This is a genomic window from Actinobacillus lignieresii (assembly GCF_900444945.1).
Lineage (GTDB): Bacteria > Pseudomonadota > Gammaproteobacteria > Enterobacterales > Pasteurellaceae > Actinobacillus > Actinobacillus lignieresii.
The window spans coordinates 1,168,253-1,225,923 of record NZ_UFRM01000001.1; the positions used below are offsets into that span (position 1 = coordinate 1,168,253).

At 40.8% G+C, this 57,671-nt stretch carries 53 protein-coding genes, 1 pseudogene and 1 CRISPR repeat array (2 of these 55 running past the window's edge); of the genes and pseudogenes, 34 read left to right on the forward strand and 20 right to left on the reverse strand.

What is annotated here, in order from left to right:
- A protein-coding gene (gene thrS / locus DY200_RS05265; protein WP_115587179.1) for a threonine--tRNA ligase crosses the window boundary here: on the reverse strand, window positions 1-554 show its 5' portion. Its footprint begins 1,378 nt before the window's first position; 554 of the gene's 1,932 nt are visible here — the first part of the coding sequence; its start codon is at window positions 552-554; the stop codon falls past the left edge of the window.
- 405 nt (window positions 555-959) lie between these two features.
- On the opposite strand from thrS, the gene csy1 reads away from it, so the two are divergent.
- From csy1 to DY200_RS05330, 13 genes and pseudogenes are all read left to right on the forward strand, one after another.
- Window positions 960-2,294 carry a type I-F CRISPR-associated protein Csy1 gene (gene csy1, locus DY200_RS05270; protein ID WP_115587180.1) on the forward strand — a complete coding sequence of 445 codons (1,335 nt, stop codon included), beginning with the start codon at window positions 960-962 and terminating at the stop codon, window positions 2,292-2,294.
- A gap of 9 nt (window positions 2,295-2,303) precedes the next feature.
- Entirely contained in the window at window positions 2,304-3,263 is a 960-nt protein-coding gene (gene csy2 / locus DY200_RS05275) for a type I-F CRISPR-associated protein Csy2 (protein WP_115587181.1), read from the forward strand.
- A 1-nt stretch (window position 3,264) separates the two neighbouring features.
- On the forward strand, window positions 3,265-4,260 hold the full coding sequence (gene csy3 / locus DY200_RS05280; RefSeq protein ID WP_115587182.1) for a type I-F CRISPR-associated protein Csy3: 996 nt from the start codon (window positions 3,265-3,267) through the stop codon (window positions 4,258-4,260).
- A 2-nt stretch (window positions 4,261-4,262) separates the two neighbouring features.
- On the forward strand, window positions 4,263-4,832 hold the full coding sequence (gene cas6f, locus DY200_RS05285) for a type I-F CRISPR-associated endoribonuclease Cas6/Csy4 (RefSeq protein WP_005600275.1): 570 nt from the start codon (window positions 4,263-4,265) through the stop codon (window positions 4,830-4,832).
- A gap of 142 nt (window positions 4,833-4,974) precedes the next feature.
- Window positions 4,975-5,722: direct repeats of the CRISPR family, unit length 28 nt; unit sequence CTTCACTGCCGTATAGGCAGCTTAGAAA.
- Between the two features lie 157 nt (window positions 5,723-5,879).
- Complete coding sequence (cas1f, locus tag DY200_RS05290; protein ID WP_115587183.1) at window positions 5,880-6,836, forward strand: type I-F CRISPR-associated endonuclease Cas1f; 957 nt, start codon at window positions 5,880-5,882, stop codon at window positions 6,834-6,836.
- Window positions 6,833-10,181, forward strand: a pseudogene (gene cas3f, locus DY200_RS05295) (type I-F CRISPR-associated helicase Cas3f). Before cas1f ends, cas3f begins: the two are co-directional and overlap by 4 nt.
- Window positions 10,182-10,271: 90 nt before the next feature.
- Window positions 10,272-11,159: an NAD(+) kinase gene (locus tag DY200_RS05300; RefSeq protein WP_005603453.1), complete on the forward strand. Its 888-nt coding sequence runs from the start codon at window positions 10,272-10,274 to the stop codon at window positions 11,157-11,159.
- Between the two features lie 230 nt (window positions 11,160-11,389).
- Window positions 11,390-12,655, forward strand: a complete 1,266-nt coding sequence (gene glyA / locus DY200_RS05305) for a serine hydroxymethyltransferase (protein WP_115587184.1) — start codon at window positions 11,390-11,392, stop codon at window positions 12,653-12,655.
- Between the two features lie 151 nt (window positions 12,656-12,806).
- Window positions 12,807-13,154 (forward strand): YgiW/YdeI family stress tolerance OB fold protein, encoded by a 348-nt coding sequence (locus tag DY200_RS05310; protein ID WP_115587185.1) that lies wholly within the window; start codon window positions 12,807-12,809, stop codon window positions 13,152-13,154.
- 55 nt (window positions 13,155-13,209) lie between these two features.
- The gene (locus DY200_RS05315) at window positions 13,210-13,806 is read left to right on the forward strand and encodes a NirD/YgiW/YdeI family stress tolerance protein (RefSeq protein WP_115587186.1); all 597 of its coding nucleotides are present in this window, start codon (window positions 13,210-13,212) and stop codon (window positions 13,804-13,806) included.
- A gap of 51 nt (window positions 13,807-13,857) precedes the next feature.
- Window positions 13,858-14,223, forward strand: a complete 366-nt coding sequence (locus tag DY200_RS05320) for a YgiW/YdeI family stress tolerance OB fold protein (protein ID WP_126374985.1) — start codon at window positions 13,858-13,860, stop codon at window positions 14,221-14,223.
- Window positions 14,224-14,311: 88 nt separating this feature from the next.
- Window positions 14,312-14,977 (forward strand): response regulator, encoded by a 666-nt coding sequence (locus DY200_RS05325; RefSeq protein WP_115587188.1) that lies wholly within the window; start codon window positions 14,312-14,314, stop codon window positions 14,975-14,977.
- Complete coding sequence (locus DY200_RS05330) at window positions 14,970-16,346, forward strand: ATP-binding protein (RefSeq protein WP_115587189.1); 1,377 nt, start codon at window positions 14,970-14,972, stop codon at window positions 16,344-16,346. The genes DY200_RS05325 and DY200_RS05330 overlap by 8 nt, the downstream gene beginning before the upstream one ends.
- Before the next feature lie 50 nt (window positions 16,347-16,396).
- Here the strand turns inward: DY200_RS05330 and DY200_RS05335 are convergent, their stop codons facing one another.
- Window positions 16,397-16,957: a YtfJ family protein gene (locus DY200_RS05335; RefSeq protein WP_115587190.1), complete on the reverse strand. Its 561-nt coding sequence runs from the start codon at window positions 16,955-16,957 to the stop codon at window positions 16,397-16,399.
- A 193-nt stretch (window positions 16,958-17,150) separates the two neighbouring features.
- On the opposite strand from DY200_RS05335, the gene yajC reads away from it, so the two are divergent.
- The 6 genes from yajC (at window position 17,151) to DY200_RS05365 (ending at window position 22,997) form a co-directional block, all read left to right on the forward strand.
- Window positions 17,151-17,447 (forward strand): preprotein translocase subunit YajC, encoded by a 297-nt coding sequence (gene yajC, locus DY200_RS05340; protein WP_005597904.1) that lies wholly within the window; start codon window positions 17,151-17,153, stop codon window positions 17,445-17,447.
- A 26-nt stretch (window positions 17,448-17,473) separates the two neighbouring features.
- Window positions 17,474-19,321, forward strand: a complete 1,848-nt coding sequence (secD, locus tag DY200_RS05345; RefSeq protein ID WP_115587191.1) for a protein translocase subunit SecD — start codon at window positions 17,474-17,476, stop codon at window positions 19,319-19,321.
- A gap of 10 nt (window positions 19,322-19,331) precedes the next feature.
- Window positions 19,332-20,306: a protein translocase subunit SecF gene (gene secF / locus DY200_RS05350; protein WP_115587192.1), complete on the forward strand. Its 975-nt coding sequence runs from the start codon at window positions 19,332-19,334 to the stop codon at window positions 20,304-20,306.
- 147 nt (window positions 20,307-20,453) lie between these two features.
- Window positions 20,454-20,960 carry a non-heme ferritin gene (gene ftnA, locus DY200_RS05355; RefSeq protein WP_115587193.1) on the forward strand — a complete coding sequence of 169 codons (507 nt, stop codon included), beginning with the start codon at window positions 20,454-20,456 and terminating at the stop codon, window positions 20,958-20,960.
- Window positions 20,960-21,457 carry a non-heme ferritin gene (gene ftnA, locus DY200_RS05360; RefSeq protein ID WP_115587194.1) on the forward strand — a complete coding sequence of 166 codons (498 nt, stop codon included), beginning with the start codon at window positions 20,960-20,962 and terminating at the stop codon, window positions 21,455-21,457. The genes ftnA (DY200_RS05355) and ftnA (DY200_RS05360) overlap by 1 nt, the downstream gene beginning before the upstream one ends.
- Window positions 21,458-21,695: 238 nt before the next feature.
- Window positions 21,696-22,997: an NCS2 family permease gene (locus DY200_RS05365; protein ID WP_115587195.1), complete on the forward strand. Its 1,302-nt coding sequence runs from the start codon at window positions 21,696-21,698 to the stop codon at window positions 22,995-22,997.
- A gap of 55 nt (window positions 22,998-23,052) precedes the next feature.
- On the opposite strand, the gene DY200_RS05370 is transcribed toward DY200_RS05365, so the two are convergent.
- The gene (locus DY200_RS05370; RefSeq protein ID WP_115587196.1) at window positions 23,053-23,643 is read right to left on the reverse strand and encodes a Maf family protein; all 591 of its coding nucleotides are present in this window, start codon (window positions 23,641-23,643) and stop codon (window positions 23,053-23,055) included.
- A gap of 162 nt (window positions 23,644-23,805) precedes the next feature.
- Between DY200_RS05370 and DY200_RS05375 the strand changes: the two genes are divergently transcribed.
- Window positions 23,806-24,348 (forward strand): carboxymuconolactone decarboxylase family protein, encoded by a 543-nt coding sequence (locus DY200_RS05375; RefSeq protein WP_115587197.1) that lies wholly within the window; start codon window positions 23,806-23,808, stop codon window positions 24,346-24,348.
- A 95-nt stretch (window positions 24,349-24,443) separates the two neighbouring features.
- On the opposite strand, the gene thiI is transcribed toward DY200_RS05375, so the two are convergent.
- From thiI to metK, 7 genes are all read right to left on the reverse strand, one after another.
- Window positions 24,444-25,892: a tRNA uracil 4-sulfurtransferase ThiI gene (thiI, locus tag DY200_RS05380; RefSeq protein WP_115587198.1), complete on the reverse strand. Its 1,449-nt coding sequence runs from the start codon at window positions 25,890-25,892 to the stop codon at window positions 24,444-24,446.
- 187 nt (window positions 25,893-26,079) lie between these two features.
- Window positions 26,080-27,378: an adenylosuccinate synthase gene (locus DY200_RS05385; RefSeq protein ID WP_115587199.1), complete on the reverse strand. Its 1,299-nt coding sequence runs from the start codon at window positions 27,376-27,378 to the stop codon at window positions 26,080-26,082.
- 186 nt (window positions 27,379-27,564) lie between these two features.
- Window positions 27,565-28,452, reverse strand: coding sequence for a protease modulator HflC (gene hflC / locus DY200_RS05390; protein WP_115587200.1), 888 nt, complete (start codon window positions 28,450-28,452; stop codon window positions 27,565-27,567).
- 2 nt (window positions 28,453-28,454) lie between these two features.
- Window positions 28,455-29,645, reverse strand: a complete 1,191-nt coding sequence (gene hflK / locus DY200_RS05395; protein ID WP_115587975.1) for an FtsH protease activity modulator HflK — start codon at window positions 29,643-29,645, stop codon at window positions 28,455-28,457.
- A gap of 177 nt (window positions 29,646-29,822) precedes the next feature.
- Window positions 29,823-30,140, reverse strand: a complete 318-nt coding sequence (gene trxA, locus DY200_RS05400; protein ID WP_005597935.1) for a thioredoxin — start codon at window positions 30,138-30,140, stop codon at window positions 29,823-29,825.
- Window positions 30,141-30,275: 135 nt separating this feature from the next.
- Window positions 30,276-31,568 carry a nucleobase:cation symporter-2 family protein gene (locus tag DY200_RS05405; RefSeq protein WP_115587201.1) on the reverse strand — a complete coding sequence of 431 codons (1,293 nt, stop codon included), beginning with the start codon at window positions 31,566-31,568 and terminating at the stop codon, window positions 30,276-30,278.
- Between the two features lie 161 nt (window positions 31,569-31,729).
- The gene (gene metK, locus DY200_RS05410) at window positions 31,730-32,881 is read right to left on the reverse strand and encodes a methionine adenosyltransferase (protein ID WP_115587202.1); all 1,152 of its coding nucleotides are present in this window, start codon (window positions 32,879-32,881) and stop codon (window positions 31,730-31,732) included.
- A gap of 219 nt (window positions 32,882-33,100) precedes the next feature.
- On the opposite strand from metK, the gene DY200_RS05415 reads away from it, so the two are divergent.
- The 5 genes from DY200_RS05415 to argE all read left to right on the forward strand — a co-directional run bounded on the left by DY200_RS05415 (window position 33,101) and on the right by argE (window position 38,947).
- Window positions 33,101-33,994 carry a homocysteine S-methyltransferase family protein gene (locus DY200_RS05415; protein WP_115587203.1) on the forward strand — a complete coding sequence of 298 codons (894 nt, stop codon included), beginning with the start codon at window positions 33,101-33,103 and terminating at the stop codon, window positions 33,992-33,994.
- A 92-nt stretch (window positions 33,995-34,086) separates the two neighbouring features.
- Window positions 34,087-35,502, forward strand: a complete 1,416-nt coding sequence (locus tag DY200_RS05420) for a basic amino acid/polyamine antiporter (protein ID WP_115587204.1) — start codon at window positions 34,087-34,089, stop codon at window positions 35,500-35,502.
- 94 nt (window positions 35,503-35,596) lie between these two features.
- Window positions 35,597-37,003, forward strand: a complete 1,407-nt coding sequence (locus DY200_RS05425; RefSeq protein ID WP_115587205.1) for a basic amino acid/polyamine antiporter — start codon at window positions 35,597-35,599, stop codon at window positions 37,001-37,003.
- An 8-nt stretch (window positions 37,004-37,011) separates the two neighbouring features.
- Window positions 37,012-37,791 carry a permease gene (locus tag DY200_RS05430; RefSeq protein WP_115587206.1) on the forward strand — a complete coding sequence of 260 codons (780 nt, stop codon included), beginning with the start codon at window positions 37,012-37,014 and terminating at the stop codon, window positions 37,789-37,791.
- 13 nt (window positions 37,792-37,804) lie between these two features.
- Window positions 37,805-38,947 (forward strand): acetylornithine deacetylase, encoded by a 1,143-nt coding sequence (gene argE, locus DY200_RS05435; protein WP_115587207.1) that lies wholly within the window; start codon window positions 37,805-37,807, stop codon window positions 38,945-38,947.
- Between the two features lie 80 nt (window positions 38,948-39,027).
- Here the strand turns inward: argE and DY200_RS05440 are convergent, their stop codons facing one another.
- The gene (locus DY200_RS05440; protein WP_005608297.1) at window positions 39,028-39,675 is read right to left on the reverse strand and encodes an OmpW/AlkL family protein; all 648 of its coding nucleotides are present in this window, start codon (window positions 39,673-39,675) and stop codon (window positions 39,028-39,030) included.
- Window positions 39,676-39,935: 260 nt separating this feature from the next.
- Between DY200_RS05440 and clpB the strand changes: the two genes are divergently transcribed.
- Window positions 39,936-42,509 carry an ATP-dependent chaperone ClpB gene (gene clpB / locus DY200_RS05445; protein WP_115587208.1) on the forward strand — a complete coding sequence of 858 codons (2,574 nt, stop codon included), beginning with the start codon at window positions 39,936-39,938 and terminating at the stop codon, window positions 42,507-42,509.
- 58 nt (window positions 42,510-42,567) lie between these two features.
- Here clpB and arsB read toward each other — a convergent pair whose 3' ends face one another.
- The 6 genes from arsB to purM all read right to left on the reverse strand — a co-directional run bounded on the left by arsB (window position 42,568) and on the right by purM (window position 47,444).
- Window positions 42,568-43,569 carry an ACR3 family arsenite efflux transporter gene (gene arsB, locus DY200_RS05450; RefSeq protein ID WP_115587209.1) on the reverse strand — a complete coding sequence of 334 codons (1,002 nt, stop codon included), beginning with the start codon at window positions 43,567-43,569 and terminating at the stop codon, window positions 42,568-42,570.
- 9 nt (window positions 43,570-43,578) lie between these two features.
- The gene (gene arsC, locus DY200_RS05455; protein WP_115587210.1) at window positions 43,579-43,983 is read right to left on the reverse strand and encodes an arsenate reductase (glutaredoxin); all 405 of its coding nucleotides are present in this window, start codon (window positions 43,981-43,983) and stop codon (window positions 43,579-43,581) included.
- Window positions 43,984-44,042: 59 nt separating this feature from the next.
- Complete coding sequence (locus tag DY200_RS05460; RefSeq protein WP_005612504.1) at window positions 44,043-44,357, reverse strand: ArsR/SmtB family transcription factor; 315 nt, start codon at window positions 44,355-44,357, stop codon at window positions 44,043-44,045.
- A 127-nt stretch (window positions 44,358-44,484) separates the two neighbouring features.
- Window positions 44,485-45,912 carry an aspartate ammonia-lyase gene (gene aspA, locus DY200_RS05465; RefSeq protein WP_115587211.1) on the reverse strand — a complete coding sequence of 476 codons (1,428 nt, stop codon included), beginning with the start codon at window positions 45,910-45,912 and terminating at the stop codon, window positions 44,485-44,487.
- A gap of 140 nt (window positions 45,913-46,052) precedes the next feature.
- Window positions 46,053-46,334, reverse strand: coding sequence for a DUF1294 domain-containing protein (locus DY200_RS05470; protein ID WP_115587212.1), 282 nt, complete (start codon window positions 46,332-46,334; stop codon window positions 46,053-46,055).
- Window positions 46,335-46,406: 72 nt separating this feature from the next.
- The gene (gene purM / locus DY200_RS05475; protein WP_115587213.1) at window positions 46,407-47,444 is read right to left on the reverse strand and encodes a phosphoribosylformylglycinamidine cyclo-ligase; all 1,038 of its coding nucleotides are present in this window, start codon (window positions 47,442-47,444) and stop codon (window positions 46,407-46,409) included.
- A gap of 214 nt (window positions 47,445-47,658) precedes the next feature.
- Here purM and DY200_RS05480 point away from each other — a divergent pair, with 214 nt between their 5' ends.
- From DY200_RS05480 to DY200_RS05495, 4 genes are all read left to right on the forward strand, one after another.
- Entirely contained in the window at window positions 47,659-48,792 is a 1,134-nt protein-coding gene (locus tag DY200_RS05480; protein ID WP_115587214.1) for a beta-N-acetylhexosaminidase, read from the forward strand.
- Between the two features lie 152 nt (window positions 48,793-48,944).
- Complete coding sequence (queC, locus tag DY200_RS05485) at window positions 48,945-49,613, forward strand: 7-cyano-7-deazaguanine synthase QueC (RefSeq protein WP_005597966.1); 669 nt, start codon at window positions 48,945-48,947, stop codon at window positions 49,611-49,613.
- Window positions 49,606-50,028 carry a 6-carboxytetrahydropterin synthase QueD gene (gene queD / locus DY200_RS05490; RefSeq protein WP_005601557.1) on the forward strand — a complete coding sequence of 141 codons (423 nt, stop codon included), beginning with the start codon at window positions 49,606-49,608 and terminating at the stop codon, window positions 50,026-50,028. The genes queC and queD overlap by 8 nt, the downstream gene beginning before the upstream one ends.
- Window positions 50,029-50,120: 92 nt before the next feature.
- The gene (locus tag DY200_RS05495) at window positions 50,121-50,753 is read left to right on the forward strand and encodes a 7-carboxy-7-deazaguanine synthase QueE (RefSeq protein WP_115587215.1); all 633 of its coding nucleotides are present in this window, start codon (window positions 50,121-50,123) and stop codon (window positions 50,751-50,753) included.
- A gap of 140 nt (window positions 50,754-50,893) precedes the next feature.
- Here DY200_RS05495 and DY200_RS05500 read toward each other — a convergent pair whose 3' ends face one another.
- The 3 genes from DY200_RS05500 to pepA form a co-directional block, all read right to left on the reverse strand.
- On the reverse strand, window positions 50,894-51,451 hold the full coding sequence (locus DY200_RS05500) for a hypothetical protein (RefSeq protein WP_005601559.1): 558 nt from the start codon (window positions 51,449-51,451) through the stop codon (window positions 50,894-50,896).
- Between the two features lie 55 nt (window positions 51,452-51,506).
- The gene (locus DY200_RS05505) at window positions 51,507-51,776 is read right to left on the reverse strand and encodes a hypothetical protein (protein WP_012263095.1); all 270 of its coding nucleotides are present in this window, start codon (window positions 51,774-51,776) and stop codon (window positions 51,507-51,509) included.
- Between the two features lie 343 nt (window positions 51,777-52,119).
- The gene (gene pepA, locus DY200_RS05510; RefSeq protein WP_115587216.1) at window positions 52,120-53,619 is read right to left on the reverse strand and encodes a leucyl aminopeptidase; all 1,500 of its coding nucleotides are present in this window, start codon (window positions 53,617-53,619) and stop codon (window positions 52,120-52,122) included.
- 367 nt (window positions 53,620-53,986) lie between these two features.
- On the opposite strand from pepA, the gene DY200_RS05515 reads away from it, so the two are divergent.
- The 4 genes from DY200_RS05515 to dnaE form a co-directional block, all read left to right on the forward strand.
- Entirely contained in the window at window positions 53,987-54,802 is an 816-nt protein-coding gene (locus tag DY200_RS05515) for a hypothetical protein (protein WP_115587217.1), read from the forward strand.
- 196 nt (window positions 54,803-54,998) lie between these two features.
- Window positions 54,999-56,102: an LPS export ABC transporter permease LptF gene (lptF, locus tag DY200_RS05520; RefSeq protein ID WP_115587218.1), complete on the forward strand. Its 1,104-nt coding sequence runs from the start codon at window positions 54,999-55,001 to the stop codon at window positions 56,100-56,102.
- Window positions 56,103-57,185 (forward strand): LPS export ABC transporter permease LptG, encoded by a 1,083-nt coding sequence (lptG, locus tag DY200_RS05525; RefSeq protein WP_005601563.1) that lies wholly within the window; start codon window positions 56,103-56,105, stop codon window positions 57,183-57,185.
- Between the two features lie 199 nt (window positions 57,186-57,384).
- A protein-coding gene (gene dnaE / locus DY200_RS05530) for a DNA polymerase III subunit alpha (protein ID WP_115587219.1) crosses the window boundary here: on the forward strand, window positions 57,385-57,671 show its start. The gene runs 3,190 nt beyond the window's last position; 287 of the gene's 3,477 nt are visible here — the first part of the coding sequence; it begins with the start codon at window positions 57,385-57,387; the stop codon falls past the right edge of the window.

Genomic DNA, 57,671 nt, shown 5'->3' on the forward strand with positions numbered 1-57,671 from the left:
GGACCACGACACATATCGATATATTCTTCGTGGTGATATAACGCTGGCGTTGCAGTACGTTCGATGTTTTCATCTAAAATCGCCATTTTGTACGGTTCGCCACGTTTTTCAAACGTATCACGCGCTTCTTGCCAGCTTACAGGTTTCTTCACAACGTCATAGTTGGTTTTAGCCAGCTCAAGCATACGCTTTTCAATCGCATCTAAATCTTCTTGTGTGAGCGAGCGATCTAAATCCACGTCATAATAGAAACCGTTGTCGATTGTCGGACCAATCGCCATTTTTACATCCGGGAATAATTGTTTGATCGCATGACCTAATAAGTGCGCACATGAGTGACGAATGATCTCTAAACCGTCTTCATCTTTTGCGGTAATAATTTCAAGTGAGCTATCTTCAGAAATGATGTCACACGCATCACAGCGTTCGCCGTTTACACGACCTGCAATCGTAGCTTTTGCTAAACCTGCACCGATTGATTGTGCAACTTCCATTACAGAAACGGGATTATCGAATTGGCGTTGTGAGCCGTCTGGTAAAGTGATAATAGGCATTTTTATATCCTTGTTACAGTGGTCACCCATACGAGAGGCGACTTGTTGGTTTAAAAATAAAAACCGCTGACAAGCGGTCTGATTTGAATCTTTTTTTACAATTTGTTTTACATCACCCCAACCATGGGTGAGCAGTAAAACAATTAGATTTTATCATAAAATGTAAGTAAGCGGTCTGATTTCTCGCTCAATTTGCAAAATTTCTCTGAAAATAGACCGCTTGTATAAGCTAACGATCTTCGATAAATAGGGCTAGATACCGATAAGTACGGAAAAAACCTTTTATCTCTATTTCTGCAATTATCCATAAGTATCAGCTATTTAATTTTAATCTTTTAATTAAATTGAGAATTTTTAATCAAGCAATATACTTATAGGCAAATTAAAAACAAAAGAGGTCAAACTATGATAACTCCTTTACAAATTAGGGCTAAAATCATTGATTTCCTACAAGCTCAACACCTTAAAAAATCTGAAAATGATTACAAAAAACTAGAAAAGGCGACCGAACCGGAAGAGATTGCCAAAATAAAGGCTGAAATTAGCAAAAGCGAAGAAAAGTATCGGCTAGATGCTTGGCTTCATATCGCAGCAACCGAAATGGCAAAGCAACTAAAATTTGGTACTCATATTGCTAAAGGAATCCACCCCGATGCTAAAGGCAATAACATAAACTTTCGGGCTAATTTGAATCTCCCTGCGACTTTAGTTGGTTCTCAATTGATCGATAAACTTGTTTTAGATGCTAACGGTAATGCTGCAGCACTCCCTCTCGCTGCATTTTTCGATATTATGGTTGATGAAGTAAATAAACGGACTTTAAAAGACCTATTGCTAACAGATGAGCCTTGTTTGGACGGTTGTTTTAGTGATGATCATTCGCTTTCGGCACAATATAAAATCGCTTTTCAAATGGCATTAAAAGGTAATTTAAACTCGCCGGAAACACATGAGCGAAATAAGCAAGTTTTATGGGTAAATAGTAGTTCGGCTATTGAGGATAATCACTATACTTGCCTTATTCCGCTTTATCCATCTTCCTTCACTCACGCCATTTATAATAAGCTGAATCAAGCCCGTTTTTCTGAGGAAAATAAACAAGCAAGGGAAAATCGTTATAAAAATAAAGCACAAAATCCCTATATATCTATTCCCCATTTAGCGGCCACAAAACTAGGTGGTACAAAGCCGCAGAACGTTAGTTTATTAACCAGCAAACAAGGTGGCAGAAACTATTTACTTCCCTCTCTTCCTCCCATTTTTACCAAAGGCGAACTTCGCTTAACCGGTACACAAAATACGATTTTCAATGATCGCTTAACCTACGTCTGCCGTGCCGGATTATACCAACTATATCAAGCCGTTGAAGCCTCTAAAAATATTTATACTATTCGAGACTCACGTGCAGAAGCCATAAACTTAATTGTTCAAATAGTACTGCAACAAGCTTATAAGTTACAGAAACGTACTGCCGGTTGGAGCCGAGACTACCAACTAGCTTGGTGCGAAAAATATTGGCTCGATCCTCAACGTGCTAAGCTGAATGGAGAAGAACAATTCCATTCGGCTTTAACTCAACAAGAGTGGATTTCTGAAGTAGAACAACGCTTTGCCGCTTGGCTCAATGCGTTGCTCAAAAAACGCTTTCCAAAATATCAGGACGATTTTACCGCTACGGAATATAACGAATGGCGTAAATATTTCCGAAAAAAATTACATCGACAATTACGCCATATATAAGGAGGTGCTATGAATTATCCAAACTTTTATCTGTTGTTTGATCATATTGAAATTCAAGCGGCAAACACGATTTCCAGCCCGATCACGTATGGTTTTCCTGCTCTCACCGGTTTTACCGGTACGATTCATGCACTTAGCCGTAAACTGTTTTCCCAACAAGTGGAATTAGGCGGCGTGATGATTGCTTGTCATGATTATCAAATATTAGGTTATAAAAATAGTGATTTCTCAGATTTAACCTTTAATCAAACACGTAACCCTCTCAAAAAAAATGGCGATTCGCCTTCCATTATCGAGGAAGGAAAAATTCGCTTGGATATTTCATTAGTCGTTGAAATGGAAGTTAAAGATCCGGAGCTTTACTATGCATTAAATAGTCAGGACTCGGAACAAAAAACACAATTTCTTGAACATTGCAAAAAATTGCTTATGCAACAACGAATTGCCGGTGGTAGTGTTTTTCAAATTGAGAATGTTGAGCTGTTTAATTTAAGTGATACTAAGGAAATAAAACTTGCTCTTATGCCAGCTTTCGTTCTCATGGATGCAAAGCAAACCTTAGCGGATATTACTCAGTCATTACAAAACGGAATCTCAAATAATGAAATAACGATCTGTCCTGCTACTCTGAATGCGAATGCACTGGATGCGTTACTTGAGGTAGCGACATTACATCATATCCCATTATCCGAGAATGCCACTTCTCAAGAATGGGAAACCTTTAATGTCAATCAAGGAAAGGGATGGCTAGTACCGATTCCTGTCGGTTACCAAGCGATTTCACCGCTATTTACTGCCGGTGAAATGCAAAATTGCCGTACGACTGAATACCCGAGCCAATATGTTGAAACGGTTTACAGCTTAGGAAAATGGGTTTTCCCTTTTAGTTTACCCGATGATTTATCGCAATGTTTTTGGCACTACAACACCCCGCAAGATAATCTCTATTTAATTACCCAAGGAGCATAATATGACAAAATTAACTACTGCATCAGTTCTAGCCTTTGAGCGTAAACTTGATATTTCCGATGCCACTTTTACCCAGAAAAATAGCATGAGTGACGCACCTGAAATTGCGGTTACGATTCGAGAAAAATCGGTAAGAGGGACTATTTCAAATCGCTTAAAAAATGCGTTAGCCAATGATCCTGCCAAATTAGATGCGGAGATTGAAAAAGCCAATTTACAGTGCGTCGATGTCGCAACATTAAATGACGACTACGATACTTTAGTCGCAAGATTTACCTGTAAAGTTTTACCTTTTGAAGGAAAGCCTAATGTTTGTAATGATCCTGAATATCAAGCAAAACTCCTATCGACCATTCAAAATTACTTAACCGCTCACGGTATGTCGGAATTAGCCAAAAGATATGCGACTAATTTAGCAAATGCTCGTTGGTTATGGCGTAATCGTATCAGTGCAGAAACTATCCAAGTCAGTATAAAGGTCGCGGATGATGTGATTGTTTTCGAAAATGCCAAACAACTGCCGCTTAACAGTTTTGAACAAGCGGATGAAAAACTTCAAAAAATTGCAAGTTATATTGAAAAAGGTTTGAAAGGTGAAGAATTCATCATTTTGGAAGTTGAAGCACAAGCTAAAATGGGGCGTGGTCAGGAAGTATATCCATCGCAAGAATTGGTGTTAGATACCGGTACTCGCAAAAGTAAAATTTTGTATGAAATCAATAACAAAGCCGGAATGCATTCACAAAAAATCGGCAATGCGATTCGTACCATTGACACTTGGTATGCAGAAAATGCCCCTTTCCCTATTGCAGCCGAACCTTATGGCGCAGTCACTAATCTTGGTACGGCGTTCCGCCAGCCAAAAGAAAAAATCGATTTCTATACACTATTCGATAACTGGGTATTAAAGGACGTAGCACCGGAACTTGAACAACAGCACTACGTTATTAGCGTATTAATTCGAGGCGGCGTATTTGGCGCAAGCGGTAAGGAATAAATATGAGTGAATTAACACATTACATTGAGCTAAAAGCAATTCCCCAAGTAGATATACTTCAAACGGATGTAATTGCACATGGCTTGCAAATTTTGCATAAATTTCTACCGCTTTATCAAGGCGAAATCGGGTTAAGCTTTCCCGCTTACGGCTTAGGACGAACTCTTGGTGGAATCATTCGAGTTTTCGGAAATGAACAACATTGTACCCAAATAAAAACACAATTAATCGGAGAAGGTTTACAAGACTATGTGCTTATTACATCGGTAACACCTGTACCGGAAGAAATAGTCGAATACCACCGTTACCAAAGGGTACATAGAAAAGGTCAAAGTGCTATTCGCCGTACCGAGCAATTTTTAGTTCAACAAGGAAAATGGACTGAAGAAATTCGCCAAGAGATGTTAATACATCAGCAGAATCAAAAAGTATTTCCGCACGTAAAACTCAAGAGCGGTAGCACTAAACAACATTTTGTATTAGCGATACGACAGCTTCGTTTAGCAGAACCCTCTTTCGGCTTATTTAACACGTATGGATTAAGCAAAATAGCAACCGTCCCACATTTCTAACCTATATTTATAACCCTTTTTTCCAGAGAATTTATTTTTCCTTTAGAAACAAAGGGTTATAAAAACCTTTCAAAAAAGGGATTTTTTGATTAAAAGCTCTTTAACAACTTGGTATATCTAACATTCTAAAGTAAAATAACGACTTCACTGCCGTATAGGCAGCTTAGAAAAAAATGAGTGACATAGTTAATCATTTACTTGACTTCACTGCCGTATAGGCAGCTTAGAAATGATAAGGTTCTTGAATAAATCCTGATTCTTGCTTCACTGCCGTATAGGCAGCTTAGAAAATCCGTCATTAAGCCGAAAACGCCAAATTAAGCTTCACTGCCGTATAGGCAGCTTAGAAAATTTTTTCTTCCCTTTCAGCGCACCACGATAGCTTCACTGCCGTATAGGCAGCTTAGAAAATAGTTCAGTCCTTTCTTATGTGATGAAAAATCTTCACTGCCGTATAGGCAGCTTAGAAAATTCGAGCATCCGCAATATTGCGTTGTTTATTCTTCACTGCCGTATAGGCAGCTTAGAAATAGAACCCGAAGCTCGTAGTCGCTATGAAATCCTTCTCTGCCGTATAGGCAGCTTAGAAAATGCAAGCGGTCATTTTTTGATAGCAGATTGCCTTCACTGCCGTATAGGCAGCTTAGAAAAGTTTTTGAGTTGTCTACGCAACTTAAAAGGACTTCACTGCCGTATAGGCAGCTTAGAAATGATGAAATCATTAACAGCCCGATTGCCCGTGCTTCACTGCCGTATAGGCAGCTTAGAAAGCAACGTCCTTGCCGCAGACAACATCAATATTCTTCACTGCCGTATAGGCAGCTTAGAAAGTATATATGGCAAACCAAGGCTTTATAACTTACTTCACTGCCGTATAGGCAGCTTAGAAAAACAATTCGCACAATGCCATCTTCGATAGAATCTTCACTGCCCGTATAGGCAGCTTAGAAAGCCGGAACCTAAAAGAATTGATAAAGACACACCTTCACTGCCGTATAGGCAGCCACAAATCAACAGTATTCCATAAATAACATCGGAGAAAATAATATGAAAAAAACACCTTATATTCCGTCTTCGGATTTAAAGACGATTTTACATTCTAAGCGGGCGAATATTTATTACTTAGAACACTGCCGAATATTATTAAACGGCGGGCGTGTAGAATATGTTACTGATAAAGGCAATGAATCTCTCTATTGGAATATTCCTATTGCCAATACTATCTGTTTACTATTGGGAAGTGGTACTTCAATAACTCAAGCGGCGATGCGAAAACTGTCAAAAGCAGGGGTTATGGTTGGTTTCTGTAGCGGAGGCGGTACGCCGCTATTTAATGGGACGGAAGCAGAGATCGGTTGTGATTTTTTTAGTCCTCAAAGTGAATATCGTCCGGTCGAATATCTACAACAATGGTGTCGATTTTGGTTTGATGATAACAAGCGGTTAAATTCGGCAAAAACTTTACAATTGGCACGGTTACAATTACTGCTTCGAACTTGGAATAAGTTTGATTGGGAATATGATCAGGATAAATTAACGGCATTAGTACAACATTATCAGGAAGAATTTACTAATGTGAAAGACAGTCAATCTTTATTAGCTGCAGAAGGTCGTTTAACCGCGAAACTATACGCTTTAGCCAACCAAGCAACGCTTAACGACGAAAGTTTTAAAAGAGAAAGCGGTAAAGAAAGCGCAAATCAATTTTTGGATCACGGTAATTATTTAGCCTATGGTTTAGGTGCAACGGCTTGTTGGGTGCTTGGTTTACCGCATGGCTTGGCGATATTACATGGGAAAACACGTCGTGGCGGTTTGGTATTTGATGCGGCAGATATTATTAAAGATGCTATTATTCTGCCGCAAGCATTTATTTCCGCTCAAAATGGCGATAATGAGAAACAATTCCGCCAAGCTTGTATTAATAATCTTATTCGCTTTGAAGCGCTGGATATTATCATCAATACGCTTAAACAACTTGCTTCTGAAGGTGCCAATATATGAATATCTTATTGATTAGCCAATGCAATAAAAATGCCCTGACCGAAACCAGACGTATATTGGATCAATTTGCCGAACGCTGCGGTGACCGCTGCTGGCAAACCGCCATTACCCAAGCCGGACTAGAAACACTACACAATATGTTACGTCAAACGGCACGTAAAAATACGGCGGTTGCTTGTTATTGGACACATGGTAAAAATTTAACCGAATTGCTTTGGATTGTTGGAGATAAAAGTCAATTTAACGCCGAAGGTCGTGTACCGACTAATCGTACTCAACGTAATATTTTACGTGCCGATGATGAAAACGGTTGGCTAAGCGCATATTCCATTCAAATTTTAACCGCTATTGCGGCATTGCTACATGATATCGGTAAAGCGAATATCGCATTTCAGCAAAAACTAAAACCTAAAGCGAAATTTTTTCCTGATTGTTATCGACATGAGTGGATTTCCGCTCGTTTGTTTGAAGCCATGATTGTCGGCTGCGATACGGATGAACAATGGCTCGCTCGTTTAGCGAATTGGCAAAATTACATTGAAGAGAATCCGGATTGGCTACCGAATCTAACCCTAATTGCAGATAAAAGCGATTATCCGCATAATTTTTCTCATTTTCCACCGATTGCTAAAGTGGTACTGTGGCTCATTCTTTCACATCACAAATTACCTTTTACCCAAAAAACGCTCGATTGTCATAGTGATCAAGAACGTATTTTAAGTGAACATTTTATGCTCAAAACAGCTGTAGAACCATTCTATCGCTTTTTAGCACCGGTAGAACATTGGGTAATAAATCAAAGTGAGCATCCTCAACCGGAAAATTTCTGGCAATTCAAAACATTAGTGATGGAAAGCAAAACTTGGCAAAAAACCATGCAACGTTGGGCAAACAAAGCCTTAAACTATGCTCCTTTACGCGAATTATCTCAATTAAATAAAACGATAAATGATCCGTTCTTACTGATCTTGTCACGTTTGTGTTTGACGTGTCGGCGATCATAATTATTCTTCTGCCTCTGCGGATCGCCGATTGGGAGATCTCAATTTCTTCGAAAAATTAATTGCGAATACGGATAAAAAAACCAAACAGCCAAAACAAGCACTGGATGAACATTTGCTTGGTGTTTGTAAAACAAGTGCAAAATTTGCCCGCTTGCTTCCTAAACTTGCAAAAGAACTACCGCATATTCAACAACATCGCCCTTTTACTAAACGTACCAATCTCGATCGCTTTAAATGGCAAAATCGCGCTTTTGAGTTAGCACGAAGTTTACAATCGGAAAGTGAGCAAGCCGGTTTCTTTGGGGTAAATATGGCGAGTACCGGATGTGGAAAAACACTTGCTAATGCCAAAATCATGTACGGCTTGAGCAATCAGGACGGCGCACGCTTTACTATCGCACTTGGTTTACGCGTACTGACGCTACAAACAGGTTTAGCACTTCGTCAAAAACTTATGCTTTCATCAGAACAACTTGCGGTTTTAGTCGGCGGTTCGGCAACTAAGCAATTATTTGAGTTACAAAATGAATCAGTACAAAGTGGTAGTGAAAGCGTTCAAGAATGGTTCGAAGGTAATGAAGTTTATGGGATGAATTTCCTTGAAAGCGGAATAGCGGACGAAGAATTTGGCACCCTATTAGCAGATAATAAAGCGAAAAAATTACTCTATGCGCCTATCGTAAGTTGTACGTTAGACCATATGATTCAAGCAACGGAAACAATCCGTGGCGGTAAGCATATTGTGCCGCTGCTACGTTTATTGACATCTGATCTGGTATTAGACGAGCCAGATGATTTTAGCCAAAGCGATCTGCCGGCATTGAGCCGTTTAGTTCATTTGGCGGGAATGTTCGGTAGTAAAGTATTACTCTCCTCGGCAACGCTCACACCGGATCTGATCAGCGGTTTATTTAATGCTTATCAAGCGGGACGTAAGATTTATAATCGTCATCAAGGTATCAACCCTGAATTACCGATTTGTTGCGCTTGGATTGATGAATATAAACAGCAGCAACAAAAATGCACCGCAGTAAAAGAGTTTGAACGGTACCATGCTCAATTTACGGCATCTCGTGCTGAAAAGTTAATGCAATCACCTATTCGACATAAAGCGGAAATTATCCAGTTACCGCCCTTTAGCGCCGTAGAAAATCAAGACATTAACTATACGATGCTTGCCGATTCTTTAATTAAACAAGCCATTATCTTACATCAGAAATATGCGCAGCAAGATCCTATCTCTAAAAAATATGTCAGTGTGGGGTTAATCCGTTTTGCAAATATCAAACCAATGATTCCGCTCGTTGAAACTCTATTTAAAACGCCTTTAAATACCCAATTTAGCGACTATAAAATTCATTTATGCTGTTACCATTCTCGCCAGTTATTGCTATTACGCTCCAAACTTGAAGAAAAACTCGATAGGATATTAAATCGTCATGAGCCTGAGGCGCTATTCTCCCAGCCGGAAATAATGAGCGCACTCACACAAGACAAAGCCGTTCATCATATTTTTATTGTGTTGGGCAGTCCGGTGACCGAAGTCGGGCGAGATCACGATTATGATTGGGCGATTGTTGATCCGTCTTCAATGCGTTCGATTATTCAGCTAGCTGGACGTGTATGGCGCCATCGTCCTGAAAAAATTGCCACACAGGCAAATATTTTATTGCTACCGACAAACTGGCGTGGTTTACAAACAAAAAATAACGGCTCGGAACCGATATTCTGCCGCCCGGGTTTTGAAGATCAATCCAATAAATTAACGAGTCATAAAACGGTAGATTTAATCAAGCAAGAACATTTAGCAAGTATCACCGCAATACCTCGTATTATCAAACCGTTAGTGATACAAGCTGAAACTAATTTAGCGGACTTAGAACATAAAGTGATTGGAGATTTATTAAATAACAAAGGTATTAATCGGGTAAACGCTTACTGGCAAGACAATTTAACGAATAGATTAAATGCCAACTTGCCATTGATTACCCCTTTTAGAAAAAATGAAAGGAAATGGCAAACAGAGGTAGTATGTTTACCTAGCGAAGAAAGCCACTGGGAATTTATGTTTAAATCCAGCGAGAAGGCGTGGGAAGACCCATATTTTGAAAATGATTATTTAGCGGAGATAAGCTATCAAAAACTGAATTGTGAATCGCCTTGGATTACACCGTGGCTTACCACACCTTTAAACCAAGCGCTTTCCGAGCTATGCGAACAACTTGATGAAGCGGATCAAACTCAAGCGGCGCTACGTTTTGCAACCGTTTCTTTGCAACATTACGGTAAAACATTACCTATTTGGAAGTTTAATGAAACATTGGGTTTTTGGCAGCCATAACAAGCGGTCATTTTTTATGAATTTTTTACATATCTTATCAATGAAAAAAAGGATAGAATTCAATAATTCTTATTTTGAGAGTAGAAAAAGATGAAACCTGAAGAACGATTTTTTGAATGTATTGCGATTGTCGGTAAGCCTCGGCATGAGATTGCGTTGGAAACACATTTAGCGGTTTATAATTGGTTAAAAGACCGCCATTATCGTGTGTTAGTCGAAAAAAGTATCGCACAGCAATTAAATCTGCCCGAAGCAAGAAGCCTAGAGGAAATCGGACAACAAGCGAATTTGGTTATTGTGATCGGCGGGGACGGTAATATGTTAGGTATGGCGCGCCGTTTAGCCGAATATCAAGTGCCGCTTATCGGTATTAATCGTGGTAACCTAGGCTTTTTAACCGATATTGCGCCGCATTCTACTTTCGAACAATTGCACAATTGTATCGAGCGAGGCGAATTTGTGATTGAAGAACGTTTTTTACTTGAAGCACGTATTGAGCGTAACGGTAAAATTATTGCAACCAATAATGCGTTAAACGAAGTGGTGATTCATCCGACTCAAGTGGCTCGTATTATTGAATTCGAGGTTTATATCGACGGTAAATTCGCATTTTCCCAGCGTTCTGACGGTTTAATAATCAGCACGCCGACCGGCTCTACCGCTTATTCGCTTTCTGCCGGCGGTCCGATTTTAACCCCAAATATGAATGCAATTGCGCTTGTGCCGATGCATCCGCATACGCTTTCATCTCGCCCTTTGGTTATTGACGGCGACAGCCAGATTTCTTTGCGTTTCGCACAATATAATCAGCCGAGCTTGGAAGTGAGCTGCGACGGTCAATACGATTTACCCTTTACACCGGAAGACCGCATTATTGTAGAGAAAAGCCCGAATAAATTACGTCTTCTGCATTTAAAAGATTATAACTATTTTACCGTGCTGGGTTCTAAACTCGGTTGGTCAAGTAAATTATTTTAAGTTCTTTTCGCTTAGGCACTCTGTCCGAGTGCCTTTTGTCGGTAAATATTCCACAAAATTCAACCGCTTACCCTTCAATTAATTTTTTTCATTATTCCTATCAATTAATATGCTGCTATTTTATCCGAAAAAGAGCTACCATCATGTTTAATAAATGTGTAGAATGCAATTAAACTCATTTGCGCAAACGTTTGCGCAACTTTATTTATCATCAAACAGAGGACTTCCATATGTTTACAGCAAATATGAACATTCAAGATTACGACCCTATTTTATGGCAGGCGATTGAAAACGAAAATCGCCGTCAAGAAGAACATATTGAGCTGATTGCTTCGGAAAACTATGCAAGCCCTCGAGTGATGCAGGCGCAAGGTTCGCAATTTACTAATAAATATGCCGAAGGTTATCCGGGAAAACGCTATTACGGCGGTTGCGAATATGCGGATATTGTCGAGCAATTAGCGATTGATCGTGCGAAACAGTTATTCGGTGCAGACTATGTAAACGTCCAACCGCATTCGGGCTCTCAAGCGAACGCTGCTGTTTACGGCGCATTAATTCAGCCGAACGATACCATTTTAGGGATGGATTTAGCGCATGGCGGCCATTTAACGCACGGTGCAAAAGTGAGCTTCTCAGGCAAAATTTACAATTCGGTACTCTACGGTATCACTGCCGAAGGTTTAATTGATTATGAAGACGTCCGTCAAAAAGCATTGGAATGTAAACCGAAAATGATCGTAGCCGGCTTTTCCGCTTATTCTCAAATCGTAGATTGGGCGAAAATGCGTGAAATTGCCGATGAAGTCGGTGCCTATTTATTCGTCGATATGGCGCACGTTGCCGGTTTAATTGCGGCAGGCGTTTACCCAAGCCCGCTTCCTTACGCTCACGTTGTAACGACCACAACTCATAAAACTTTAGGCGGTCCGCGCGGCGGTTTAATTCTTTCCGCTTGTGGCGATGAAGAAATTTATAAAAAACTACAATCTTCGGTTTTCCCGGCAAACCAAGGGGGGCCGTTAGTGCATATTATTGCGGCGAAAGCGGTTTGCTTTAAAGAAGCGCTTGAGCCTGAATATAAAATCTATCAACAAAATGTAGTTAAAAATGCGAAAGCAATGGTAGAAGTATTCAAACAACGCGGCTATGAAGTAATTTCAAACGGTACCGAAAACCACTTATTCTTAGTCAGCTTTGTAAAACAAGGCTTAACCGGTAAAGCGGCAGATGCGGCGTTGGGTCAAGCGAATATCACCGTGAATAAAAATTCCGTGCCGAATGATCCGCAAAAACCGTTTATTACTTCCGGTATTCGCGTCGGTACGCCTGCCGTTACTCGTCGCGGTTTCAAAGAAGCGGACGTTCAAGCCCTTGCCGGCTGGATGTGCGACGTATTGGACAGCATCGGTAAAGACAATCACGAACAAGTAATTGCGGAAACCAAAGCGAAAGTGCTTGATATTTGCGCTCGCTTGCCGGTATATGCCAAATAAGATTTCTAACAAACACCAAGCCCCGAAAAAAATAATCGGGGCTTTTTTATAAAAAAATTCTTTTCTTAAGATTTCTTTAAGATTTGTTTGTTTTAATGCACACGTCAATAAAGCAATGCACTTTTTATTTCATATTCATTCGGAGCAAACTATGAAGAAATTTTTAACTTTAACCACTCTATTAGCAATCTCAACTTCAGCTTTAGCAGGTTTTAACGGCGGTAACAATGAACCGGCAAAAGCGGTGAATACTATCGCTCAAGCGAAAAAAGCGACTGAAAATACGCCGGTTACTCTCACAGGCAATATTACTCGTCAAATAGATAATGATGAGTTCTTCTTTAAAGATGCAACCGGTGAAATTAAAATTGATGTTGAAGATCACGCTTGGCAGAATCAAAACATTACACCGAAAGATAAAATCACGATTTACGGTAAAGTTGATCAGGATTCGCAAGGTCCGGCAAGCATTGATGTAGATCGCATTCAAAAACGTTAAGTTTTATCGCGCCGATATAAGGTAAACAATCACTCATTTAATTCGGGAGCTTAATATGAAAAAATTTATGACAATGACTTCTATTCTTGCACTTTCTTCTATGGCTTTAACTTCCTTCGCTAATGCGGAAGAAACGACCGCACAAGCGCAAAATAACGCACAAACCGAAATGCCGGCAACTGCGGAAAAAGCGGCGCCGGTTATCGGGCAACAAGCGGTTGAATTTACGCGTAAAGCGGCGGATCAAATGATGCAAGGACAAGGTCGCGGACAGAACTTCCATTCGTTTCATCACAACGGTAAACATCCGCACGATATGATGAGAATGATGGCATATCATCACCCGCATCAGTTCGGCGGCTATAAACCGCAAGGTTTTATTGATCAAAATGCAGTGGCGAAAGATGCGAAAGCGGCGTTAGAAGCAAAAGATCGTTCGTTTGTTCAATTAGAAGGTTCGATTTCAAAACAAGTAAACGATACCGAATACACCTTTGTCGATAGTACCGGTCAAATCAAAATTGAAGTGCCGCCAAGCTTATGGCGCGGTTTATCGGTAGGACCTCAGGATAAAGTTCGTATTGACGGTATTTTAGATAAACAATGGGAACAACCCGAAATTAAAGTGAAAAACATCACAAAAGCTAAATAAGTTTAATCATTTTATCTCTTGTTAAAATCAGCATATTAAGGAATGCAATTTATGAAAAAAATCTTAGTATTAACCGCGCTTGCTACGGCAACCTTATTAGCCGCTTGTTCTACGAAAAATGAAACGGCTCAGAATCAAACTTTCGGCGCGAACACGGCTAATACGGTTACTATCGCACAAGCAAAATCATTGCACGATGACAGCCGTGTGGTATTACAAGGTAAAATCCAACGCCAAGTGGACGGTGACGAATACATTTTTGCCGACAGTACCGGTAATATTAAAATCGAAATTGATGACCACGTATGGAAAGGTTTGGATGTAACACCGAATGATACTATCCGTATTCAAGGTAAATTGGATAAAGAAACTTTTGACTCGTCTATTGATGTTTATAGCGTAGAAAAAGTACAATAATTCTTATCTGTTATCATTTATACAAGCGGTCGAATTTTGCAAAATTTCAGCAAATTTAGACCGTTTGTTTGCTTTATCGGACACAAATATGCGTATTCTACTGATTGAAGATGACAAACTTATCGGTGACGGCTTAAAGCTGGGACTAACCAAACAAAATTTTGTCGTTGATTGGTTCCAAGACGGCAAACTAGGCTTTGAAGCGTTATTCTCTACCGAATATGATGCGGTCGTGTTAGATCTCACTTTGCCTAAAATGGACGGCTTAGTTATTCTGAAAAATTGGCGTAAAGAAAATTTGGATATTCCGGTTTTAATCTTAACCGCAAGGGATACGTTAGACGAAAGAATATTGGGATTTAATTCCGGTGCGGACGATTATCTCTGTAAGCCGTTTGCATTAATGGAAGTGGTCGTCCGTTTACAAGCTCTAATTCGCCGTCGTTATAAACAGAGTTCCACCGAAATTACTCTCGGTGATCTGACGATCGATAGCAGCACCCACAAAGTAACCCTTACCGATAAAGAAATCAATTTAACCTCGAAAGAATTTCAATTGCTGTTACTGTTTGCCAGTAATAAAGATCGTGTTTTGACGCGTTCCGCTATCGAAGAAAAATTATACAGCTGGGATAACGACGTCAGCAGTAACGCTATGGAAGTTTATATCCATAATTTACGTAAAAAACTCGGTAAAGAATGGATCAAAACCGTACACGGCATAGGTTATAAAATAGGAAATTCCGATGCTTAAACGCTTTGCTAACAATAGTTTACGTTTTAGATTGATCGTTATTTTATCCGGTATCAGCCTACTCATTTGGTTTACCGCCACAGCAATAGAATGGTTTAAATTTCGTGAAGAAATGGATAAACAATTCGATACGCAACAAGTTTTATTTGCGGAACGACTTGCCTCTTCGAATATTATGCAAGGCTTTCATGAAATTCGCCCTCGCCATCGCCGCCACTTCTATCAAAAACACGTGGATGACGACGCTTTGGCATTTGCCGTATTTACCGAACGAGGCGATCCTATTTTCAATGACGGGCGGGACGGACAATTCATCGAGTTCGCTCCCCACAGAGGCTTTAAAAACGTCCGCTTAATCGAACACGACGATGAAGAAGACGAAGTGGATACGTGGCGTATTTTTTGGTTAAAACATCGAGATTTGTATATTGCCGTCGGGCAGGAAATCGACTATCGCAATGAGATCATCAATAAAGTGATGGCTTCAAAATTTTGGGGAGGTTTTATCGCTCTACCGCTATTGATTTTGGCGATTTGGTTTATCATTACTCGAGAATTAACTTCGTTACGTTCATTACAAAAACAAGTGTTAAAACGTAAACCGGATGAAACCACGCCGATTCAAACGGCGCATTTGCCCCAAGAAATTCAACCGCTTGTACAAAGTTTGAATCGTTATTTCAACCGTACTCAAACGATGTTAAGCCGCGAGCGACGATTTACTTCCGATGCGGCGCATGAATTACGCAGCCCGTTAGCCGGCTTACGTATTCAAACGGAAATCGCTCAGATGACGCTGGACGATCCCGATACGCATTTAAGTGCTTTAAATAACCTAACTCACGGCATTGACCGGATTGCGCAATTAATCGAGCAATTGCTCACACTCTCTCGTTTAGAGAATTTAGAACAGCTTGATGAGCTTGAAGCGATCAATTGGCAGGCATTAATCGAGCAGAATGTCAGCCAGCTTTATCCGCAAGCGGAAAGCAAGCGGTCGGAAATCTGCGTGGATTTGCAAAGCATACCGCAAAATCAGCAAGGAAAGCCGTTACTGATCAATTTAATCTTGCGGAATTTAATTGATAATGCGATTAACTATACGCCGGAAGGCAGTAAAATTAAGCTGACGCTGACCTCAAACGGTTTAACGATTGAAGACGACGGTTACGGAGTAAGTGATGAAGATTTGAATAAACTCGGACAACCTTTTTACCGACCGGTTGATCGTCCAGTTCAATCCGATAAAGATGAAAAAGGCAGCGGCTTGGGTATTTCGATTATTAAAAGGATTGTTGAATTACACGGTTTTTCGATGAAACTTAGCCGTAGCGAAATGGGCGGTTTAAAAGTAGAAATTCTTTTTTAATCATATTAAAGCAAAAAAGACGAAGTTTTCCACTTCGTCTTTTTTCTGAGTTATTGTGCAATAAGCGTATGAATTAAAGCGATCACCTGTTGAATTTGGTTAGCGGATAATTTACCTTCAGCGACAAATTGTACTTTGCCGCTTTTATCCAATACCGCTATAAAACTGTCTTTCGGTTTGAGTCCCCAAGCATTTTTCACGCTGCCGTTTTGATCCAATACCACTTGGCTATGCGGATTTTCCAATTTTCCGTCTTCGGCGCTGCTCTTTACAAAAGCACCCGTGGCTACAATCGCATCATCGGCATTAATAATTGAAGTCGTTTGGTATTTGCTGCGATCAAAATTTGCCGCCTTAATCGCATTAATTAACGTTTCATTCTTCTCTTTAGCCGAGCTTCTACCGGCAAAATGATGAACGACGCGAACTTTTCCGGCAAGGCTACTACTTGCCCACGCTTTATAAGTCACCGTTTTACCTTGTGCCACAAGTTCACCGTCTTTACTTACATTCGCCTTGGGCAAAACGGCATTAAGTTGCACTTGATGAGCAAAAACGGAATTTACAAAAAACAAACCGAAAACGACCGCTAGTCGAGTGATTTTTCTCACGATTTCTCCTTGAAATTAATTGAATTATGAAAAATAGGCGCAATATTGTGATCTTACTTTAAAAGTAACCCGATGGCATTAAATTTTCTTCTCGTTAAATAAGCGATTTTATGCTATTTTAAGCACCAATTTTCCCATTCATACGGGAATTTTATCTTTTCAACACTAACTTATTGATTTTTAAGGAGCTTTTATGCAACAAGGCGGCGGATTAGAAATGATCGTAATTTTAGCGGTTTTCGGTCTTATTTTTTACTTTATGATTTATCGCCCACAAGCGAAACGCCAAAAACAACAACGCGATTTACTTTCTAACCTTGCGAAAGGCGATGAAGTATTAACAAACGGCGGCTTAATCGGTCGTATTACAAAAGTCAGTGCTGAAAACGAAAACATCGTGATCGCATTAAACGATACGACTGAAGTTGTAATTTCTCGTAACTATGTCGTTGCGGTATTACCAAAAGGTCAAATGAAAGCCCTTTCTTAATTTTCCTATCATTTAGGGGACTAATTGTGTTAAATCGTTTCCCATTATGGAAGAACCTGATGATTATTATTATCGTACTCATCGGGGGCTTATATGCTCTTCCTAACCTATACGGAGAAGATCCGTCGGTTCAAATTTCCGGAACCCGCGGTCAGCAAGCGACGAGCGAAACGCTCGTTCAAGTACAGGGAACGTTGTCGTCAATGAATATCACCCCGAAATCAGCCGTTCTCGAGAACGGCTCGATTTTAGTGCGTTTAGAAAAAGATGAACAACAATTACCTGCCAAAGAAAAAATTTCCGAAGTCTTAGGCGATAAATTTTCCGTAGCGTTAAACCTTGCGCCGGCAACGCCGACTTGGCTAACCGACATCGGCGGTAATCCGATGAAACGAGGCTTGGACTTACGCGGCGGCGTTCGCTTCCTGATGGAAGTGGATATGAACACCGCATTGGCTAAACAACAAGAAAATCTACAAGACAGTTTACGTACGGAACTTCGTAAAGAAAAACTGCAATATAAAGCGGTTAAAAAAGGCGAAAATTTTGCCACGGTAATTGAATTTGCCGATGAGGAAACCGCCGATAAAGCCATTCGTTATATTCGTCGCGTTCACACTGCTCTTGAAGCCGCTTCTATTAGCCCGACAGAGATTTCATTCAGTCCGTCGGAAACGGGACTGGCGACATCACGCGATACGGCGATTGAACAAAACTTATCCATTTTACGTAAACGTGTAGAAGAACTCGGTGTTTCCGAGCCGACCATTCAACGTCAAGGTGCGGACCGTATCGTGGTTGAATTACCGGGCGTACAAGATACCGCACGTGCCAAAGAGCTTCTCGGTGCAACGGCAACCCTTGAATTCCGTTTAGTGAATGCGGAAGCCAGCCCTGAGTCCGCCGCCAGAGGTATCGTACCGGCGGATTCCGAAATTCAATATACGCGTGACGGCAATCCCGTCGTGTTACGTCGTAAACCGTCTTTAGGCGGCGAACATATTATTGATGCGACCTCGGGCAAAGACGAACGCGGTTTACCGCAAGTAAGTATCAATCTTGATGCCGAAGGCGGTACGATGATGGCGGATATTACCAAAAGCGCGGTAGGCAAACCGATGGCGACCCTCTACAGCGAGTTTAAAGACTCCGGTCGTAAAGACGCTAACGGTAAAGTGATCTTAGAAAAACACGAAGAAGTAATTAACGTCGCAACGATTAACTCTCGTCTTGGCAGCCAATTCCAAATTACCGGGATCGATTCGCCGGCAGAAGCGCAAAATCTTGCGGTACTGTTACGCTCGGGTGCATTGATTGCACCGATTGTGATTGTGGAAGAACGCACTATCGGCGCTTCTTTAGGTGCGGATAACGTTGCGAAAGGGATGGAAGCCGGTATGTACGGTTTAATCTTAACCATCGCATTCTGTTTAATTTACTACAAAATGTTCGGAGTGTTTGCGGCAGCGGCTCTGACGGTAAATATGGTGCTGACTATCGGTTTAATGTCATTAATCGGTGCAACACTGACTATGCCGGGAATTGCCGGTATCGTACTGGCGGTAGGTATGTCGGTCGATGCGAACGTATTGATTTACGAACGTATTAAAGAAGAACTGCGTAACGGACGATCAATCCAACAAGCGATTCACGAAGGTTATAACGGTGCGTTTACCTCGATTTTCGACTCGAACTTAACCACGATTTTAACCTCGTTAGTGCTGTATGCGGTCGGTACCGGTCCGGTAAAAGGCTTTGCAATTACGCTTGCACTTGGGGTAATGATTTCGATGTTCACCGCAATTACCGGTACTCGTATGCTCGTAAACTGGGTGTACGGCGGCAATAAACGTGTGAAAAAACTTTGGATTTAAGGTGGAATAAATGGCAACTATGCAAAAAGAAAAAGATGCGTCGGAAATCAAGCTGCCGTATAAGCTTATTCCATTTATGAAATATCGTTATGTCGGTTTCGTCTTTTCACTCATCGTTACCGCATTATGTATTTTCTCTATCGTTACCAAAGGTTTTAACTGGGGATTGGACTTTACCGGCGGAACGGTAATTGAAACCACCTTCTCACAACCTGCCGATTTAGGCAAAGTACGTGGTTTATTGGAACAAAACGGTTATGGTAATGCGTTAGTGCAAACAACCGGCAGCCAAAAAGAGTTGATGATTCGTTTACCGGCATCTGCCGGCGATATGTCGTTAGGCAATAAAATTATGGATATGGTCCATAAGGATCTTGATGCCGGAGCAACGATTAAAAGCGTTGAGTTCGTCGGACCGAATGTTGGGGAAGAGCTGACTCAAGGTGCGATTTGGGCAACCCTCGCCACGCTTGGAATGTTGTTACTTTATGTCGGTACTCGTTTTGAAATTCGTTTGGCAATAGGCGGGGTTCTGGCGTTATTCCACGATGTATTGGTAACCGTCGGTATTTTCTCATTCTTACAGATTGAAATTGACCTGACTTTCGTCGCAGCAATTCTGTCGGTAGTCGGTTATTCCTTGAATGACTCTATCGTGGTATTTGACCGTGTACGTGAGAACTTCAGTAAAATTCGTCGAGTAACCTCCCAAGAAGTGATTGATATTTCATTAAGTCAGACATTATCAAGAACTTTAATGACTTCGGTAACAACTTTATTTGTTGTGGCAGCGTTATTCTGGTTCGGCGGCCCGACAATTCACAGCTTCTCGCTTGCATTATTAATTGGTATTGGTTTCGGTACATATTCATCAATTTATATTGCGATCGGTGTGGCATTACAACTGGGTTTAAATCGTGAACATATGGTTAAACCGGTAGTAGAAAAAGAAGGTGCCGATCAACAAGCGTTTATTGATCATTAATAGATAGTTTTTTATTAAATTATCGTATATAATCAATACAATATATCAAAGGGGTGGAAGTTTTTCCGCCCCTTTGTCGTATCCGGATTTCGTAATGAAATTAGCTCTCATTATTTAAAATCTTTTAATATTAGATTGGAGGTAAAAATGTTACAACAAAAAATCATTGATCAACTCAATGAACAAATTAACCTAGAGTTCTACTCTTCAAATGTTTATCTGCAAATGTCGGCATGGTGTTCAAAAAACGGTTTTACCGGTGCGGCAAAATTCTTACTTCGTCATGCCGACGAAGAATTGGAGCATATGCAAAAATTGTTCGACTATGTAAGCGAAACCGGCGGTTTACCGTTGCTCGGTAAAATCGATGCGCCTCGCAAAGAATACGCTTCGTTAAAAGAATTATTTGATGAAGTTCTGGCGCATGAAAAACACGTGACCGCCAAAATTAACGAACTAGTCGAAGTAACATTTGCAGAAAAAGATTATTCAACTTTTAATTTCTTACAATGGTACGTGGCGGAACAGCACGAAGAAGAAAAATTATTCGGTGAAATTTTAGATAAATTCGCAGTCGCGGGCGAAGGCAATAAATCGCTCTATTTCATCGATAAAGACTTAGAAACCTTAGATCACGAACAAGGAGATGCATAATGTTATCACCAGCAATCATCAAACAATTAAACGACCAATTAAACTTAGAATTTTATTCTTCAAACGTTTATCTACAAATGTCGGCATGGGCGGATAACAACGGCTTCCCAGGCGCAGCGAAATTCTTAAAAGCGCACGCCACCGAAGAAATGGAACATATGCGCCGCTTATTCACTTATTTAAACGAAACCGGTTCGTTAGCGGAAATCTATGCAATTGAAGCACCGCAAGCAGAATATGCTTCGTTAAAATCTTTGTTTGAAATCGTATTGGAACATGAAAAACACGTCACAGCTTCAATCAATAAACTGGTGGAAGTGACTTTTGAAGCTAAAGATTATTCGTCATTTAACTTCTTACAATGGTATGTTGCCGAACAGCACGAAGAAGAATTTTTATTTAATTCGATTTTAAATAAATTCAAACTGTTAGGTGAAGACGGCAAAGCCTTGTACTACATCGATAAAGATTTGGAACAACTTGCAGCAACGCACTAATCCGTCGTTTACAAGCGGTCAAATTTCCCTAAAATTTTGCAACTTGTGACCACAGAATACACGGACTTCACAAAAATTATTTTAGTGAAGTCCGTTCTTTTTAAGAAAGATTTGCAAATCTTAAAGAAAATCTGACCGCTTATTTATTAGATGTTATGCAAACGTTTGCTTATCAGATCTGACTTCTGTAAAATTCGTTCCTTAAAATTTTATTTCGTTTATTTGAGGTTTTCATTTTATGTCTTTGTTCAAATTTGAAGAACGTGGCACCAATACCCGCCAAGAAATTATTGCGGGCTTAACCACTTTCTTAGCCATGGTATATTCGGTGATTGTCGTGCCGGGTATGTTAAGCCAAGCCGGCTTTCCTGCCGAGTCGGTATTTATCGCCACCTGTTTAGTCTCAGGCTTAGGCTCTATTTTAATCGGCTTATGGGCAAATGCGCCGATGGCGATTGGTTGTGCGATTTCTTTAACCGCATTTACCGCATTCAGTTTAGTACTTGGTCAAGGTATCTCGATTCCGGTTGCACTCGGTGCAATTTTCTTAATGGGGGTCTTATTCACACTCATTTCGGTAACCGGCATTCGTGCGTGGATTTTACGTAACCTGCCGGCAAGCATTGCACACGGAGCAGGTATCGGTATCGGTTTATTTTTACTGTTAATCGCAGCGAACGGCGTGGGCTTAGTCGTTGGTAATCAAGCCGGTTTACCGGTAAAAATGGGCGATTTCACCTCGTTCCCGGTCATTATGGCATTACTTGGCTTAGCGGCAATTATCGGCTTAGAGCGTTTAAAAGTTAAAGGCAGCATTTTATGGGTGATCATTGCGATCACAATCATCGGTTTAGTGTTCGATCCGAACGTAAAATATGCCGGTTTCTTCAAAATGCCGAGCTTTGGAGAAAATTCTCAATTCTTAAATCTTGATGTAATGGGTGCGTTAAATACGGCGATTTTACCGGTGGTATTTGCGTTAGTAATGACGGCGATTTTTGATGCAACCGGTACGATTCGTGCGGTAGCGGGACAAGCGAATTTATTAGATAAAGACGGTCAAATTATTAACGGCGATAAAGCCTTAACATCAGACTCATTAGGCTCCGTGCTTTCGGGTTTATTCGGTACGGCACCGGCGGCGGTTTATATTGAATCGGCGGCTGGTACGGCGGTAGGCGGTAAAACCGGTTTAACCGCAGTAGTTGTCGGTATCGGTTTCTTATTAATGTTATTTTTCCAACCGCTTGCGTTTTTAGTACCGGGTTATGCGACAGCTCCGGCATTAATGTACGTCGGTCTGTTAATGTTAAGTAACGTTTCAAAATTGGATTTCGATGATTTTGTCGGCGCAATGTCAGGCTTAGTGTGTGCGGTATTTATCGTATTAACCGCCAATATCGTAACCGGTATTATGCTTGGTTTTGCTACGTTAGTGATTGGTCGTATCATTTCGGGCGAATTCAAAAAACTCAACGTCGGTACGGTAATCATTGCGATTGCATTAGTTGCTTTCTACGCATTTGAATTAGCAATCTAATCTCAAAAAAGACCGCTTGTAAGCTTGCAACAAGGCAAACAAGCGGTCTCATTTTTTAAAAAATTTGCAAATCAAACTGCTTTAATAATTCTGCCGTTTCAAACACCGGTAACCCCATCACGCCGGTAAAGCTTCCCGATAATCGCTCGACAAATATCCCGCCAAACTGCTGGATACCGTAAGCACCGGCTTTATCCATCGGCTCACCGGTCGCAATATAAGCATGAATTTCAGCATCGGTTAATCTTCTAAAACTCACTTCACTGGTATGTAAACATTCCACTTGCTTGCCTTGATAACTAATACACACGGCAGTAAATACTTGGTGCGTTCTGCCCGATAACATTTTTAGCATCGCAAAAGCGTCTTGCTCGTCCTTCGGTTTACCGAGAATTTTGCCGTCAATTGAAACAGTGGTATCCGCCGTCAGTATCGGGTGTTCCACAAGATTTTCTGCAATTCTGACCGCTTGTGCCGCTTGATTCTTTTGCTCTGCAATCCTTAAGCAATATTCATCCGCTTTTTCATTTGCTTGCGGCGATTCATCGATTTCACTCGATAAACGAAGCAAATCCAAGCCTAAATTTTGTAACAATTCCCAGCGGCGTGGGCTATTTGAAGCAAGGTAAATTTGTTTATTACTCATTCGTGTCTATTCTCTATTCTCTTTTCTCATTTCTTACAGAACTTTTAGTTATATAAAATAGGTATTTATAGCGATAAAACGGGTAAAAATACTTTGCAGATCTATTAAATCAACCGTTATCATTAACTTAAATAGATTACTCTTTATAAGGAAAGCATATATATGTCAAAATTTCAAATTCATACGATTGAAACCGCGCCAGAAGCGGCACAAGAAGCATTAAAAGCGGTAAAACAAGCAAACGGCTTTATTCCTAACTTAATCGGCGTATTGGCTAATGCACCGACTGCGTTAGAAACTTATCGTACCGTCAGCGGTATTAACGGTCGTAACAGCTTAACACCGCTTGAGCGTGAAGTGGTGCAAATTACGGCGGCAGTAGTTAACGGTTGCGGATTCTGTGTTGCCGGTCATACCAAAATTTCTTTAAAAGCGTTAAATGCGCCAAAAGAAATCGTTGATCAAATTCGTGCAACCGCACGTATTTCAGATCCGAAATTAGATACCTTAGCACGCTTTACGCTTGCGGTAATGCTACAGAAAGCAAAATTAACCGAAGCACAATTAAACGAATTCTTCGCAGCAGGCTATAACCAACAAAACGCAATTGAAGTGATTTTAGGCGTGAGCTTAGCGACATTATGTAACTATGCAAATAACATCGCGGAAACGCCAATCAACCCTGAATTACAAGATTTCGCTTAATGATTTAGTGTAATAGCTTAATAGAAAGCGGCCATTTTTCGGCAAAAACTTGCAAAAGTTTAACCCAAAATGACCGCTTTTCATCTATAAAATCATTAGTGTCGAAACACTTTTACATTACTAAAGCCATTCTCTTTGAGATAAAGCGCTTGTAATTTGCTCATTACCCCACGTTGGCAGTAAAGTAAGTAGTTTTTCGATTGATCCAACGAAGCGAACTGGCTTGAAAGTTTATAGAACGGCATTAATTTTACTTCTACACCGTCCAAACTAAACGGTGCTTCATCGGTTTCTTCCGGGCTACGAATATCTAAAATAATATCGTTTTCGGTTAATTCGGAAGTCGTTTCAACCGACACAACCTCTTGTTCCGTTTGTTGAGCAATCTCACGAATATCAAGGAATTGTGCGTTTGCCACTGCTTGTTCCAACACTTCAAAATTGAAATGCCCTTCCTCTTCCACAATTTTGCTTTCAATCGCTTTCACGGTCGGATTTTTCGAGATAACGCCACAAAATTCCGGCATAGATTTAGCAATATCATCGGTGCCGATTTCTTTTGCCATAGCGATAATTTGCTCTTTATCGTGGGTGATTAACGGACGTAATACCAATGTATCGGACGCTTTATCGATTAAACGTAAATTGGTTAAGGTTTGGCTTGAAACCTGACCTAACGCTTCACCGGTTACGATCGCTTGAATATCAAAACGCTCGGCAATTTTGCTCGCGGCACGTACCATCATACGTTTTAACACCACGCCCATTTGACCGTTATCGACTTTCTCTAAAATTTCGCCGACCACATTTTCAAAATTAATCGCTACAAAACGGACTTTGTGTGAAGTGCTGTAACGGCTCCAAATATGGTATGCCATTTGTTTTACGCCGATTTCGTGTGCCGCACCGCCTAAATTAAAGAAGCAGTAATGTACGCGTGAACCGCGGCGAATCAGCATATAGCTTGATACACCCGAATCGAATCCGCCCGAAATAAGCGATAATACATCTTCTTGCGTACCGATCGGGTAGCCGCCTAAACCTTCGTGACGAGCATCGATCAGCAACATTTTATCGCCGTCAATATCAATACGCACGGTTACATCCGGCTTGGTTAATTTCACACGAGCCGATTCAATATGTTGATTTAAACCGCCACCGACATATTTTTCTACGTCTAATGAACGGAACTCGTGTTTACCTTTACGGCGTACACGCACGCAGAACGTTTTACCTTCTAACTCATCACGTACTTTTGCCAAAGTATTTTCAAAAATATCGTGCATCGTAGTAAACGGCATTTCTTCCACTTCTAAAATGTGGTGAATACCCGGCGTACGTTTCAGTAATTCCAACACCATCGGTGCTTCTTCCGCCACTTTGGCACGCACTTCAATAAAGTCCCAGTTACGAATGACCGCCACATTTTCAGTTTCACGCAATAACACATTACGGATATTAGAGGTCAGAATTTTGATAAAGCGTTTACGCACCGAATCGCTTTTAATCATAATTTCAGGGAAAAGTTTAATAATAAATTTCATTTTTCGGTTTCACTACGGAAAATAAGTTGCCCAAACAAGCGGTTAAATTTCACTAAAAATTTGCAAATTTAACTGCTTTTCAGACAAGTATCAAAAAACAATTACCACGGAAAGCACAGAATACACAGAAAATTCCGCGAACTCCGTGTTTTCCGTGGTAAGAAAACAACTTAAAATTTAAACGAAATTACGCCGCAAATGGGTCACGTAAAATCATTGTTTCCACACGATCCGGACCTGTTGAAAGAATATCAACCGGCACACCGACAAGCTCTTCAATACGTTTGATGTAATCTAACGCCGCTTGCGGTAATTCTTCACGTTTAGTTACACGGAAGGTATTTTCAGACCAGCCCGGCATGGTTTCGTAAATCGGCTCTACACCTTCCCAATCTTTCGCCGCCATCGGTGCGTATTCTACGATTTCACCATTTGGCATTTTGTATGCGGTACAGATTTTTAACTCTTCAAAGCCGTCTAATACGTCTAATTTTGTCATACAGAAGCCGGAAATCGAGTTAATTTGTACCGCACGGCGTACTGCTACCGCATCAAACCAACCACAACGGCGCGGACGACCGGTTACCGCACCGAACTCGTTACCTTTACGAGCGATTTCCGCCCCCACTTCATCAAATAATTCAGTGGTGAACGGACCGCTACCGACACGAGTACAGTATGCTTTGATAATACCCAATACATAGTCAAGATTACGAGGACCGAAACCCGAACCGGTTGCAACACCACCCGCCGTAGTATTTGAGCTGGTTACAAACGGATATGTACCGTGGTCGATATCTAACATTGTGCCTTGCGCACCTTCAAATAAGATATTCACGCCTTCTTTACGTGCTTGGTGAAGTAAGGTTGTTACGTCCGCCACCATACCTTTAATTACATCGGCAATCGCAAATACGTCATCTAATGTTTTTTGGAAATCTACCGGTTCAACTTTGTAGTAATGTACTAATTGGAAATTGTAGTAATCCAAAATATCTTTTAATTTTTCAGAAAAGGCTTCTTTATCAAATAAATCGCTGACACGTAAACCGCGGCGAGCCACTTTATCTTCGTATGCCGGGCCGATACCGCGACCGGTCGTACCGATTTTGTTTTTACCTAACGCCGCTTCACGCGCGTGATCCATTGCCACATGATAAGGAAGAATTAACGGGCAAGCCTCTGAAATTTTTAAACGATCACGAACGTTAATGCCACGGGCTTCCAATTCACCCATTTCTTTCATTAACGCTTCCGGAGAAAGCACTACACCATTGCCGATTAAACAGGTTACATTATCACGTAAAATACCGCTCGGAATCAGACGAAGAACGGTTTTTTCGCCATTGATAATTAAGGTATGGCCCGCATTGTGACCGCCTTGATAACGAACTACGTATTTCACACGATCCGTTAATAAATCTACGATTTTACCTTTCCCTTCATCGCCCCACTGAGCGCCGAGAATAGCAACACTTTTACCCATAGGAATTGCCTCTTTAGTTAGTTTCAAATGAAAAATTGGTGTACTCGCTCCAAACACACGACAAGCGGTCGGATTCGATAAAAAATTTGCTAAAAAACAGCGAAATTCTACCGCTTGCTATATTTTAGTTTCAGAGAGAAATAAAAAAGTTAAAGACCCGATATAGATCGGGTCTTACGGATACAATTATTTTGTAGGTGCTTTCATAAAGCGGAAGAATTCGCTGTCCGATTTAAGTAGCATCATATTGCTTTGATCTTTGGCAAAGCTGTTTTCGTATGCTTTTAAGCTACGCACGAAGCTATAAAACTCCGGCTCTCGGCTGAATGCGTCAGCATAAATTTTTGCAGCTTGCGCATCGCCTTCACCGCGTAAAGTTTCGGCGGTTTTCTTCGCTTGCGCTTCAATAAGTACCACTTTCTTATCGACTTCGGCACGAATAATTTCGGCTTTTTCTTCACCTTGCGAGCGGTGTTCGCTTGCAACCGCAGCACGTTCCGCACGCATACGTTGATAAATTGAAGATGAAACTTCATTCGGTAAGTTGATCTGTTTCACACGTACATCGACCACTTCGATACCGAGTTTTTCGGCACCGTCATCACCGTCATTTACGGCTTTTTGCGCACCAGCCATCAATTCGCCGCGAGAGCCGGATACGATATCTTTAATCGTTCGAGAACCGATTTCAGAACGTAAACGGTCGCCCACTTTACGTTTTAAAAGATCCGAAGCACGTTGTGTATCTCCACCGGTCGCCGTATAAAACTTACCGAAATCGCTGATACGCCATTTCACGTAAGAATCGACTAATAAGTCTTTTTTCTCAACCGTCACGAAGCGATCTTCCTGACCGTCTAAAATTTGAATACGCGCATCAAGCACTTTTAAACTATCGATAAACGGCGCTTTAAAATGTAAACCCGGCGCATAAACCACCACTTTTTGGTCTGCGTCGCGATGCACTTTATTAAAACGTAACATAATGCCGCGATAGCCTTCCGGTACGATCGTAATACAAGAGATCACTAAAAAAGCAACCAGAGATAAAATAGGTAATAATAATTTACGCATTATTAAAATCTCCCCTTACGTACCGGTTGTTCGTTTTGTGTAGTCGGCACGGTTTGCGCCGGTTGATGGATCGCTTGCGGTTGCTGGACTACAATCGGCGCCGCTGTTTTTGCCGGTTCGGCAGCAGCCGGTTTCGCCAATAATTTATCCATTGGCAATACGTTTAAGTTATTGCCGTTGCCGTCCATAATCACTTTCGGCGTGTTTTTCATCACTTTTTCCATGGTTTCGATATATAAACGCTCACGCATCACTTGCGGTGCCGCTTTATATTCCGGTAAAAGTTTAGAAAAACGCTCAACTTCACCTTTTGCTTCTAATACAATTTGATCTTTATAGGCAGTTGCCTGCTCAACGATACGCTGTGCCTGACCGCGCGCAATCGGCTCACGACCGCGTGCGTAGGCTTCCGCTTCACGGATTAAACGCTGTTCGTCTTCTTGCGCTTTAATCGCATCGTCAAATGCGTCTTTCACTTCTTCCGGCGGGCGAGCCGATTGGAAGTTTACATCGGTAACCAATAAACCCATATCATAGGTTTTGATAATATCACGCAAGGTTTGCCACGTTTTTTCACGCACCGTCGCACGACCTGTCGTTAAAATATCGTCCATCGACATATGACCGATGACATAACGTAGCGCACTGTCGGTCGCTTGTTTTAAACTGTCGTCCGCATCACGCACGCTAAACAGATATTTAGCCGGATCTTCGACACGATATTGAACGGTCATTTCCACCTGAACCATATTCTCGTCTTGGGTCAGCATTGATCCGCTGGTTTTTAACTCGGAAACACGTTCGATATTGACCGGAATCACTTCATCGACAAAAGTCGGTTTCCAGTTTAAACCCGGCATCACAATATCGTTTAACTTACCGAAACGAGTGACTACGCCGCGTTCCGCTTCTTTAATCGTATAAAAACCGGATGCGCCCCATACAATGGCGGCAAAAATTGCGGCAAGCGGGAATAATTTTCCGAAATTTTGCGGGTGACGAGAGTTATTGCCCTTATTACCTCCCCCCATTTTTTTCAATAGCGAGCTAAAAGCCTCCTCTAAATCCGGCGGCTCTTGGCGATTATTCTGTTTTTCAGGTTCCTGTTGAGACCCTTGCCCTTGTTGCTCAGGCTTTTTTTGACCCGGTTTACCCCACGGATCCTGATGATTGCCTGACTCATTCCACGACATAAATTTCTCCAAAATAAAAAATTTCTGTACGCCCATTTAAAATAACGTAACTTGGGGATTGTACCTATTTGTACCTCATTTTGCTAGGCTTTATAGAACAAATAGCGGTCTTTTTTAACAATTTTTTTGCAAATAAAAAGGGCGAGAAATTACCCGCCCCGATTTATAAATTAAAGATTAAAGCGCTTGTTCAACAAATGCGCTTAATTGTGATTTCGGTAATGCGCCGACTTGAGTTGCAACCACTTCACCGTTTTTGAAAAGGATTAACGTCGGGATTGAACGAATACCGAATTGTGCCGGAATTTGTTGGTTCTCGTCCACGTTCACTTTAGCAATTTTCGCACGACCTGCGAACTCTTCCGATAATTCGTCTAAGATTGGTGCCACCATACGGCAAGGACCGCACCACGGCGCCCAAAAGTCTAATAATACCGGTACGTCCGATTTTAATACTTCTTGTTCAAAAGTTGCGTCAGTAACTTGTAAAGTCATAATTTGTTTTCCTTATTAATAATCCGAAAAGAAAACGCCACTTGACCGTGGCGTTAAGTTATACCGTAAGATAAGGGTTCGTTTACTCAATTTCAAGTAAGTTTTCCCGATTACTTCGATTATTTATTTTAATCTCTATCCTTTATCTTCAGGCAAAATTAAATTGAGGATTAATGCCAGTAAAGAACCGACAGTAATACCCGAACCGAACACTTCTTTAAAGAAACTCGGTAATTTATCTAACAATTCGGGACGAGTGGTTACCGCTAAACCGCAACCGATTGAAATCGCAATAATCAAGCCGTTACGTTTTGAGCGTTCCACTTTATCCAACATTTGAATACCGGCGGCAATAATCATCGCAAACATCATTAAACCCGCACCGCCTAACACAGGGCTAGGAATCGAAACGATTAACGCACCGAACCACGGGAATACGCCGGCTAATACCAATAATACACCCATAATGGTGACTACATAGCGACTTGCTACGCCGGTTAGGGAAATCACCCCGATATTTTGCGCAAATGACGAGAACGGCGTAGTGGACATAATTGCCGCGAACGCGGAACCTAAGCCGTCACACAATACCCCGCCGCGTAAATGCTTACCGGTAATTTCGGTTTGAGTCGCATTGCCCAACGCTAAGAAGTTACCGCTTGATTCGACAATCGTCACCAAATAAGCGATCGACATCCCGATAATCCCTGAAATCGGGAACGCTAAACCGAAATGCAACGGCTGCGGAATCGCAAACGCATCCGCATTTTTCACCGCATCAAAGTTAATCCAACCTAATGCTAACGCCACTACATAACCGACCATCATACCGATCACGATTGCCGCCGCCGAGAAAATACCTTTACCCCATTGCACTAAGATCACAACCAGTACCAGTACAAAAGTCGCCATTGCAAGGTTTGCCGGATCCGCATAATGCGGGTCACCTTTTTGACCGCCGGCGAACCAGTCCACCGCAACCGGAATTAAGCTCAAGCCGATCATCATCACTACGACACCTGTCACCACAGGCGGGAATAATTTACGTACATACGGCATAAAGAAACTGCCGATAATCATCACTAACGAACCGACTAATGAGGCTCCCATAATACCGGCAACACCGTGTTCGCTAAAACCAATCGCAAGCGCTGCCGCCACGAAAGTAAAGCTGGTTCCCATCACACTCGGTAAGCGCAAACCGATAGGACCGATACCTTGGCATTGAATAATCGTCACAATACCGGACACCAATAACGCCGCATTAACCAATACAATCGTATCGGGAGTCGGAAGTTTTAATACATTACCGATAACCAACGGAACGGCGATAATGCCACCGAGCGCAGCCAATAGATGTTGTGCCGCTAAAAGAAGAGTTAAGCCGAAAGGCGGTTTGGAATCAACGGGATAACGTAAATTTTGCATAAATGCCTCAAACTAAAAAAATTGGGGCGAATTATACGCTTTTACACCCTATTGCGCAAACGTTTGCGCCACAATGAGCAGTTAAAAAATAAGCGGTTGAATTTACAAATTTCTCTGTAAATTCAACCGCTTTATATTAGTTAAACTATATCAACTTAACATTATAAACCTGCACCGGTACGTAATGCTTCCGCTTTATCCGTTTGTTCCCATGGGAAGTGTTCACGGCCGAAGTGACCGTAAGCCGCCGTTTCACGATAAATAGGTTGAATTAAATCTAACATTTTGATTAAGCCGTACGGACGTAAATCAAAGTTTTGATAGATCAATTTCACTAATGTTTCATTTGAAACTTTACCCGTGCCGAAAGTTTCCACCATGATTGATGTCGGATCCGCCACACCGATTGCGTAAGAAAGTTGGATTTCACAACGATCCGCTAAACCTGCCGCTACGATATTTTTCGCCACATAACGTGCTGCATATGCTGCCGAACGGTCCACTTTTGACGGGTCTTTACCGGAGAATGCACCGCCACCGTGACGAGCCGCACCGCCGTAAGTATCTACGATAATTTTACGACCGGTTAAACCGCAGTCACCCATTGGGCCGCCAATCACAAAACGACCAGTCGGGTTAATGAAGTATTTAGTGTTTTGGCTTAACCATTCGCTTGGTAATACCGGCTTGATGATTTCTTCCATCACACCTTCCACTAAATCTTTTTGTGAAACGTGTTCAGCGTGTTGAGTTGAAAGCACCACCGTATCAATCCCTACGATTTTGTTATTTTCGTAAGCGAAGGTTAATTGGCTTTTCGCATCCGGACGTAACCAGTCTAATTTGCCCGATTTACGTACTTTTGCTTGTTGTTCCATTAAACGATGAGCGTATGTAATCGGTGCCGGCATTAATACATCGGTTTCATTGGTTGCATAACCGAACATAATACCTTGGTCGCCCGCACCTTGTTCTAACGGATCCGCACGGTCAACACCTTGGTTAATATCCGGAGATTGTTTACCAATCGCATTTAATACCGCACAAGAATGCGCATCAAAGCCCATATCAGAATGGGTATAGCCAATGTCGCAAATCACTTGACGGGTTAAGTTTTCGATATCCACCCATGCAGAAGTGGTGATTTCACCGCCGACTAACGCCATACCGGTTTTTACATAAGTTTCACACGCCACACGTGCTTTCGGGTCTTGTTTTAAAATTTCATCTAACACCGCATCCGAGATTTGATCCGCAATTTTATCCGGATGTCCTTCCGATACCGATTCTGAAGTAAATAAATTAATCGCCATTGTTATTATCCTTTGGTTATACCTTTATCATAGTTGAAGCTTTTGCTCCCTCAATCAAATTTACAAGCGGTCAAAAATCACAAACTATTTGCAAAATTAGACCGCTTATATTAAATTCTTTTGGAAGTTTTTCCATCTAGACGTCTATAATATATTTTTTGAGCATCTAAAGCAAACTATTTTTCAACTTCACTTCTGAATGATTTTATAGGACAAAATATGACAATCACAATCCTAGACGGCGGTATGAGCCGTGAGTTAATGCGTTTGAACGCACCTTTTAAACAACCTGAATGGTCTGCGTTATCCCTTTATGAAAAACCGTCTGCGGTGCAACAAGTCCATGAAGATTTTATCGCTAATGGGGCGGAAGTGATTACAACCAATAGTTATGCGGTCGTGCCGTTCCATATTGGTGAACAACGTTTTAGTGCAGACGGCAAAATGCTTGCTGATTTAGCTGGGCGTTTAGCAAAGCAAGCGGTTAAAAATAGCGAAAAATCTGCAAAAATTGCCGGTTCGTTACCACCGATGTTCGGCTCTTACCGTGCCGATTTGATTCAGGTGGATCGCTTTGCCGAAATCGCTCAACCGATTATTGACGGGCTTGCACCTTATGTTGATATTTGGTTATGTGAAACACAAAGTGCGATTATCGAGCCGACTTCAATTAAGCCGTTATTACCGAAAGATAATCGCCCGCTTTGGGTTTCGTTTACTTTAATCGATGATGAGCCAACCATCGAGCCACAACTTCGCTCGGGCGAATCTGTTGCGCAAGCAGTGGAAAAAATGGTGGAATTAGGCGTTAATGCGATTTTATTTAACTGCTGCCAGCCGGAAGTGATTGAGCAAGCACTAGCAATAACCCAATCTATTCTAAAAGAAAAAAATGTGACACATATCCAAACCGGTGCGTATGCAAATGCGTTTGCTCCTCAACCGAAAGATGCAACCGCCAATGACGGTTTAGACGAAGTACGTAAAGATTTAGACCCTGAAGCCTATCTTGCGTGGGCGCAAAAATGGACGGCACAAGGCGCAACCATTGTCGGTGGCTGTTGCGGTATCGGGATCGAATACATCAACACACTAGCTAAAAATTTAAAATAACCGAATAAGCGGTCAAAATTGGCAAGTTTTTTGCAAAAAATCCGCAAAATTCGACCGCTTGTATCAAATACAACATCAAAATAAGGGCAATTATGTCAAACAAAAAAATTGGGTTACTTTCTTTAACTGCTCTGGTTCTCAGTTCGATGATTGGTTCCGGTATTTTCAGTCTGCCGCAAAATATGGCGGCGGTCGCCGGCGGTGAAGCGTTAATTCTCGGTTGGATCATTACGGGCATTGGGATTATTTTCCTCGGGCTTTCTTTCTTCTTTATTTCTCGCTTACGTCCGGATTTAGACGGCGGTATTTATACTTATGCACGTGAAGGCTTTGGCGATTTAGTCGGTTTCCTCTCTGCTTGGGGTTACTGGCTGTGTGCAACCATCGGAATTGTCGGCTATTTAGTGGTAGCGTTTGAGGGAATCGGTTCATTTACCGATACGGAATCGAATATTATTTTCGGACAAGGCAATACGCTTGCTTCATTTATCGGCGCTTCAATTATCGTGTGGTTAGTTCACGCTTTAGTAGCTAGCGGTGTAAAAGAAGCGGCAACGGTAAACTTGATTGCAACTTTTGTGAAAGTATTTCCGCTCGTGTTATTTATCGGTTTAGCAATTTGGTATTTCAAAGGCGAAACGTTTAACCAAGATTTACAAGGTACAGCATTAAATAACAGTGTGTCGGAACAGGTGAAAAACACGATGTTGATTACCCTTTGGGTATTTACCGGTGTGGAAGGTGCTTCTGTGTTATCCGCTCACGCTAAAAAGAAAAGTGATGTGGGTTTGGCGACCGTACTTGGGATTCTGATCGCATTAGTTTTATATATTGCAATTACCGTGCTTTCACTCGGCATTTTACCGCGTGAAACCATTGCGGAGATGTCAAACCCGTCAATGGCAGGTTTATTAGAAACAATGATCGGTTCAAGCGGTAAGATTTTAATTACTTTTTGCTTAATCGTGTCGGTGCTTGCTTCTTATGTAAGCTGGACAATGTATTCGGCGGAAGTACCTTATCGCGGTGCCAAAAACGGTGCATTTCCGAAAATTTTAGATAAATTGAATGCGAATGAAGTACCGATTAATTCACTTTGGTTTACCGGTTTTGTGGTGCAATTCTGTTTATTCCTTGTGTTATTAACCGGTAAAAGCTACAACGCTTTATTATTAATTTCGACTTCAATGATCCTTGTGCCTTATTTCTTAATCGGTGCATATTTATTGAAGTTATCATTCCAACAAAATTCAGCGTGGTATATCAAACTGACCGGTTTTATCGCTTCGATTTACGGCTTATGGATTGTTTATGCAGCGGGGTTGGATTACTTGTTATTATCGGTATTGCTTTATGTACCGGGTATCGGTTTATTCCTTTATTCACGCTATCAACATCAAGGCAAAACCTTAAATTTAACCGCCTTTGAAAAAATCTTATTAATTTTAATCGGACTATTATTTATCTGGGCGGTTTACAACAGTTTTACCAATGTTGATTGGAGCTAAAAATCTCAGTCCTCTCATGTTTCGGCATTAGAGGATTTTTTATTTTTATGCTAAATTATGCGGTTTGTTTGAATAACAATTATAAGGGCATTCTATGTCAAAAGGCAAAATCGGTCTTTTCTCTTTAACCGCATTAGTACTTAGCTCGATGATCGGTTCCGGTATTTTTAGCCTTCCGCAAAATATGGCGGAGGTTGCCGGTGCCGAGGCATTACTCAGCGGTTGGCTTATTACCGGTATCGGTATTATTTTCTTAGGTCTATCTTTCTTTTTTCTTTCACGCATCAAACCGGAATTGGAGGGCGGCGTCTATACTTACGCTCGCGAAGGCTTCGGCGATTTGGTCGGCGGATTATCCGCTTGGGGCTATTGGCTCTGTACCGCTATCGGCAGTGTCGGCTACCTAGTGGTTGCCTTTGAAGGACTGGGCGCATTTGTTGATAGTGAAAATCATACGATTTTCGGACAAGGTAATACGTTAGCCGCTATTTTGGGAGCTTCAGTTATTGTTTGGGCTGTACATTATCTGATTGCACGAGGTATTCGTGAAGCGGCGTATGTAAACCTGATCGCAACTATCGTAAAAACCTTACCGCTCTTTTTATTTATCGGCTTAGCCGTTTGGTTTTTCTCACCGGAGCAATTCGTACAGGATTTTAGCGGCGTTAAACTCGGCACAACCCAATTAGAACAAGTAAAAGGCACAATGTTGATTACCCTTTGGGTGTTTGTCGGAGTGGAAGGGGCTTCCGTACTCTCCGCTCATGCCAAAAAGAAAAGCGATGTCGGCTTAGCCACCATTTTAGGTATTCTGATTACCCTGGTGCTATATGTGGCGATTACCGTACTTTCCCTCGGCATTTTGCCTCGTGAAGTGATTGCCGAAATGCCGAATCCCTCTATGGCAGGGTTAATGGAACAGATGATTGGTACAAGCGGTAAGATTATTATTACTTTCTGCTTGATTGTCTCGGTATTGGCTTCCTATATGAGTTGGACGATGTTTTCATCGGAAATCCCTTACCAAGCGGCGAAAACCAAAGTTTTCCCGAAATTATTAAATCGCACCAATATTAACGGCACACCGATTGCCGGTTTATGGCTAACCAATATCACGATTCAAATTAGTCTGTTGCTCGTATTATTTACCGGCAAAGGTTACAGTATGCTGATTCAGCTTTCGACTACAATGATTCTGGTACCTTATTTCTTAGTCGGCGCTTATTTATTCAAAGTCGCAATGAAACAAAACGAAGGGTGGTATATCAAACTGACCGGTGCGATGGCGTCCGTTTACGGTTTATGGATTGTCTATGCGGCGGGATTAGATTATTCATTGCTCTCCGTCGTACTATACGTACCGGGGCTTGCTCTGTTTTTCTATTCTCGTAAACAAAACGGCGAAAACATCAATTTAACTCGCTTTGAAAAAAGTTTATTAGCGGTGATTAGTGTGCTTTTTATCGAAGCGGTTTATACTCTGTTCACCAATTCATTCTAGGGCAAAATATGAAAACAACATTGTTCAAGCAAGCGGTCGCTTTTCTACGGATTTTTGCCAATAAAGTGCTTGAAGTTTCTCACCAATTACAGCATTTTTTTGCGAACGGTTCTTTCGGAATCGCCGTTTATCCGTTGCTGATGCATCCGATTATTCGGGGAAGTACGCGCTTTATTGTGATTCTATTAGCCGTTTTGCTGTCATTTATCGGCGTGTTTTATACACTCGCCGAGTTTGTTTCGGCGTTATTTAGCGAATCTTCGTTGATAACCTATGCCAGACATACCGTTTTAGAATTACTAATCCCGCTTGGTTCGGTAATTGACGGCAAAACCAATAATTTTTCGCCGTTATATCAAGTCATGGATGCAGTATTCAGTCTGCAAGGGTTATGTTTTGCGGTTGCTTATCTTGCAGTAATCTTACAGCTCTCTCGCCGTAAGTATTGGTTGTTGGCGTTAATTTTTGCCACATTCTTTACTATCGGTATGAGCTTGATTCCGTCATCTCAAGCGAAAATAACCGCCGGCGGATTACAAAATTTAGGTGCAAGTCTTACTTATTTATTCGGTAATTTGGCAATTGTTATGGCGGGAATTGATATTGTTAAACCGCAACTTGTTTGGCTGCGCCGTTTTAGTATTCAAGCCGGTCTAATCGGCGTACTTTGCGTATTGATCACGATCTTTTTTCCAAATATGCTGACACCGATACTTGAACGAGTGGCCATCTATGCAATTATGATTTGGGAAATCCTAGCCGGTCTAGCAATGTTAAAACGTAAATAAAAGAGAAAATATTATGGCAAACACAAAGTTTATCGAACGTTACCGCAATTTAATTGCACTGCCGACGATTTCCAGTTTAGAAGCGGCGGAAGATCAATCCAATAAGCAACTTATCGAATTACTGGCGACATGGCTTGCCGATTTCGGCTTTAAAACCGAGATTATCCGAGTGGAAGGCAGTCGTGATAAATATAATTTATTAGCCACTTACGGTGAGGGTGAAGGCGGTTTATTATTAGCCGGACATACCGACACCGTGCCGTTTGACGAAGGTAAATGGACTTTCAACCCGTTCGCATTAACCGAACAAGACGGCAAATTCTACGGTTTAGGCACTGCGGATATGAAAGGCTTTTTTGCTTTTATTGTCGATGTGCTTAACCAAATTGATTTAAACAAATTAACCAAACCGTTACGTATTCTCGCTACAGCAGATGAAGAAACCACCATGCTTGGTGCGAGAACCTTCGCTCAACATACGCATATTCGCCCTGATTGTGCGATTATCGGCGAGCCGACTTCTTTAAAACCGATTCGTGCGCATAAAGGGCACGTCGGCGAAGCGGTCAGAATTACCGGCAAAAGTGGGCACTCCAGCGATCCGGATCGTGGTATTAATGCGATTGAATTAATGCACCAAGCGACCGGTTATCTGATGAATATGCGTAATCAGTTACGTGACAAATATCATAATGATCTGTTTAAAGTGCCATATCCGACAATGAACTTTGGTAATATTCACGGCGGCGATGCAATTAACCGTATTTGTGCGTGTTGTGAATTGCAATTCGATATGCGTCCGTTGCCAAATCTGCCGGTGGAAGATTTATATGCGATGGTCAATGAGAATCTAAAACCAATGTTAGAACAATACGGCGATCTGATTGAGATTCGTCATTTACATGATGGAATCCCCGGCTATGAGTGTGAACATTCCGCACAAGTAGTACAAGTGGTTGAAAAACTGTTAGGCGAAAAATGCGATGCGGTAAACTATTGTACCGAAGCACCGTTTATTCAACAGCTCTGCCCGACACTTGTTTTAGGTCCGGGTTCTATCGAACAAGCACACCAGCCGGATGAATTTTTAGAAACAAAATTTATTGAGCCGACTCGTGAATTGCTCACTAAAATGATCCTACATTTTTGTGCTTAACAAGCGGTCGTTTTTCAAGGATTTTTTACAACAAAAAGGGAGCGATTAACGCTCCCTTTCTCATAACAGTTTCAAAATACTTAGAATTTGTAGCTAATACCTGAGAATAATACAACAGGATCTAAAGTAATCGGTGTACTTACATGGCCTAATCCCGGAACATCATAATCGGCAGTAGTTTTAATACGTGTGTACCAAGCTGCCGCATTGAATGATAGATTATCCGTTAATTTCACATCAACACCTAAATTCGCAATCGGTGCGACGGAATGTTTTTTAACACGTAAGTTTTGTACTAATTGCGGTTTTAAACTTTCAGCACTGAAAAAGCGAGTATAGTTTAAACCGGCACCAACGTATGGACGAACTGTCGCATTAGAATCAAAGAAATAATATTGTAAGTAAAGGCTCGGCGGAAGATGTTTTACTTTTGCCACTTCGCCTAAATCTGTTGCACCTAACTTACCGGTGATTTTGTGAGAAAACGGTGTTGCCGCTAATAATTCAAGACCTAAATTATCACTTAACATATAGGTACCGGTTAAACCAAGCTGAATATTATTATTTACATCTAAGTTTACGTCCGCTCCTGTTTGATAATCAGAACTTGAATTTGCAATCACACCGATCGCACCGGCACGGAAAATCACATCGCCCGCTTGATGTGCCATTGCCGAACCCGCTAATAACGCACCGCCTAATACTGCCGCTAATACTGCTTTTTTCATTTTGACCTCTTAATATTTTCTTAAAAATAAAAAAGTAACCAATTAGTTACGTTAATAACATTCTAAGAACAATTCAGCTAACTTTTATTGACAAGAATCAAATATACGCCATTTTTATACCTAAAATGGGGTACCAACTTATTTTTTGTGATCTTTTTCACATTTTTACTTGAAATAATCTTGACTAGCTCCATTTATTAAAACGTTGAAGCGGTATAAATTCTGCTCGATACAGATTAATGAAATTTAGGAGTAAAAATATGAATTTCGAAAAATTTACTACCAAATTGCAAGAAGCCCTTGCAGAAGCACAATCGTTAGCTATCGGAAAAGATAATAACTATATTGAACCGGCACATTTACTTTATGCGTTAGTCAAACAACCGGACGGCTCTATCGCCCCTCTATTTACTGCACTCAATGTACAACCGCAACGCATTTTGAGTGAATTAGAAGCGATTTTAAACCGCTTACCGACCGTATCCGGCGGTACGACTCAACCGTCACAGCAACTGATTCGCCTGTTAAATCAATGCGATAAACTGGCGCAGCAATTCGGTGACAGCTTTATTTCATCGGAATTATTCGTACTTGCCGCACTGGACGATAACGGCGATTTAGGTAAATTATTAAAACAATTTGGCTTAACCAAAGAAAAAGTAAACGCAGCAATTAACCAAATTCGAGGAGGAGAAAACGTGAATAATCAAAACGCAGAAGAAACTAGACAAGCCCTTCAAAAATATACTATCGATCTTACCGAAAGAGCCAAAGCCGGTAAATTAGATCCGGTTATCGGACGTGATGAAGAAATCCGCCGTGCGGTACAAGTTTTACAACGTCGTACTAAAAACAATCCGGTCTTAATCGGTGAACCGGGCGTTGGTAAAACGGCAATTGTAGAAGGCTTGGCACAGCGTATTGTAAACGGCGAAGTACCGGAAGGCTTAAAAAATAAACGAGTGCTTTCTCTTGATATGGGCGCATTAATTGCCGGTGCAAAATATCGTGGCGAATTTGAAGAACGTTTAAAAGCGGTACTTAATGAGTTAGCCAAAGAAGAAGGTCAGGTTATCTTATTTATTGATGAAATTCACACCATGGTCGGTGCGGGTAAAACAGACGGCGCAATGGATGCCGGTAACTTACTCAAGCCGTCACTTGCTCGCGGCGAATTACATTGCGTTGGCGCAACCACATTAGATGAATACCGCCAATATATCGAAAAAGATGCGGCACTTGAACGTCGTTTCCAAAAAGTATTAGTGGACGAACCGACCGTTGAGGATACGATTGCGATTTTACGTGGCTTGAAAGAACGTTATGAAATCCACCACCACGTACAAATTACCGACCCGGCAATCGTAGCAGCGGCAACTCTCTCACATCGCTATATTTCCGACCGCCAATTACCGGATAAAGCGATCGATTTAATTGACGAAGCGGCATCCAGTTTACGTATGGAAATTGATTCTAAACCTGAGCCGTTGGATAAACTTGAACGCCGTATCATTCAGCTTAAATTGGAACGCCAAGCGTTACAAAAAGAGGAAGATGAAGCAAGTCGCCAACGTCTTGCAAAATTAGATGAAGAATTGACCGCTCGTGAGCGTGAATATTCCGAATTGGAAGAAGTGTGGAAAGCGGAAAAATCTGCGCTACTCGGTACGCAACATATCAAAACCGAGTTAGAAAATGCCCGTATCGAAATGGATCAGGCTCGCCGTGAAAGTAATTTCGAGAAAATGTCCGAATTGCAATACGGCAAAATTCCGGCATTAGAAAAACAACTTGCGGAAGCGGTAAAACGTGAGGAAGAAGGCGGTGAAAATCAACTCCTTCGTACCAAAGTAACCGATGAAGAAATTGCAGAAGTGCTTTCAAAAGCGACCGGTATTCCGGTATCCAAAATGATGGAAGGCGAAAAAGAAAAACTGTTGCGTATGGAAGAAGTGTTGCACAGCCGTGTTATCGGGCAAAATGAAGCGGTAGAAGCGGTGGCAAATGCAATTCGCCGTAGCCGTGCCGGATTGTCGGATCCGAATCGTCCGATCGGTTCGTTCTTATTCCTTGGTCCGACTGGGGTCGGTAAAACCGAACTTTGCAAAACCTTGGCGAATTTCCTCTTCGATGATCCTGATGCGATGGTACGTATCGATATGTCGGAATTTATGGAAAAACACAGCGTTTCTCGTTTAGTCGGCGCACCTCCGGGCTATGTCGGTTACGAAGAAGGCGGTTACTTAACCGAAGCGGTTCGCCGCCGTCCGTATTCTGTAGTGTTACTCGATGAAGTGGAAAAAGCACACCCTGATGTGTTTAATATCTTGCTTCAAGTGTTGGATGACGGTCGCTTAACCGACGGACAAGGCAGAACGGTCGATTTCCGAAATACGGTAGTGATTATGACCTCAAACTTAGGTTCGCATTTAATCCAAGAAAATCCGGAATTGGATTATGCAGGCATGAAAGAAGTGGTAATGTCGGTGGTAGGACAACATTTCCGTCCTGAATTTATCAACCGTATTGACGAAACCGTAGTGTTCCATCCTCTCGGTCAGGAACATATCCGTGCGATTGCTCGTATTCAGTTACAACGTTTAATCGCTCGCCTTGCGGAACGCGGTTACGAAGTAACAGTTACCGATGCGGCATTAGACCATATCGGCAAAGCCGGCTTTGACCCGTTATTCGGTGCAAGACCGCTCAAACGTGCAATTCAGCAAGAGCTTGAAAATCCGCTTGCACAACAGATCTTAAGCGGCAAATTATTACCGAATAGCCCTGTTGTGGTGGACTATCAAAATGACCAATTAAGCATTAGTAACAGCTAATCGCCCATAAACAAGCGGTCGAGTTTGCAGAAATTTTGCAAATTCGACCGCTTTTCTTTTAGGCGTTATGGCGATTAATCCACCAAACTAACGACAACATAACTGGCACTTCAACCAACACACCAACGACTGTTGCTAAAGCGGCACCGGAATGTAAGCCAAACAATGAAATCGCAACAGCCACCGCTAATTCAAAGAAATTACTGGTACCGATTAAACAAGCTGGCGCAGAAATTTCTTTTGGTAAATTTAACCATTTCGAGAGTAAATGGCTAAGAAAGAAAATACCGTATGTCTGAACCAATAACGGAATTGCAATCATTACAATAATCAGCGGATTGGCTAAGATTGTTTCCGCTTGGAATGCAAATAATAACACTACGGTTAAGATCAACCCCATCATTGAAAACGGCTTTAATTTGTTACCAAATTGGGAAATAGAGCGGTTGGATTTCAGCAAAATTTTGCGAGTAACACTACCTGCTATTAACGGTAATACCACATAAAGTAATGTGCTATATAACAATGTTTCCCAAGGAATCGTAATATCACTCACCCCTAACAGAAAACCTGCGATCGGCGCAAAGGCGAAAATCATAATAATGTCATTCACCGATACTTGCACCAACGTATAATTCGGGTCTCCTTTTACTAATTGAGACCAAACAAAAACCATTGCGGTACAAGGTGCAACGCCAAGTAAGATCATACCTGCGATATATTCCTGAGCCGTTTGCGGTTCAACCCATGCAGCAAACAAAAAGCGGAAAAATAGCCAACCGATTAATGTCATCGTAAACGGCTTAATTAACCAATTTACTACGATTGTCATTGCTAAACCTTTCGGCTTTTTACCCACATCTTTGATTGCAGACCAGTCAATTTGAATCATCATCGGGTAAATCATCAACCAAATTAATATCGCTACCGGCAAATTGATATGTGCGATTTCCAATAACGCTACTTTTTCGACCACTTGCGGAAATGCTATACCTAATGCAACTCCAGCCGTGATTGCCAAAGCAATCCAAATTGTTAAAAATCGTTCAAAAACGCCCATATATCTTCCTTATAACTCAATCACTCCACCATCTTCTTTAATAAAAGGTTTATCCAATGAAACCGGTGAGATTTCCAAAAATTTTTCAGACGGACGACAAAGTCGAACACCTTTGCTTGTGACAACAATAGGACGATTAATCAAAATCGGTTCGGCAAGCATTGCAGCAATCAACTCGTCATCACTCAATTCCATACGACCTAAATTTAATGTTTCATAGGGAGGAACATTCGTCCGAAGCAGATCCCGCACACAAATCCCCATTTCTGAAATTAAGTTTCGTAGTTTCATCTCATCGGGAGGCGTTTCGAGGTAGTGTATGATCGTTGGTTTAATCCCTAAGTGGCGAATAAGAGCTAGTGTATTACGTGAAGTTCCACATTTTGGATTATGATAAATCGTAACTTTTTCCATATTTTCTCCAATATTTCAATATTTATTGAAATGTTAAGGTAAAAAATTTTGTGGGCATTTCACCCACAAAATTTGCAATTCGGATCATCGCTTTCTTTACAACAATTCGTGGTTAAAAAAGCCACCAGTTCCACCATGAGTGCTAAATTTGCATAATAATGCACAAATCTACCCGCTTGTCGGCTATGAATTAGTCCGGCAAGCGTAAGTGTTTTTAAATGAAATGAAAGATTGTTCGGTGCAATATTAAGCTGTTTCGCTAAATCGCCTGCAATCATTCCCTTGCTCCCTTGTGCCGAGAGAGCCTGAAAAATTTGCAATCGTACCGGAGAGCTAAGTGTGCCAAATAATTGGCTTACGTGTTCTGTTTTCATAACAATATTATAACAAGCTTATTGAATATTTCAATACCTATTGAAATATTCAATAAAAAAATAGCGGTCGTCTTTGCAAAAAATAACAAAATACGACCGCTTGTCAGTTTATAAAACTAAGCTGAAACTACTCTTCTTCAGTAAATTTCGCCGCTTTATAAGTCGGGTTCATTAAGTTTTCAACTGAAAGAATATCGTCTAATTGCGCTTCTGTGAGTAAGCCGCGTTCTAATACCACTTCACGTACGCCTCTGCCGGTTGTTGCACAGATTTTACCAACAATATCACCGTTATGGTGACCGATAAACGGATTGAGGTAAGTGACGATACCGATTGAATTAAATACGAAGTTTTCACAGATTTCTTTATTGACCGTGATGCCATCGATACATTTATCACGTAAATTCACACAAGCGTTGGCAAGAATGTCGATAGATTCGAACATTGCTTGACCGATTACCGGTTCCATTACGTTTAATTGTAACTGACCGGCTTCCGCTGCAAAGGTTACGGTCGTGTCATTACCAATCACTTTAAAACAAACTTGGTTCACGACTTCCGGCACAACCGGGTTTACTTTTGCCGGCATAATGGAAGAACCTGCTTGTAATTCCGGTAAATTGATTTCATTTAAACCGGCACGTGGGCCTGATGAAAGTAAACGTAAGTCGTTACATACTTTTGAAAGTTTAACCGCCGTACGTTTTAACGCACCGTGTACCATTACATAGGCACCGCAGTCTGAAGTCGCTTCAATCAAGTTTTCTGATAAAACACAAGGTAAACCGGTTACTTCCGATAAATGTTTAACCACTAATTCCGAATAACCTTCAGGTGTATTTAAACCGGTACCGATTGCGGTTGCGCCTAAATTCACTTCTAACAATAATTTAGCGGTACGTTTTAAATTACGTACTTCTTCTTCCAATAACACAGCGAAAGCTTTAAATTCTTGACCGACTGTCATTGGTACCGCATCTTGTAACTGAGTACGACCCATTTTTAACACGTCTTTAAATTCTTCCGCTTTTGCTTCGAAGCTTTTTTGTAAATAACGGACTTTTTTAATTAAATGCAAGATACTGTTATAGACCGCAATACGGAAACCGGTCGGATAAGCATCATTGGTTGATTGGCTTGCATTCACATGATCCATCGGGTTAATCACGCTATATTCGCCTTTTTTATGACCTAATAACTCTAAAGCTAAATTTGCTACTACTTCATTAGTATTCATATTAACCGATGTACCGGCACCACCTTGATATACATCTGATGGGAACTGATCCATACAGCGACCTTTCACTAAGATCTCATCGCAAGCCTCTATAATCGCTTTTGCGACTTTTTTCGGGATTGCGCCCAATTCACCGTTCGCTAATGCGGTCGCTTTTTTAACCATAACCATACCGCGTACAAATTCCGGCACATCCGAAATGGTATTTTTTGAAATATTAAAATTCTCAACCGCTCTTAATGTATGGATACCCCAATAAGCTTCTGCAGGTACTTCTCTTTCGCCTAATAAATCCACTTCAACACGTACATTACTCATAAATTCACCTCAATAAATTGAAATAACAGGTACTAAATTCGGTGGAGATCATAATGATTTTGCATAAAAAGAAATGTGATTTAGATCACATTTTATAGACTGCGATATAGGATATAAATTGGGGTTTCAGATTAGAAATTCTAATGATTAAAAATGAAGAAATAGTAAATCAACGGCAGTCCGATCAACCAGAATAAACAGGAAATTATCACTGCCGCATGAAATTGCCAGTGCTTAGTTTTATGACGAATATATTTCATCGCCAAGAAAGTCCCGATAAACCCGCCGGCAAAACATAGGAAAAATAAATTGGATTCCGGAACCCGCCATGTTTTATTGACCGATTTTTGCTTATCGATATACATCAGATAGAAGCTGATGAGATTGATCATAAGAAAGTAAATTGAAAGAAAAATCGCCATTACAAAAAACTCCTAGAAAAAACCGCTTGTAGTATAGCTACAAGCGGCTCGATTTCTGAATGTTTTTACAAACTAGATGATTTCAACTTGTTCCGAACCTTCACCTAAGTTTTCGATTTTACCGATTACCCAAGCGTTTTCGCCCGCTTGTTTTAATACGGCTAATGCGGTTTCAACGTCTTTTTCCGGTAATGCGATAACCATACCGACACCGCAGTTAAAGGTACGATACATTTCATAACGGCTGATGTTACCTTTTTCTTGTAACCATTTGAATGCCGCCGGCCATTCCCATGATTTTTCATCGATGACCGCTTTTGCCGTCGCCGGAAGTACGCGCGGAATATTTTCCCAGAAACCGCCGCCGGTTAAGTGAGCGATAGCGTGCACATCCGCTTGTTTAATCAGTTGAAGTACCGATTTTACATAGATTTTGGTCGGTGCGAGTAAATGCTCGCTTAACGCTTTACCTTCTAATGTATCGGTTGCCGGATTCGCACCGCTTACTTCAATTACTTTACGAATTAATGAGTAACCGTTTGAGTGAGGGCCGCTTGAAGCCAATGCAAGTAATACGTCCCCCGCTTTTACTGCGGAACCGTCGATAATTTCGGATTTTTCTACTACGCCTACGCAGAAGCCGGCTAAGTCGTAGTCACCTTCGTGATACATACCCGGCATTTCCGCCGTTTCTCCGCCGACTAACGCACAGCCTGAAATTTCGCAACCGTCCGCAATACCTTTGATTACATCCGCCGCAACGTCCACTTCTAATTTACCGGTCGCATAGTAATCTAAGAAGAATAGCGGCTCCGCACCTTGAACCACTAGATCGTTTACGCACATCGCCACTAAATCTTGACCGATAGTGTCATGTTTGTTGAGGTCAATCGCTAAACGTAATTTCGTACCGACACCGTCAGTACCCGATACTAAAATAGGTTCTTTATATTTAGTCGGTAGTGCGCATAACGCTCCGAAACCGCCTAAACCGCCCATAACTTCCGGACGGCGAGTACGTTTCACATCGCCTTTAATACGTTCTACTAATTCGTTACCGGCATGAATATCTACGCCGGCGTCTTTATAACTAAGTTGTGTATTGCTCACAGATAACCTCAACAAAAATAAGAAAATGCAACTTATTATAACACAATGCAATCGTTTGCGTGAATAAGGTAACATAAAATTATACGGATAAAAAATTCATTCCGCCTACTTCAGCGAATTCGCAGCGCTTCGGCTCATTAGACAAGTAAAAAAATTGAGAATTATTTTCCGCAAAACGAGTCTATACTCTACCTCTAAATTTTTAAACCTCATTATGAAAAAAGCAATTACCTTATTTACATTATTATGCACGGTACTTCTCTCATTCGGTACCGCAACTTATGCAAACGCTATGGACTTACCTAAAAAAGAAAGCGGTCTGACGTTAGATATCGCACGTCGTTTCTATACCGTTGATACGATAAAACAATTTATCGACACCATTCATCAGGCAGGCGGAACTTTCCTGCATTTACATTTTTCCGATCACGAGAATTATGCATTGGAAAGTTCTTATTTGGAACAACGAGAAGAAAATGCCGTTGAGAAAAACGGAACCTATTTCAATCCGAAAACAAATAAGCCGTTTCTCACTTATAAACAGCTCAATGAAATTATCTATTATGCCAAAGAACGAAATATTGAAATTGTGCCTGAAGTCGATAGCCCGAATCATATGACGGCGATTTTTGATCTTTTAACCCTTAAGCACGGTAAGGAGTATGTGAAAGGGCTGAAATCGCCTTATCTTGCCGAGGAAATCGATATTAATAACCCTGAAGCGGTTGAAATTATCAAAACCTTAATCGGTGAAGTGATTTATATTTTTGGGCATTCCAGCCGACACTTTCATATCGGCGGAGACGAATTTAGTTATGCGGTCGAAAACAATCACGAATTTATTCGTTATGTAAATACGCTAAATGACTTTATTAATAACAAAGGACTAATTACCCGTATTTGGAACGACGGTTTGATTAAAAACAATTTAAATGAGCTTAATCGGAATATCGAAATTACTTATTGGAGCTATGACGGCGATGCTCAAGCCAAAGAGGATATTAAATATCGACGCGAAATAAGAGCCGACTTGCCCGAATTGCTGGCAAACGGTTTTAAGGTTTTAAACTATAATTCTTATTATTTATACTTTGTGCCTAAATCCGCTTCTAATATTCACAATGACGGTAAATATGCGGCTGAAGACGTATTAAATAACTGGACATTAGGTAAATGGGACGGCAAAAACACTTCGAATCACGTACAAAATACGCAGAATATTATCGGTGCTTCTTTGTCGATTTGGGGGGAGTGTTCCGGCGCATTAAACGAACAAACCATTCAGCAAGCCTCTAAAAATTTATTAAAAGCGGTGATCCAAAAAACTAATGATCCGAAATCGCATTAGAAAATCATTGGAAATTCTGCTACTATAGCCTCTCGACAAGCGGTCTCTTTTTGCAAAAAAATTGCAAATTCAGACCGCTTATTTATTCACTAGTGGTTCGAAAACCTCCCACGCCAAAGATTCTTCTTTGAAATCAAAACTAAGGATACAAAATGAACTCAACCCCAAAAGCCGTCGTGATCTTTTCCGGCGGACAAGACTCCACGACTTGTCTTTTTCAAGCTATTCAAGAATTCGGTGTGGAAAATGTCGAAGTGGTAACCTTTCAATATGGTCAGCGTCATGCGATTGAGCTGGAAAAAGCGGCATGGATAGCGAAAGATCTCGGTGTGAAACAAACGCTGATTGATACTTCCGTGATCAAAGCCATCACATCTAATGCGATGATGGAAGAACGCGAAATTAAACAAGAAGGCAATACGCCGAATACCTTTGTTGATGGTCGTAATGCACTGTTTTTACTTTACACCGCTATTTACGCCAAAGGACAAGGCATCCGAACCATTTTTACCGGTGTATGCGAAACCGACTTTAGCGGTTATCCGGACTGCCGAGATGTGTTTGTGAAGTCGATGAATGTAACCCTCAATCTTGCGATGGACTATAATTTCAATATTCGCACACCGCTGATGTACCTGACTAAAAAACAAACTTGGGCATTAGCCGATAAGCTTGGTGCGTTCGATTATATCAGACAACACACCCACACCTGCTATTTAGGCGTAGAAGGCGGTTGTCACACTTGCCCGAGTTGCGTGTTACGTGAAAAAGGGCTTAACGAATATCTATCAGAAAAAACAAGCGGTCAAAAAAATGTTTAAAATTGCAAAAGAATTTAGTTTCGATATGGCACATATGCTCGACGGGCACGACGGCAAATGCCAAAACTTACACGGACACACTTATAAACTTCAGGTGGAAGTTAGCGGCGACTTAGTTGCCGAGGGCGCAAAACGAAGCATGGTAATGGATTATGCCGATTTAAAATCGGTGGTAAAACGTGAAATCTTAGACCCGATGGATCACGCCTATATCTACGATTTAAACAGCGAGAGAGAAAGCCAAGTCGCTAAACTGTTAGTCGATTTAAACTCTAAAGTTTACGGTATTCCAAGTCGCACGACGGCAGAAGAAATGGCAAAATATATGTTTGAAAAACTGGAAAAAGCCGGTTTACCGGTCAGTTTAATTCGCCTTTGGGAAACGCCGACTTCATATTGCGAATATTCTCGTTAAGCATTCCCATCTCAATAAATATAGAGCATAAATCTTAGCCTAGATATTTCCCCTCTTTAGTAAAGAGGGGTGATGGGAGATTTGTAAAAATTATGACAAATACTATTTTTACGACAACGGCTTTTCCGATTGTCGAAATCTTTGAAAGCCTGCAAGGCGAGGGCTTTAACACCGGCTTACCCTGCATTTTCGTGCGTTTAGGCAAATGTAATCTGGCTTGCCCGTGGTGCGATACCAACTATAACGAATACGAAAAATGGAGCCTGGCGAAAATTCTTGAACGAGTAAAATCTTATTCCGCCAAGCATATTATCATTACTGGCGGCGAGCCGACGATGTATGCCAATTTAAACGTATTGCTTGATGCGTTTAAAGCGGAAGGTTATTGGCTGGCGATTGAAACGAACGGCCTAAAAGCCGTACCGAAACAGATTGATTATATCGCTACCAGCCCGAAACTGATGTATCAAGAAAAATATTTGAGAGAATGTATTTCGTTTGCCAACGAAGTCCGTATCGTGATGGACAAAGGCGATGTACAAGGTTTTTGCGAACAAATCGAAACACAAATTACCGCTGAACATTACTACCTTTCTCCTTGCGAAGTGGACGGCAAAATGAATTTATTGGAAACCATTACCCAACTCGGTATTTTGAATCAACGAGCCTATAAACCGAAATGGCAACTGAGTTTACAAACACATAAACTGGTCGGTATTGAATAATATTCATATGGTAAAGGCATCGAAGATTTCTTCCGATGCCTTTTTTGTTTTTAGGATGTAAAAATATCAATCATTATTTAGAATAAGTTAATCACTTAATATTCTTATTTTTTACCAAAAATAAGAATATATAAATAGAACTAAAAATTTTCTCCTTTAAAGTCTTGCACATTAAACAATACTTTTAACTTTTTATGTATAGTAGGAATCTCTACTTCTATTTGCGACGATTTTTTTAACAACTCGATAAAAATATTTGCCTCCTCTTTAATACTAATGTATTTATCAGTTAGTTTATGTATCTTAAAATGATATAGGTTTTCTTTATCAAAAATAACTTTCAACTTATCTCCTTTTCTCATTGAAAAAACATTAGAGCCAACTTCTGAAAATGAAATCATTTTATAGCTATCAAAACTATCAATATACAGTACGATACTCTTACTTTCATCAGTATAACCATTAGAAAACTTTGTAGCTTCGTAAGAATAATGCTGATTTGAAAGATTTAACCATCTTTTATATAACCATATATGTTCAATATTAGCATAAGTATCTTCAGCACACTTATCTTTATCCGCTTGATTCTTACATAAAGAATAGCTATATATCACTTTATCAATAAATTCTTTTGTTAGCGGTTCGCTCATTACTTTCGAATTAAATAATATTAACAAAGACAATAAAAATAATCGCATAATTTCTCCTTTAAACAATAACGTAGTTTAGTATATTAAACCATGCAAAGTTTCATTACATCAAAACATGGCGTTCAAGCGTTAATCCACTAACATTATCAGCTATAATGACGTCATAAAACGAAATATTAACTCTTATAGAACTAATAAATTTAGGGTACTTACTCCTGTTAATAATAATATGATTCTGCCACTTATCGATATGTCTTTGATGGTCAGATAGCCGATCATCTATAAAAAAATGAATGGTATGTAGTACCTTTCTATCATTATTAAGCTCATCATACTGAAAATGACTAGATACATCTGTAGTGTAATATGCCATAAAAAGTCTCCTTAAAATATAACTAAATAAAAATCACTATGCTGTTAATAAAATCAGATAATTTTATTAACGGTATTACTCTTTTATATTAAAATTGTCAATATTTCAATAAAATAAATTTATTGGAAACCATTATCCAACCGCACTTGCAGAATCTACTAATAGATAACTGAATAAACCTGTTGTGATACCTACTGCAACACGAGGAACTAAATCCGTCAATCGTACATCTAAACCGACTCAAACTTTTTACATAAAAACACACATCCTACTATCTATTGAACAAAAAGCCCTCAAATATCACTACCTGAGGGCTTGTAAATTTTTATGAAAAGTCAACCGCTTATTGATTATTAGCTTTATTAATCAAGAATTGGCTTAGCAGTGAAACCGGTCTTCCGGTTGCACCTTTTGCCGCACCGGACTTCCAAGCCGTACCGGCGATATCCAAATGCGCCCAACTATATTTTTTGGTAAAGTTCGATAAGAACTGCCCTGCAGTAATCGCTCCGCCTAAACGTCCGCCGATATTGGCTAAATCGGCAAAGTTAGATTTAAGCTGTTCTTGATATTCTTCGCCTAACGGTAAACGCCACGCTTTATCGTCCGCTTGTTCCGCCGCATTTAATAATTCGTTTGCCAATACATTACTGGTGGACATCAAACCGCTGTTATGCGCACCTAACGCAATCATACAAGCACCGGTCAGCGTTGCCATATCAATGACTAATTCAGGCTCGAAGCGTTCTACATAAGTCAGCGTATCACACAGCACTAAACGACCTTCCGCATCGGTATTCAACACTTCTACGGTTAAACCGTTCATCGTAGTCAGAATATCTCCCGGGCGATAGGCATTGCCGTCCGGCATATTTTCACAGCCTGCCAGCACGCCGATAACGTTCAGCGGTAATTTCATTTCCGCTAACGCTTTCATCGTACCGTAAACCGAAGCGGCACCGCCCATATCATATTTCATTTCATCCATTGAATCGGACGGTTTAATCGAAATACCGCCCGAGTCGAAAGTCAGTCCTTTACCCACTAAGACGATTGGTTTGGCATCGGGATTCGGATGATTTTTATATTCGATTACCGATAAATACGCCGGATTCTGCGAACCGCGCGAAACCGCCAAATAAGCATTCATCCCTAATGCCGCCATTTCCGCTTCATCAATTACCGTAGTACGAATATTGTCATATTCTGCGGCTAAGCCTTTTGCCAATTCGGCAAGATACGCCGGATTACAAACGTTCGGCGGGCAATTTGCGACGTTTTTCGCAAAGGCGACACCGGTTGAAATCGCTTTCCCCTGTTCTAACGCACGTTCCGCTTCAGCTAAATCCTTACGGTTGGCGACGTTAAAAATCACACGACGGAATTCTCGGCGTACTTCCGGTTTAATACTCTTGAAATCGTTATAGCCGTATAAACTTTCTTGAATCGCCTCAATTGCAAAACGGACGTTCCAATAACTTGTACGACCTTTTACGTGTAATTCGGTCAGAAAACAAACTACTTCCATCGAACCCGTTTCGCTGACGGCTTGTACCATTTTTTGAATAATTTGTTTATATTGGCGTTCGGTTAATTCTCTTTCTTTACCGCAACCGACCAATAACACGCGATCGGCAGGTACGTTAGGCACATTATGTAATAATAGCGTTTGTCCTGCTTTTCCTTCCAAATCGCCGCGACGTAATAACGCGCTAATGTAGCCTTCACTTAACTTGTCTAATTGTTCCGCCGCCGCAGATAAACGGCGAGGCTCGTACACGCCGACCACTAAACAGGCAGTACGTTGTTTTTCGACACTACCGTTTTTTACGCTAAATTCCATTCGTAACTCCTTTATTGTAAAAACCAAGGCTAAAGTAACTTTCTCGCTACTCATATTACGAATAAGCTACCGATTTATCTAAAAAATTACAAGCAGAAAATCATAGAAATGAGAAGTTTCTTCTAAAATATGCGAAAACTTTAATAAAGTACTTATTTCTCTATAAATAACCTAAAAGATTCATAGAGTTACTCTTATTAAATCCGCATAAAACCTCTCCTTACGTCATAAATGATTCGGAGCGGTATTTGTCTTTTAAATCACTTATTCTATACTTTATAATATCTGCGCCTTACCGAATGAATTTTATCGGTAAAACATTTGTCTTACCTCATCATGACATTATTACCATTAACGGGAAATTGATATGAAAAAATTACTCCGTAACGTTCTTCTCTCCGGTATGTTATTTATTTTTTTACCGACTCAAGTTATTGCTGATGACAGCTCTCTCTTTAACCGCTACGAACAAGCCAAACTCAAAATTACCTATGAAGGAGAAGCAGGAAACTTACTGCAACAGCTGGCACAACGTTTAAAAATCGGCTTTATTGTTTATGAATTGGATACGGCGCATAAAGTTTCCATATCCAATAAAGAAGACACCGCAATTAAGACGCTTATTCAACAACTTATCGCACAAATGCCCGATGCCGATATTCGTTTTGAGAAAATTGAAGATCGTCTGTTTCTAGTCGCATCAAAAAAACAAACGGCACCGTTAATTACCCATAAACCGGTTCCGGAACAATTTATCGGAGAAGCGGTTTTTTCTTCCGATGACGAAAGTATTTCAAGTACTGAAAATGCCCAAATGAGCAGTAATACGCCCGATTTAACCGACGAAAGTGCGCAAAAACTCAAAAGTATTATTGATGTTGTCACCAACCAAGAAATCATAGCACAATATAAATCTAAAAAAGCACCGCAATATCAAGTTACCAGCAAGGAAAAACTAGGGTTACAAAATATCCGCGTAACGCCGTTAGGTACTTTCTTAGTGTTTGATAAAGAGGTTGATATCAACACTCTCACTTTAAAAGGTAACTTTGAGAATAGTGCGCAACACGATAATTTAATCGCTATTTCTCACAAAGACAGAGTTGCACCGAATCAAATTGAAGTGGTTAATCGTGAAGGTAAAAAATTAATTTTAAAAAAATCTACCGCTAAAACACGATAATCTTATTCTTAACAAACATAGCCGTCTGATAAAACTAAGATTGTTCTCGTGATTTTTATCACTAAAAAAGGTATGATTAGCACTTTTATAGCGGTCTTTTTTGGAAAAAATTTTGCAAATTCTCCTTGAAATTTAACCGCTTGCCCCCGTTTTTTATAGCTGTCGATAAATCGGCGGCTAATACGAGAGATACATTGTGATTTTAAGTCGATATTTAACGAAAGAGATTTTTAAAAGTCAGCTGGCTATTCTGTTTATTTTGCTACTGATGTTTTTCAGCCAACAGTTAATTAGTGTGCTGAATTCTGCGGTCAGCGGAAAAGTACCGACCGACTTAGTGCTGAGTTTATTAGGGCTGGGGATGCCCGCTTTGGCTCAATTTATGTTACCGCTTTCCTTATTTGTCGCATTATTGCTGACCTTAGGGCGTTTTTATGCCGAAAGTGAAATTACCGTGATGCGAGCCTGCGGTATCGGGCAAAGTTTATTAACTAAAGTCGCATTATTTCTTTCTATTTTTACCACGGCACTTGCGGTGTATAACGTGTTTTGGCTTACCCCTTGGGCAATCAACAAGCAAAGTGAAATGTTGGCGGAAGCGAAATCCAACCCTCGTTTCTCTGCATTATCAGCCGGGCAATTTATGACTGCCGGTGGTTACGTGTTATTTATCGATAATATTAATAACGAGCAAAATAAATTAAACGATATTTATGTATTCCAGCCGGATCAACAGAAGAAAAATCGTCCTTCCGTTGTAGTGGCGGAATCCGGTCAGCTACAAGGTTTGCCGAACGGCGATCAAATTCTTACGCTTGAAAACAGTACGCGCTATGAGGGGACGGCTAACGTAGCGGACTTTAGAATTTCCCATTTCGACAGTTATCAAGCCTATCTCGGCTATCAAGATGTCGATTCTAATGAAAAATTAGTACAACGTGCGGATTTCAATAAATTAATAACCGACCAATCAAATGAAGCAAAAGCGGAACTACAATGGCGCTTTGCACTGATTTTAGCCGTACCGCTCATGGCATTATTAGCCGTGCCGATGAGTAGCGTAAACCCTCGTCAAGGTCGTTTCGCTAAAGTCATTCCGGCGGTATTGCTGTATTTAATCTATTTCTTATTACAAAGCTCGCTCAAATCTTCCGGCGCTTCCGGCAAATTAGATGCGACCTTATTAATGCCGTTAGTGTCGATTGCATTCTTTATACTGGCAATGGTGATGAACTTCTGGGATACAAAATGGATGTCTGCGATTCGTTATTCTTTCAGTCGTAATAAGGCGGTGGCGTAAATGAATTTATTTGGTATGAATATTCTCGAACGCTATATCGGCAAAACCATTATTACGATGATTTTTGCCGTATTGTTAATGTCGAGCGGTTTGGTGTTTATCATCAAATTAGTTGAAGAATTTAAAGATGTCGGTAAAGGATCTTATGACGCTTTAACCGCCACTTACTATTCACTTTTAATGCTACCAAGCGATATTAAAGAGTTTATCCCTGTGGTTGCCTTAATCGGCGGCTTATTAGGTTTAGGAAACCTTGCCAGCCGTAGCGAATTGGTTGTAATGCAATCTTCCGGATTTTCTCGCTTTAGAATCGGCTTGGCGGTAATGAAAACCGCGATTCCGCTCATCGTTTTTACAATGTTAGTCAGCGAATGGGGAATCCCACAAACTGAGCAATATGCTCGAAATATGCGTTCTATCGCACAAAGCGGCGGTTCAATGTTATCGACTAAAGGCGGCTTTTGGGCAAAAGACGGCAACGACTTTATTTATATTCGTCATATCGAAAACGAGCGAAAATTAAATAATGTGTCGATTTATCATTTTGAAGACAAAGCATTAAAATCGGTTACTCAAGCGGATAATGCCGTTTTTAACGGTGAAAATTGGACGCTTCAACGCGTACAAACATCTTCGCTTGCCGATAACAGCATTCAACAAGCGAAAGAAGTAAACAAAGATTGGCAAACCACAATTACACCAAGCAAATTAGGTATCGTATCGCTCAAGCCGGAATCGCTTTCTATTTCGGGTTTATCCGATTATGTCGGCTTTTTGAAAGAAACCGGTCAAGATTCCAAACGCTTCCAAATTGCGTTTTGGCGTAAAGTGTATCAGCCGATTTCAATGGCAGTGATGATGTTACTTGCAATCTCGTTTGTCTTTGGACCGCTGCGTAGTAGTGCAATGGGAACCAAATTGTTTATCGGTATCATCGCCGGCTTCGTGTTCTATGTATCCAACATCGTGTTTGGCAATATGACGCTCGTCTTCTCGTGGATACCGGTTGCTATCGGTGCGTTAATACCGAGCTTAATTTGTTTAAGCATCGTTTGGTGGCTTCTGACCAAAAAACGTGATTAACAAGCGGTTAAATTTCTGCAAAATTTTTCAAAAAATTAACCGCTTTACCACGCACGAGCCGTACGTGGTTATGAGGCTCTTCGAGCCAGCTGAGCCACTCTGTGGCTCTCTTTACATATATCTTTCAGTTTCCAAAAAGCTGAGTTGTATAACCTGGCATAGGTTAAGTTTCTATTTCTATATCAATCGTAATATCATAATGGCTCAACAACGTTTCGTTCATCTTAAAGTTCATAGTGATTTCTCTATGATTAACGGTTTGGCTAAAGTAAAACCGTTAGTCAAAGCGGCAGTTGCCAACAATATGGTGGCAATGGCATTAACCGATTTCAGCAACTTTTGCGGATTGGTAAAATTTTACGGCGAAGCGTTAGGTTCCGGATTAAAACCGATTATCGGTGCGGATATTTTCGTGCGTCCCGAACCGGACAGCGAAGATTTCTTTGAGCTGACTCTACTGGCAAAAAACAACACCGGTTATCACAA

Excerpts from the sequence above, each read along its gene's own strand:
- csy1 (WP_115587180.1), top strand. The coding sequence starts at position 960 with ATGATAACTCCTTTACAAATTAGGGCTAAAATCATTGATTTCCTACAA.
- csy2 (WP_115587181.1), top strand. The coding sequence starts at position 2,304 with ATGAATTATCCAAACTTTTATCTGTTGTTTGATCATATTGAAATTCAA.
- csy3 (WP_115587182.1), top strand. The coding sequence starts at position 3,265 with ATGACAAAATTAACTACTGCATCAGTTCTAGCCTTTGAGCGTAAACTT.
- cas6f (WP_005600275.1), top strand. The coding sequence starts at position 4,263 with ATGAGTGAATTAACACATTACATTGAGCTAAAAGCAATTCCCCAAGTA.
- cas1f (WP_115587183.1), top strand. The coding sequence starts at position 5,880 with ATGAAAAAAACACCTTATATTCCGTCTTCGGATTTAAAGACGATTTTA.
- DY200_RS05300 (WP_005603453.1), top strand. The coding sequence starts at position 10,272 with ATGAAACCTGAAGAACGATTTTTTGAATGTATTGCGATTGTCGGTAAG.
- glyA (WP_115587184.1), top strand. The coding sequence starts at position 11,390 with ATGTTTACAGCAAATATGAACATTCAAGATTACGACCCTATTTTATGG.
- DY200_RS05310 (WP_115587185.1), top strand. The coding sequence starts at position 12,807 with ATGAAGAAATTTTTAACTTTAACCACTCTATTAGCAATCTCAACTTCA.
- DY200_RS05315 (WP_115587186.1), top strand. The coding sequence starts at position 13,210 with ATGAAAAAATTTATGACAATGACTTCTATTCTTGCACTTTCTTCTATG.
- DY200_RS05320 (WP_126374985.1), top strand. The coding sequence starts at position 13,858 with ATGAAAAAAATCTTAGTATTAACCGCGCTTGCTACGGCAACCTTATTA.
- DY200_RS05325 (WP_115587188.1), top strand. The coding sequence starts at position 14,312 with ATGCGTATTCTACTGATTGAAGATGACAAACTTATCGGTGACGGCTTA.
- DY200_RS05330 (WP_115587189.1), top strand. The coding sequence starts at position 14,970 with ATGCTTAAACGCTTTGCTAACAATAGTTTACGTTTTAGATTGATCGTT.
- yajC (WP_005597904.1), top strand. The coding sequence starts at position 17,151 with ATGCAACAAGGCGGCGGATTAGAAATGATCGTAATTTTAGCGGTTTTC.
- secF (WP_115587192.1), top strand. The coding sequence starts at position 19,332 with ATGGCAACTATGCAAAAAGAAAAAGATGCGTCGGAAATCAAGCTGCCG.
- ftnA (WP_115587193.1), top strand. The coding sequence starts at position 20,454 with ATGTTACAACAAAAAATCATTGATCAACTCAATGAACAAATTAACCTA.
- ftnA (WP_115587194.1), top strand. The coding sequence starts at position 20,960 with ATGTTATCACCAGCAATCATCAAACAATTAAACGACCAATTAAACTTA.
- DY200_RS05365 (WP_115587195.1), top strand. The coding sequence starts at position 21,696 with ATGTCTTTGTTCAAATTTGAAGAACGTGGCACCAATACCCGCCAAGAA.
- DY200_RS05370 (WP_115587196.1), bottom strand. The coding sequence starts at position 23,643 with ATGAGTAATAAACAAATTTACCTTGCTTCAAATAGCCCACGCCGCTGG.
- DY200_RS05375 (WP_115587197.1), top strand. The coding sequence starts at position 23,806 with ATGTCAAAATTTCAAATTCATACGATTGAAACCGCGCCAGAAGCGGCA.
- thiI (WP_115587198.1), bottom strand. The coding sequence starts at position 25,892 with ATGAAATTTATTATTAAACTTTTCCCTGAAATTATGATTAAAAGCGAT.
- DY200_RS05385 (WP_115587199.1), bottom strand. The coding sequence starts at position 27,378 with ATGGGTAAAAGTGTTGCTATTCTCGGCGCTCAGTGGGGCGATGAAGGG.
- hflC (WP_115587200.1), bottom strand. The coding sequence starts at position 28,452 with ATGCGTAAATTATTATTACCTATTTTATCTCTGGTTGCTTTTTTAGTG.
- hflK (WP_115587975.1), bottom strand. The coding sequence starts at position 29,645 with ATGTCGTGGAATGAGTCAGGCAATCATCAGGATCCGTGGGGTAAACCG.
- trxA (WP_005597935.1), bottom strand. The coding sequence starts at position 30,140 with ATGACTTTACAAGTTACTGACGCAACTTTTGAACAAGAAGTATTAAAA.
- DY200_RS05405 (WP_115587201.1), bottom strand. The coding sequence starts at position 31,568 with ATGCAAAATTTACGTTATCCCGTTGATTCCAAACCGCCTTTCGGCTTA.
- metK (WP_115587202.1), bottom strand. The coding sequence starts at position 32,881 with ATGGCGATTAATTTATTTACTTCAGAATCGGTATCGGAAGGACATCCG.
- DY200_RS05415 (WP_115587203.1), top strand. The coding sequence starts at position 33,101 with ATGACAATCACAATCCTAGACGGCGGTATGAGCCGTGAGTTAATGCGT.
- DY200_RS05420 (WP_115587204.1), top strand. The coding sequence starts at position 34,087 with ATGTCAAACAAAAAAATTGGGTTACTTTCTTTAACTGCTCTGGTTCTC.
- DY200_RS05425 (WP_115587205.1), top strand. The coding sequence starts at position 35,597 with ATGTCAAAAGGCAAAATCGGTCTTTTCTCTTTAACCGCATTAGTACTT.
- DY200_RS05430 (WP_115587206.1), top strand. The coding sequence starts at position 37,012 with ATGAAAACAACATTGTTCAAGCAAGCGGTCGCTTTTCTACGGATTTTT.
- argE (WP_115587207.1), top strand. The coding sequence starts at position 37,805 with ATGGCAAACACAAAGTTTATCGAACGTTACCGCAATTTAATTGCACTG.
- DY200_RS05440 (WP_005608297.1), bottom strand. The coding sequence starts at position 39,675 with ATGAAAAAAGCAGTATTAGCGGCAGTATTAGGCGGTGCGTTATTAGCG.
- clpB (WP_115587208.1), top strand. The coding sequence starts at position 39,936 with ATGAATTTCGAAAAATTTACTACCAAATTGCAAGAAGCCCTTGCAGAA.
- arsB (WP_115587209.1), bottom strand. The coding sequence starts at position 43,569 with ATGGGCGTTTTTGAACGATTTTTAACAATTTGGATTGCTTTGGCAATC.
- arsC (WP_115587210.1), bottom strand. The coding sequence starts at position 43,983 with ATGGAAAAAGTTACGATTTATCATAATCCAAAATGTGGAACTTCACGT.
- DY200_RS05460 (WP_005612504.1), bottom strand. The coding sequence starts at position 44,357 with ATGAAAACAGAACACGTAAGCCAATTATTTGGCACACTTAGCTCTCCG.
- aspA (WP_115587211.1), bottom strand. The coding sequence starts at position 45,912 with ATGAGTAATGTACGTGTTGAAGTGGATTTATTAGGCGAAAGAGAAGTA.
- DY200_RS05470 (WP_115587212.1), bottom strand. The coding sequence starts at position 46,334 with ATGGCGATTTTTCTTTCAATTTACTTTCTTATGATCAATCTCATCAGC.
- DY200_RS05480 (WP_115587214.1), top strand. The coding sequence starts at position 47,659 with ATGAAAAAAGCAATTACCTTATTTACATTATTATGCACGGTACTTCTC.
- queC (WP_005597966.1), top strand. The coding sequence starts at position 48,945 with ATGAACTCAACCCCAAAAGCCGTCGTGATCTTTTCCGGCGGACAAGAC.
- queD (WP_005601557.1), top strand. The coding sequence starts at position 49,606 with ATGTTTAAAATTGCAAAAGAATTTAGTTTCGATATGGCACATATGCTC.
- DY200_RS05495 (WP_115587215.1), top strand. The coding sequence starts at position 50,121 with ATGACAAATACTATTTTTACGACAACGGCTTTTCCGATTGTCGAAATC.
- DY200_RS05500 (WP_005601559.1), bottom strand. The coding sequence starts at position 51,451 with ATGCGATTATTTTTATTGTCTTTGTTAATATTATTTAATTCGAAAGTA.
- DY200_RS05505 (WP_012263095.1), bottom strand. The coding sequence starts at position 51,776 with ATGGCATATTACACTACAGATGTATCTAGTCATTTTCAGTATGATGAG.
- pepA (WP_115587216.1), bottom strand. The coding sequence starts at position 53,619 with ATGGAATTTAGCGTAAAAAACGGTAGTGTCGAAAAACAACGTACTGCC.
- DY200_RS05515 (WP_115587217.1), top strand. The coding sequence starts at position 53,987 with ATGAAAAAATTACTCCGTAACGTTCTTCTCTCCGGTATGTTATTTATT.
- lptG (WP_005601563.1), top strand. The coding sequence starts at position 56,103 with ATGAATTTATTTGGTATGAATATTCTCGAACGCTATATCGGCAAAACC.